Origin of the sequence: Ruminococcus sp. 1001136sp1 (assembly GCF_039841815.1) — a bacterium.
GTDB lineage: Bacteria > Bacillota > Clostridia > Lachnospirales > Lachnospiraceae > Blautia_A > Blautia_A faecis.
In genome coordinates, this window is sequence record NZ_JBDPGY010000010.1 from 57,672 (window position 1) to 113,631 (window position 55,960).

Consider the following 55,960-nt stretch of genomic DNA (forward strand, 5'->3'; position numbering starts at 1 on the left):
TCTTCTCCATAGTACGATAAATAATATCTACAGCGCCCTCTACATAGCGCTCCTGGTCTGTATCCTCAATACGGAGAATAAAATCTCCGCCTTCATGCTTTGTAATAAGATATGCGTATAACGCAGTACGTAAATTTCCAACATGCATTCTGCCAGTAGGGCTTGGTGCAAATCTGGTTCTGATCTTAGTCATGTCTTCTCTATTCTCCCTGTTTATTCTTTCTTATCTTCTGCTGCCATTCCGTGATGGCAATTGCCTTTTCACATTATATACCTAATCCATTCAAAATGTCCATAGAAAAAATCCCCCTGAAGCCCAGCCTCAGGGAGATCGTTACGTTCACTCCGTTCACCGTAACGCGCTTCGCGATGCACAGAAAGACGAACCTTCTTGTGACAAGCACAAGAAGTAGCGTTTGCTGCGCAAACTTAATTCTCGGGTGTTTCTGTGAACTTTGTTCACAGAAACACCTCGCGGAATGTTACCAGTGAACAGTAGCGGGAGATCATCATCTGCGAAAAAAATTAAGCATCGATTCCTTTATCTCTCAGATAGTCGATCACATCACCAACTGTGTTCAGCTCTGTAAGCTCCTCTGCCGGAATCTCGATGTTGTACTCGTCTTCCAGAGCCATAACAAGCTCGAAGAGGTCAAGGGAATCTGCTCCCAGGTCATCCTTGAAAGAAGTATCTGCTGTAATTGTCTCTGCGTCACAGTTAAGCTGCTCTGCGATCATTTCACTCATCTTTTCTAACATTGCTCATTCTCCTTTAATAAATATCTCGAAAACCGGCTTCCATCAGCCGTATGTCATACACTGCGGAAAGTATATAATCTGCTGGCTCATTTGTCAAGAGAATTATAGGATAAATTCCGGCTCCTGGAATTTAATCTGTCTGGCCACACTTAAGGCCAGTCCCATCTCTGCCATCAGGAACAAAATGGAGGTACCTCCATAGCTGATAAATGGCAATGTGACACCTGTGTTTGGCATGATGTTCAGCACAACAGCCACGTTCATAATAACCTGCAAAGCGATATGTACAAAAACGCCGCTCACAAGCAGGGAGCCAAACATATCCGGTGCATTCTGTGCAACAAAAAACAATCTGTACAACAGATAACCAAACAACGCCAAAACCATGATCGCGCCAAAAATCCCCAGTTCTTCACAAATAATGGAAAATATCATGTCATTCTGTGCCTCAGGCACACTTCCAAGCTTCTGAATACTGTTTCCAAGACCTCTGCCAAAGAAACCTCCTGAACCAATTGCATACAAAGCCTGCAGAGTCTGATAGCCATCTCCGCTTGCATAATCCTCCGGATGAAGCCATACCTGAATACGACGTAAACGGAAGTTAGAGCTCTGATCCATATGGGAAAGACTGTATACCAGGATTGCCACCAGAATAACCGCAACAACAGCAAGGATAACAAATGGTTTTGTTTTTGGATGTGCAATAAACACCAGACCTACGGTAATCCCCAAAATAATCATCGCAGTACTCAGGTTATCCGTAAACACATATGCAAACAGGGCCTGAATGCCGCCCATTCCCAGAAGTACCATAGTAGCTTTCAGGGTTTCCACTCTCTTTCCCATTTTGACGATCAGATAGGACAATGTGATGATCACTGCAATCTTTGCAATCTCTGCCGGCTGAAACTGTACCCCAAGCTTCAGCCATCTTCTCGCTCCATGAGAGGTGACTCCCAGGGGAGTCTTTACCAGCACCATGAGAAAAGCGGCTGCTCCATAGATCAAAAACGGAAATTTCGCCAGAATATGATAATCGAAATAGGACTCTACAATTGCCAGCACAAGACAGCCAATACTGTACATTGCCTGTTTTTTGAAATAGAACATATCGTCCCCTTCATTAATCTGAGCCATATAAGAGCTTGTACTGTAAAGCATGATCAGACCAAAGCACATGATCAATATGATTACTGCGACCAGATTAAAATCATAGTAATCTGATTTTGCCTTTTTCATTTTGATCTTGGACTTATAGTCAGGACCTGCCTTTTTCTTTCCTGACCGGATACTTGCTTTTTTCTTTTTCGCAATATCCACTTTATCACCTTTTTCTGTTCATTTTTATATAAACTCTTTTATTTCCTTAATTGTTTTTCATTATAGCAGACTCTTTTTGCAGGTGCAACCCAAAGGTGCTGTTACTCCGTGAATGGTAACGGCTGCAGGGTTTATCCCGTAATAGAAAAGAGCAGGATACTCTCCTGCCCTTCTCTGGTTCCTTATAGAAATTTATATCTGACCTGCTTAAGATCAGTCTTCACTGCCATCATCGAAGCCTTCTGTTTCAATAATGAACTTCACGTTGCCACTCATGGAAGCATCTTTTCCTGTGAAGGATGTATAAGCAGCATCATCAGACTGGAGTGCTTCCAGGCGATCCAGAACACTCTGGAAATCATCTTCCATAGTATCTTTCAGTTTCTTGATACCCTCATCGTAGAACTCTTTCTCACCATCCTTCAGATCTTTTGCTCCATCCTTCAGATCCTTAGCTCCGTCTTTCAGATCTTTTGCCCCATCCTTCAGGTCTTTTGCTCCATCATCCAGGGTCTTAGCTCCGTCTTTCAGACTGCTTGTTCCGTCTTTCAGAGTCTTAGCTCCGTCATTCAGCTCCTTAGCTCCATCCTTCAAAGTCTTGGTTCCGTCTTTCAGATCTTTTGTTCCGCTTACTAAAGAAGATGTACCACTCTTCAATTCACGAGTTCCATTATTAACACTGTTTGCACCGCTTCTTAACTGGGAAGCTCCGCTTCTCAGATCTGCAGCACCGTTCTTTAGCTGTGCAATACCGGATTTTACCTGTCCACTGGCTGCTGCTAATGTACCTGCTCCGCTTACAAGGCTCTTGGTTCCTGCTGTCAGCTGGGATGCTCCACTGTTCAGGGTATCACTGCTTGCTGTCAGCTGAGAAGCTCCGCTTCTTAGTGCCACACTGTTTGCTGCAATCTGACCAACACCAGTTACCAGCTTGCCGGTTGCTTTGCTGATTGAACTGATACCTGCATCAAGGCTCTCCTTTGCACTCTTTAATGTACTTGCGCCACTGAGAAGTGCTGTTGCATTGGCATTATCCTTGCCCTGAAGGGTATTGATTCCATCTGTAATAGTCTTCTCACTGTTAAGGATCTGATCTGCTCCGCTTGTAAGTGTCTCAGCAGCCTTGGTATCCTGTAACTGTTTATAGCCAGCCTGAAGCTTCTCATTTCCTTTTGAAATCTGTTTAGCACCTTCCGCTAACTGATTCACAGAATCTGTCATGGAAGAAAGATCTCCAAGTCCTGCAATCAGACTGCTTACTGCTGTCAGACTCTCTCTTACCTGCGTTCCGGCTGCTTTCAGATTTGATGCTCCTGTAGATAACTGACCTTCACCTGCTTCCTTCAGCTGTGCCATTCCACTGTTCAGAGAATCAGCACCTGTGCTCAGCTGTGCGGCTCCTGCATTTGCGGTCTGAGCTCCTGATTCAACAGCAGCTGCACCTGCAATCAGTTTATCTGCTTCACCAGCTAAAGTTGAGGAGCTCGCTGATGCTGCTTCTGAAATACTGCCCGCTGCACCTTCCAGGGTGGACGCAATGGCATTTAAGGATTCCTGAACACTGCTTCCGTTTGTCTCAGCCTGGACAGCTACCTGTGACTGTGCCTGAATGTTACCTAGCTCACCCTGGGCGGCAGAAGCATTTCCAAGACCTGCATTTAACTGCTCGATTGCAGAATTAATAGCTGCTGCAGTTCCTTCGTCAAGTCCCTCTGTTCCAAGTGCTCCCTGCAAAGTTGCGATTGCACTGCTCATAGAGCTCTGGGTTGCACTGATTGCACCAGCTGCAGCATCTGTAGATACCCCTGCGGACTGTGCAGTAACCGTAGTCTCAATCTGGGCAGCTGCCTCACGGATACTTGCTGCTGAATCATTCATTGTCTTAGAGGCACTGTCGCCGATCTGACTGATTGAATAGCTTGTTCCTTCTTTTAATTTTCCAATTCCGTCTTTTACCTGAGTTGCACCGGAAACAAGAGCCGCTGTACCATCAGTCAGGCTCTTTGCACCCTCTGCAACACTTGCTGCTCCAGAAGCAGCCTCACCTACTTTTCCAACGTATTCCGTTACACCGTCAGCCAGGGAATCAGCTCCATCTGCATACTGATTCAGGCTCTTCACCATTGTTTCCGGCTTTGCAGCTGCTACATTCTTGGCAATTTCTGTAAGTTTTGCAGAAGCAGCGCTGATTCCTTCTGAAGCTTGCTGGATTCCAGGTGCCAGCTGTCCTACCCCTTCAACCAGTGCAGATGTTCCACTTACATAGTCCTTGGTTCCCTGTGCCAGTGCACTTGCACCGCTTACATAAGTGCTTACTCCGTCAGTCAGCTGAGTTGCACCATTTACATAAGCGGTTACACCGTCTGCCAGCTGATTTCCACCAGCCACATATTTGTTCACACCATCTGTCAGGGATTTCATTCCTTTATTATACTCTGCCATGTTGCTGTTTACAGTGTCAACACCTTCTGTGTAGCTGTTCACACCAGAAGCCAGTGAATCCACCCCTGCAGTATACTGGGAAATACCGCTCTGCAGTGTTTTTGCACCGCTGTTTAACTGGGAAGCACCAGTCTTGGCACTTGCCACACCAGCATCAAATTCATTGTAGCTGGAAGCCAGTGTATTGGCTCCGCCATAAAGCGTTCTGGTTCCATCGTACAGAGTCTTTGTTCCACTGTATAAGGAAGTAGTTCCATCATAAAGCTGACCGGCTCCTGTATTAAGAGTCTTGGCTCCGTCGTAAAGCTGGCCGGCTCCGTCATCCAGGTCTTTACTTCCATCATAAAGCTGGCTGGTTCCATCTTTCAGAGTCTTGGCTCCGTCATCCAGGTCCTTGGCTCCATCATAAAGCTGGCTGGTTCCGTCTTTCAGATCTTCGGTTCCATCATAAAGATCTTTCGTTCCATCATAAAGCTTCTTAGTTCCATCAAAAAGATCCTTAGATCCATCTACCAGCTTCACTGCTGCATCATCCAGTTCATCCAGAGAATCCTGAAGTTCATCCAAATCATCGGAATCCTCAAGATTCAGACTGCTGAGCAAGTCTGTAACCGCCATAGTGAAAGTATTTCCCATAGTACAGTCTGTAACATCAGCCTCCATTGTGAATCCTTCCGGAATATCAATCTTATCGGAAAGGTCACCGCTTAAATCCAGGCTGTCCTTTAAACCTGGAACTGCAACTCCTACAACCATTTCCTTGTCACCATCGGAAATCACCTTTCCATTATCAATGGTAACATTGGAAAAATTATCGGAAGAAAGGATCATTCCGGTTACCATAACAAACGGAGAATAAACTTCTACGTCTTTTTTATCAACTTTTACTGTCTTTTTGGATTTGTTTGTATAAGAAACTTCCATACGAAGATGTCCACTCTTGCCAGCAAGCTCCTCTGGAGTAATTTCCTGGTCATCCAGATAATATTTGATCTTCATATCTACCGGAAGTTCCTTGTTGGAAGTTCCCTGATAGTAAATATCACTGCTGTCTGTATTCCAGGTAACCTTGTCGCCATCCTGGGTAAAGGTTTCATCACCTTTTACATTCTTGATTCCTTCCAGGTCAGATACATCGGATATATCTCCCTCTGCTGATCCGGAATTCTTCAGCCAGTCAGATACGGTGATGTCTTTTATTTCACCTTCTGCAGTAGCGTTTACATATACGGTTTCTTCCTTGGATACTCCATTGTCTGCTTCCTGTGCTGCAGCAATTACCGGTGTAGTTCCAAGGACGGCAGCCATTCCGGCAGCCATTGTAACATTCAGAATCTTTTTATTTCGGTTCATGTTAGCCAACTCCTTAATTCTTACTTAAATATCTGACGTCTGCAAACTCCCCCCGCTGTCCTGCAGCGTATCTGTTTTCCCGACATCAGTTAGTCATCTCTTAGCCTATGAAAGTTATACAACAAAACTGACCAGTAGTCAATATCTGCTTTTTACCCAAATCTTTTCCTGTTTTGATATTGACTTTTGGTCATTTTTGTTTAAAATAGAAATAAACCACCATAATTATCAAGAAAAGTTCAGATAGTGAAGCTATAATTGTAACAACCGACTTTTATTGCTGCTGGAAGAGACAGTAAACTTTTATTTATAGAATGTCTGACAGACATAAGCTTAGGAGGAACTGGCATGGGAAAACTGGAGTTAAATAAAAAAAGGAAGAAAAGTGCTCTGTACAACACTGCCTTTGAACTCTTTACCACTAAGGGGCTTGCCAAGACAACCATTTCCGATATTGTGGAAAATGCAGGTGTTGCAAAAGGAACTTTTTACCTCTATTTTAAAGATAAATATGATATTCGAAATAAGCTGATCTCTCACAAAGCCGGCGAACTTTTTTCCGAGGCGCATGATGCTCTGGAAGCCTCCCACATTACCGGTTTCACTGCACAGCTTCATTTTATTGTAGATAATATTCTGGACAGGCTGGAAACTGAGAGTAATCTGCTTGGCTTTATTTCCAAGAATCTGTCCTGGGGAGTTTTTAAGGATGCGTTTCAGGAACAGGCAGATGACGATGATTTTCCATTTTTTCAGGAATATCTCAATCTTCTGGATCAATCTGATGTACAGTATGATTCCCCGGAGCTGCTTCTTTTTACCATTATTGAACTGGTAAGTTCCACAAGTTACAGCTGTATTCTTCACTCCCAGCCAGTCTGTCTTGCTGAATACCGTCCTTATCTTCATCGAACGATAGACTGTATTTTGCAGGCATTTATCCATGGAGCAGATGTTGAAAAATTATAGACTTATACATTAAAATCCTGAAGGAGACCTTACAGATGAAAGAAAAATTATATACCATTCCTCTGATGGATGCTTTTAAAGCAGAGGACGAATGCCCTTTCTGTTTTGTGGAGCGCCAGCTGGAACAGCATGCCATGGATTTCGTTTTAGGTGCCGGCGCATCTTATATGGAAGACGATGTACGGGCAGAAACTGATAAAATGGGCTTTTGCCGTACCCACTATAAGAAAATGTATGACTACGGAAACCGTCTGGGTACAGGGCTGATTCTGAAAACCCATTTTCAGTACAAAACAAAAGAGCTTCATGAACAGATCAGGATTTTCGCTCCTTCCAGGGCTTCCGTTTTTTCCAGATTTAAGAAAGGAAACACAGATACAGATGCACCGAAGACTTCTCTTGGCGTATGGGTAAAAGAACAGGAAGATACCTGCTATATCTGCAATTTTTATAAAGATACCTATGCAAGATATCTGGATACTTTTTTTGAACTGTTTAAAAAAAATCAGGAATTTCTCCCACTTTTTGAAACCTGTAAGGGATTTTGCATTCCCCATTTCGGAGATCTGGTTGAAACAGCTGAAAGTGCTTTATCTGATAAAGAGAAAAAAGCCTTTTACGCTATCCTTTTCCCAATGATGGAACAGAATATGCAAAGGCTTTCTGATGATCTGGACTGGTTCTGCGATAAGTTTGATTACCGCAATAAAGATGCGGACTGGCGTACTTCCAAGGATGCACTGCCGCGTGGAATGCAGAAAGCGGCAGGAGGATATCCGGCAGATGAGCCTTATACTATGGACAAGTAAAACCAAACAAGCTCCTGTTCGTTGCTTACGCAAATAAAGACTCCTCAAATTAACATTCTTTAGAGCGTGTTAATTTGAGGAGTTTTTTATTTGTCAGTTTTCAGAACTTTCTCCAGGTATCTCTCTTAAACAAAAGTAACAGCGGGAATACTTCAAGCCTTCCTGCCAGCATATCAAAGATCATAACACCCTTAGAAATATAAGAATACGTATTAAAGTTCCCGGTAGGTCCCACAGCTCCAAGCCCAGGTCCTATATTATTCAAAGTGGCTGCGATCGCGGTGAAATTGGAAACCATATCCAGATTGTCCAGACTTATAATCAACAGTGAAGTAACAAAAATCATAATGTACACAAACAGGAACATGTTTGTAGCTCGCACCACCTCATGGGGAATCGCCTTATCATCCATCTTGATCTTCTTCACTGCATTTGGGTGCAGATACAGCTGCAGTTCCTTGCGTGCAGATTTACACAGGATCAGAAGACGGGATACCTTGATACCGCCGCCTGTACTTCCTGCACAGGCTCCCACAAACATAAGGATAACCAGAATAGTCTTAGAAAATACCGGCCACACATTGAAATCTGTGGTAGCATATCCAGTAGTCGTAATGATGGATCCCACCTGGAAAGCAGCCTGCTGGAAAGCTCTTCCAAAGCTTGTGAACATTTCTCTTGTATTAATAGCGATAGCTACAATGGCCAAGCCAATAATCCCCAGATAGTAACGTACCTCTTCATTCTTGGCTGCCTGCATTACTTTCTTCGTCAGAAGCAGATAATAGGCATTAAAGTTGATTCCAAAAAGAATCATAAAGACCGTGATCACCACCTGATTATACGTGCTGTAGCTTGCAATACTGTCATTTTTGATACCAAAACCACCGGTACCTGCGGTACCAAAACTAAGGCACAATGTATCAAACAGAGGCATTTTTCCAATGAGAAGGAAAATTATCTCCACAATAGTCAGAATAATGTATATGGTATACAAAATCTTGGCTGTGGACTGTACCTTCGGCACCAATTTGCTGACAGACGGTCCCGGGCTCTCTGCTTTCATCAGATTCATGTGGTATCCACCGGTAAGAGGCAGCAGGCAGAGAATAAATACCAGTACTCCCATTCCGCCAATCCAGTGGGTAAAGCTTCTCCAGATCAGCATACAGTGAGACAGAGCCTCCACATCACTCAAAATACTGGCTCCAGTCGTGGTAAAACCGGAAACAGTCTCAAATATTGCATCTATAGGATGGGGAATACTTCCTGAAATAATAAAAGGAAGGGCTCCTGCAATACTGAGTACCAGCCAGCTGAGAGCAACTGTAACAGCACCCTCTTTGGCATGGAATACTTTGCTTTTTCTTTTTCTCCTGGTAAGCGGAATTCCGATTGTCAGGCAGATCAGCATCGTGATCAGAAATGCCAGACCATTTTTTTCCCGGTAAATGATTGCTGTTATTCCTGGCAAAATCATAAATGCCGCTTCAAAATTGAAGATCCAGCCAAGAATATAAGATATCATGGAATAATTCATGTCCGGACTCCTTTACTTTGCAAGTATATCGTTGATATCACGAAGACCTCTGTTCGTGGTAACAATTACAACTCTGTCTCCAATTTCCAGTGCATCATGTCCACGGGGAATGCGCACACTGCCATCCCGGTAAAGACATCCAACCAGAAGATTCTTCTTCAGATTCAGTTCGGACAATGTCCTTCCTACAATAGGTGAATTATCACAGATCTTAAATTCCAGGGCTTCTGCCTTTCCATCCAGAATGTGATACAAGGTCTCCACATTACTTCCAATGGAATTCTGAGTTGCTCTTACATACTGCAAAATATAATCTGCAGTAATGTATTTCGGGTAAATAACACTTCCGATGTCCAGACTGTCAATAATATCGTCATAGGCAAGTCTGTTTACCTTGGCAACCAGCTTGGCATTCGAAATAGTCTTTGCGAAAAGGGAAAGGAAAATATTCTCCTCGTCCATATTAGTCAAAGTTACAAAGGACTCAGCACTTTCCAGCCCCTCTTCCAGAAGAAGGGAACGGTCTGTGCCGTCACCGTTAATAATCGTAGCATCTGTAAGTTCTTCGCTTAGGAACTCACAGCGGTTCTTATCTTTCTCAATTACCTTGACTTTGATCTTCATGGCAAGCAGGGCCTTGGCAAGATAATAAGAAATAGTTCCGCCTCCTACGATCACGGTGTTCTTTACCTGATGGGTCTTCAAGCCAATCTTTTTAAAGAAAGCTGCTGCATTTTGCGGGGTAGCAAGAATAGAAATCACATCTCCATTCCGGATCACATTGGTACCGCCTGGAATGGTAGTATAATCTTTTCCCTCAATAGCGCAGAAAAGAATATCGCAGCGAAAGTGCTCCGTAATCTGCTGAATGCTCTTTCCATCCAGTTCAAATTCAGGCATTACTTTAAATTTCAGAAGTTCTACCTTGCCTCTGGCAAAAGTATCAATCTTTATGGCGGATGGAAAACGCAGAAGTTTTGAAATTTCCTGTGCTGCTGCCAGTTCCGGGTTGATGATCATGGTTACACCCAGACGCTCCTTGATAAAACCGATCTCCTTACTGTAAATCGGATTACGCACACGGGCAATTGTGTGGCAGTGACCAGTCTTCTGGGCGATCAGACAGCATAGAAGGTTCATCTCATCTGATACAGTAACTGCGATAAGAATGTCTGCGTTCTCAATTCCCGCTTCCATAAGAGTATTGATACTTGCTCCATTTCCAACAACGCCCATAGCATCTACTTCATCTATAATCTCATTAATCCTGTCCGGATTGATATCGATCAGAGTTATATCAGTATCCTCTTCCTGAAGCTGCTCTGCAAGTGTACGTCCAACTTTTCCACACCCGACAATTATAATTTGCATAAATCCTCCAAATATATAAATAATAGGAAAATGTCAGGTCACAGACAAAAAGCGAGTCTGCTCCTAACATTCTAAACACTGCTATTATAGCACTACTGTATGCTTTTGGAAATAGTCATTTTCTTACAGTAAATCTTAGAGTGTGTTTGAAGTTAACTGTGGACTTTGTTCACAAAAAGCCCGGGAAGTGCGGCGCGAAATCATGCGAATGCGTGATTTCTGTGCATCGCGAAGCGCGTTACTGTGAACGGAGTGAACAGCAACGTGTTGTTCGAACAGGCGTTTACTTTTTATTTCATATGTAGTACAATGACTTTATCTCTATAAATATACTTTTATTTCATTTTCCCGAATTTGGCTTTCGCCATTAACTTTATAAACAGGATATTTTCCCCAGAAATGGAAGGAGGCCGGTGCTTTCGCACCGGCGCGTATGAAAAAGAAAAATATTAAATTAAGAAAGACTTGGTGCTTTCTACAGTTAATAATATACGAAACAAATGTGATAAAAGTGTGAAAGACTTTTGAAAAAATCATGAAACGATTTCTGCTGTTTTTGTATAAAAAAACGAAACAATAACTCAAAATAAGGGATTTTACCAGATGAATGGACACAAATTTGAATATAAATGCGCCCGGATGCTGCGCCGAAAGGGATTTCACCATGTAGAAGTTACCAAAAAAAGTGGTGACCAGGGTGTTGACATCATTGCCTACAAACATTTTTCAAAATATGCAGTTCAATGCAAATATTATTCTTATCCAGTTGGGAATAAAGCCGTGCAAGAGGTCTATGCCGGGGGCAAATACTATGACTGCGACCGCTGCATCGTTATGACAAATGGCACTTTCACCAAGGCAGCTATCAGCGCAGCCAATAAATTAGATGTAAAGCTATGGGACAACTGCTCTATGTTAAAGAGTACAAGTCTGATTTTTGAAATAATGAGAGCAATGAATATTCTTGGAATCCTATTTGGATGTTATCTTCTAAGAAATGTTTTTCCATTTTCTTCGGATACTTATTTGCAGTATTATCGGGAATTTTCCCTGATTCTGGCTGGGCTTCTTGGCTGGCTGGGCTGGGAGAACTGGATGTTAAGTACTTTAGCTGGAGCACTGTACCTTTTCCTTGAATTTACATTTCAAGGAGCAGGCAACGTTCCTGAATTCCTGGCAGGCGGTGTAAATCTTGTATTTCTGATTCCCGCACTGATTTATTTTGTGCATGTGTATCTCTTAAAACCAAAGCCATAATAAAAAATACCATCCGTTCTTTTCACTGCACCACCAACAGTATACGTAACTATTACATTCTCTTATATAAACACATTTATATATTTTTACATAGAATAAAGGGAAAGACCTTACGGAATAAGGAAAGGATCTGTTTATGGAAAATTATCAGATGAACCGTTCGGGCTGCCGCCCTTATAATAGAACCTGCGGGATGATGAATTTCTCTCCCGCTCCACTGTCGCAAATGCGGCGAGAGACTTCTTGCAGCGAAATGAATTGTGAGTCCTCAGACTGTACCAGACCATATAAAAATTCCGGTGATTTCATACCTGTGAAGTCTTCATACAATCCGCCAATTTCCCAAACACCAAACTGCCCCTGCACTAAACCAGTTTCATCAAAAACAGATAATATGTATGAGCACCTGAAACACCTGACACCAGCAATGGCCTATGTACCATATCAGAATTTCACTTCAGCCTATGATCTTGACTATGCCTTGTCTGTGGGCACTATTTTCCCACAGCTTTGTAAACCATTCTGTGGAAAGAGAGGTATTCGAAGATGATGAGAAAGCAGCCTTCCCCAAGATGCTCTTTTTTACAGCAGATCAATGAGGTTAGTTTCGCTGTCAATGACATGCTTCTTTATCTGGATACTCACCCTGAGGATCAAAAAGCATTGCGCTATTTTTCCGATATTTCTGACCGTCGCAACCAGCTGATGGCCGAATATGCTGAGAAATACGGTCCTCTGACCATCGACAGTGCAGCTGTAAGCAGTGAAAATGCATGGAAATGGTCTCAGCAGCCATTTCCATGGGAAAAGGAAGGAGCGTGACAGTTTATGTGGAATTATGAAAAAAGATTACAGTATCCAATCAATATCAAAACGCCAAATGCGAAGCTGGCTCAGTTCATTATGAGCCAGTATGGTGGCCCGGAGTGCAGCAACCTATACTAGGACAATATTCACCTTTTTAGGGTTATTTTTCAAACCGGTTGATGATACAATATTTAATAGGAAGAAAAGCCTTTACTCTCCTGAGGGGCAACTCGCGGGATTGTAAAGGCTTTTCTTGTCTAAGGGAAATCTCATGTTCAGTTTTACTGTACCAGATTCTTTCTTATTTGTCGAGTTTTATCGTGCGAGATAGTACGACAGCATTCGACATCACAGGCTCTTCACCAGTACAGTGAAGCCTGCTGCCTTCAGCTTCTTTACCACTTTGTTGGCAGCCTTCTTTGTTCTGTAGGTGCCAACCTGGACACGGTATGGGACAGAACCGGATACTTTGCGAATACTTGCTGAAAATCCTTTTTTCTTAAGCACTTTCACCATTACATCTGCATTTTCTTTTGTTCCGTAGGCTCCAGCCTGGATGTAATACTTGGCAGCTGCTTTCTGCCGTAAAAGATTTTTAATCTGGTTCTGTGTCTTTTCTCCTGCCAGTCCGTCCTCTGTCAGATTCTGATTCTTCTGGAATGTCTTAACTGCTTTTTCGGTACCGTCTCCAAAGATTCCGTCGGCTCCTGCGGATCCGCAGTTATATCCCAGCTTTATAAGATTCTGCTGAAGCTGTTTGACCTCATCTCCGGAATCTCCTTTCTGAAGATAATTTCGTTTTTCTGTTACTCCCATATATGCTGCTGTCTTTTCTATAAAAGATGGCCACAGTCCTTCTTTTATAATTCTTCTTGGACAGTTCTTCCTAGAAGCGTCATAGTGGCGTTTCAGGCGATCAGTTCCCCAGCCATACTGTTTCAGAAGATAAGCTGCCAGCTGTTCTGCCTTGTCTACGGCCACATAATAATCCGTCTCTGGGTTCACACAGATTTCAATATTGATGCTGTTTAGATTGGTAATTCCATACTTTCCTTTTCCATCTCCCACCGCCCAGGCGCCGTCTGAATGTTCCAGGGTCTGGTAAATGCTTTTGGAATCCACATAGTAATGCACAGTGGCATCCAGGTTTCCATTACTCATGGCTCTTGCGTGAGCATTTGCATCCGCACCTTTTCCCCAGTTGTCTGTCTCGTGAATTACCACATAAGCAGGTTTATTCTGACCTACGTAACATTTCTTTTTGGTAAGCATTTTAATAATATCCATAATCTTCCTCCGTCAAAAAATTGAGGGCGATCACTCGCCCTCGTCAATATCTTCCCCATCTTTATTAATTGCTTTGTCTGCCACTTCCAACCCCTTGATCAGGATCTTCGGGACGTCCACTCCCATCTCCACCAGATTCTCACAAATAGACCTGATCTCATTTACTAACAGGGATGCCAGGACAAAGAACCCCAGCAATGTAGTGATTCCAAGATCAATTCCAAGCGTCTTGCCTAACTCCACGAACACTGCCGAAGCTCCAAAGGCTACTGCGATCATAATCCAGTAAGCCAGTTTCTTCAGAACGCCCTTCCATCCTGCCTTGGAATTCTCTTTGTGTGTCAGTCTGGCTTTCATCCAACCTGTGATCCAGTCCGCAACATTGAACGCCAGGAAAAGAGCAAACAGAATCCAATGTTCTCCAAAGATATAGCTCAATACAGCAACAACTGCGCCAACAATGGCATTATACGTATCAATCACCTTCATAATTATGTGTTCTCCTTCTTATTATATTATTTTATGGTATAAAAATAAGACCGGTTACACGGTCTCGCCCTGGGTTCGTTCATATAATTTTCACGCCACCTTTCTTTTCAGCGCTTCAATTTCTTCGTGCTGCAGCTGGATTGCCTTGATCAGATACGGGATCACAGCTCTTTCATTCCAGTCTTCAATCAGTCCGTTCTGGTATCTGGCAGCTAATGGAAGGTACTGTTCCACATCCTCTGCGTAAAGCCCGGGAATGGGAACGGCGCTGTCTTTTTCCAGATAGCCAGGCTTATAAACAAAGAACACGGTTGGAAGCTTATACAGATTTTGTATATCATTATCTGTCATGTCCCGGATATGGTTCTTGTATCTTCTGGATGAACTGGATAAATAAGAAACCGTAGCCCCATCACTGTCAAATACCAGATGTCCTCCAGACGATACATGACCTAATCCGAATATCTTGAATCTCTCCGTGCCATCGTCAAAACCACTGCTATCTGTATTTACAGCTGTGTAAAGATGTAAGCCGTTTTTTACTGTAAGTGCTCCTCCGGTTGAACTTATTTTACACGTTCCGAATTTTAAATATCCATCCGAGTGTATAGTCAGCGCATCTATTCCGGCAAAACGTGACTGAATTTTATCGGACGATATCGTCCATCCTCCCAGCGTACCTTTGGTGCTTTTTATACTTCCATCGGTTAAAATGCAAAAATAGCTATTAGCAGTTACCACACCGTTTAAATTGATCTTGCTCGCGTTAATGGAAATACTTTCTGCAGACTGGTTGATCTGGGAGATCAGGCTGGCCTTGTCTGCCTTTTTGCTCCAGGATGTGGAACTGGTTACGGTGCTGACGATTGCGGAATCTGTGATCTTCAGTGCGGCCTGGGACTTCCAGGTCTCTAGATTTGATATCTTTGTACTGGCGTCGCTCAGCCCCTCCTTAGTTGCATAAGTCTTTGAAACAGATGCTGTGATAGAATCCGCATTCTGCTTAATGGCTGATTCCATAGCAGTTACAGTCGGATACGATTTCAGAAGTTCTTCTGTATTTGCATTCGCAGCTTTTACTGCTGCACTTTGTGCCGCATCCGCATATCCCTTTGCGGATTTATCCGCTGATTGCACGGCATTGTCTGCATATTTCTTTGCACTTGTGTCAGCTTCTGCCAGTGAAGATTTAACATTTTGTGTTGTCGCATAAGTCTGGGAAACGGTACTTGACAGTCCATCCACACTTGCCTTAATGGCTGCATTCATGGCAGTAGTCGTGGAATAGTCACTGTTTATCCTGGTACTAAGGTTGGTCAGGTTTACCGAAAGTCCATCCAAGCCTGCTTTGTAATCTGCTACTTTTGCATCCAGGGAACTGTACTGACCGGTTACGGTATCGTATTTACTGCTGATATCGGAAAACTGCAGCTGAAGGCTGTTTATATCCAGTACGGCTGATGCAAGTTTACTGTACATGGTTGCCTTGCTGTTCTGCAGCTCAATCAATTCTGACTCGCTGATCAGTGCAGAGATCTTTCCTCTGACTACTTGGACAGCTGTTTCATTAGACTGGAAACGCTTCAGTACATAATCCTGCGAGTATATATTGACTGGTTGCTCGAATATCATCGGGTTTTTCCTCCTTTCCGGATAAAAATCCATAATAAAAGACACCTTGGGAGGTGCCCTTTAGCATGAATTCTTGTTTTACTAAACAATATGGCAAGTCATTAAAATCTGTCATTATGAGCATAAGTGGAATTAAAATAAAAAACTCAGATCCAGGATTTGAATACTATTCTGATCCCATAGAAGCTAATATCCCAGAAGGAACAACCATTGTAGCGGTAATTCTGTGTGGAGGGTTTAGTGCTGGAGTAGTGGTTTCTTCTACAAATAAGAATGATTTTACTTTATCATGTAACAATTCTGTTGTGTTGCCAGCAAACAGGAGTGCCAGAATTTGGTATATTTAATTTTGAAAGAGGCAACAGGTACATCTTTTGGGCTAAGATTTATTTGCAAAATAATAAAAATTATTTAGCAAGTAATCATAACAATAGCGCCTCTATAGCTTCCTTTGGTGAGGTTTTCGACATTAGTTAAACTTATTCCACCTGTAGCGCCATAATTATCTATCAATAATATTTTTTTATCAAAATTGGAATTATCTACAAAGCTAGCAGAAATACCATTTATAAGAGGTGACTTAATAGGAATATTGGTAACAAGTTGTGTTCGTGATGGAATATCACCAATTATCTTCAATGATGCTTGTAATACTACAAGTTTTCCGATGGTGATGGTATGTATATGTATTTCACCGATATTCTGATGTTTATTAACTGACTCAGAATTATCGTTCAGTTTTGCTGAGTTGCCATATTATACGCAAGCTCCTTTTTCCCTCAAAAATACAATCGTTTTCCCAAAGGCCGCACTTCCCCGAGCCACCTTTTCAGCTGGCTTTTCCAACATTTATTTTTTCCTTTTCCTATGCGATCAGACGCATAAAGGATGCTTTTACTGATTCCTGTTTAACACTTACGTACAGCATTGTTGTGTCCGACTTTGCGTGCCCAGCATAAGCTTGGATTTCTTGTAATGGCACACCTCTGGCACCTGCATCCGTAAGTAATGTTCTTCTAAATTTATGCGGATGCGCATGTACTCCTGCTTCCGCTCCAAGTTTCCGGAGCATGTCTTGTATTGCCTGCCTTCCCAGGCGATTATACGGCTTCCTTCCTCTCACAAACAATGCCGGATTGTTATCGTCTCTACTCTCCAGATATTTCTTAAGATGATAAACACAACCTTCTGTAAGATACACTTTACGCTCCTTCTTACCCTTTTGACCGTAAATGATTATTTCTCTGTTTACAAAATCTACATCATCCCGATTAAGAGCTACCACTTCGCCAATACGCCCAGCCGTACTGTATAAGAGCTCCATGATTGCCACATCTCTTTCCGTTTTCGCTACATCTTTAAGATGTTCCCGCTCTTCTGCAGTGTAAGGTTTCTTGATTTTCTGCGGCACTTTTACACGTTTTAATCTTCTAGCTGGATTCCTGTTTATGTAGCCTTCATCCGTAGCCCAACTGAAGAATCCGCTGATATTGTGCCGCAAAGTTTCAAGGTAAGCCAACGAAATTTTCCTCTGTTCCTGGTATACAGCCAAATAGTACCTAAGATCATTGGTAGTTATTTCGTGAATTTTCTTATTAATTCCCTGAAATAGTAGTGTAATGCACCGATTGTACGCCAGTAGTGTAGATTCTGCGCAGTTTTCCAAACGTTTACTAGCTATGTACAGCTTTAGAATTCGCTCCCAGTGTCGTTCCGAAGTAACCAGCTGTGTGCACTCCTCTCTCACTTCCATGCCATGAAGATTGATTGCAAGAACGTTTTCCAGTTTCTGAAGCTGTTCGTCAGTAAGGCTATCCTGCATTGCTACAATTACATTTTGAATCAATTTTTCGGTCATAAATGAATACCTCCCTTCCTGATTCCATTATATTTTCCGGTACCAGGAAGGTCTACCCTACAAAGTGCTGACTATATAATATGGCAACTCAAAAACAAAGATTTCCACAATACAAACCGAATACGGATATCTTTACCTAAAAAGGACTATAAATACGGTAGGTGTATACGGCGCATTTGAAAACTTACCGCTTAATACGGAACGAATTGAAATAACAAAAGATTTTAAAGATTTTAACCCTAATTATTCTTACGCAGTTGTAGATGTAAAAAGTGGTGCAGGTCCCTTTGATACTGTTGGCTCCCTATGGTTATATCCCAACGGACAAACAATGCAATTATATAAGCCTGCGAATCTTTCAAGAGCTTATATCACAGGAAATTATGTCATACAGGCATAATTATTAATATGTACAGTTAATTACTCCTAAGCTCTTACAAGAGGTATGCAAATCAGTAAGCTGGATTTTGGTGCAAATCCTGTAAAACTAACTGTAAAAGGATTTCCTTTTGTAATTGAAGCTTCAATAGAGCTGTTACTTCCAAGTATAAGTCTTTGTACACTTGCATAAGTTACGCCTCCACTAGCGATATACAAGGAAGGTGTTTTGGTAAACGTACTGTATCCACGATCTCCGATAAATATTAAGTATGATATTTCGTTATCGGATTTTGCTCCACCTTTTAATGTTAAATCATATGAACTGAGTGGATTATTATCGTCCCCAAGATTTTTGTAAAAAGTATTATGGCTTCCAAGATTGCCATATAAATAGTTAATGGCTGCCGGTAGTGTCTGGGTTCCGCTGTCTAAACCGAAGGTTTGTGAGGTCAATCCATTCAAAATCTGCTTTGTCAAATCCTCCAACGTAATAATCCCACCCTCATTCGTGGTGGGATCGATGAACATCAATTCTTTCCCTGCAGGAATCTGTGTTACTTTTGTGAGGCCGTTTGCGTCCTGGCCGTCTTGTGGTAATGCCATAGCTTAATCTCCTTTCTTTATACCGCATCTACATTCAGATTGACAGCTTTCCCTCCGATCACAAGGAGTTTGCCGCCTACTATGAGCGCTGCAGTCTTGTATGTGGTAAATCGTCCGATCACCACACCGCCAAACATGTAATCTTCATTCTTTACTTTGATACTGTAGCCGTATCCCAGGAAGCTCTCACCGCTTTCAGTCTTTTTACGCCAGGAAAACCATGCTGCCGGATAATTCTTTGTGACCTCGCTTCCATTCTGGTACACAACTGCAGTCACAGTTGTAGTGCCGTCTTCGTTATCATGATAGCGGACATTGTACAGAAGTGAATTTCCCACCAGACCGTGTAGGTCTGTAGTTGTCTCGGACAGATTCATCTTCAAACCATCCACGCTTGTCTCAATGTTGGCTACTTTCTGGTTTGTCGTAACAATGGCAGCTTTTGCCTGGTCTGCGGTATTCTGGGCGGCTTTGATATCATCAGCCAGCCCTTCCGCATCTGCCAGGAGCATGACGGTCTGGGTATCCAGGTTCTGGGCTCCGGATGTATCATATAAAGTACAGCGGATCATGTTCACGTCAGCTCCGGAGGGAGCATATATCTTCATGATCTCAGCAGATGAAGAACCATACTTCAAAACATAGGTCTTTCCATTGTCTTTTGATTCCTCGATCTGAAAAATTCCGGAATAACTGCTGATGATCCCATTGTCATTCTTAAATGCTGAGAAAGTCACGCTTTCCGGAACCAGAGTCTTTCCGTCCTTTTGTTTCCGGATCACCTGGCTGCTGACTCTGAGGTCATAGCTGAGACCAATCTTCCCGTCCTTAGCCTTACTGATGGAAAATCTCTTGGTGATCCAGGAGCCCATTGACTTTACAACAAGCGTTTTACCGCCTACTACAAGCCCTTTTCCACCGACCAGGAGAACTTTCCCTTCCAGTCCGTAAAGCCCCGAAATATCCACGTAGCCGTTGTCAGAAGTCATTGCTGTGACCTGATACGTTCTGGTTTTCGGGTTCCAGGTACCGCTTACACCTTCAGAAACGTTCACCGTAATCTGGTCAATATGATCGGAAACATCCGTATCACCCAGATACACGGAAAAAGTGGTATGACAGCTGCTGTAATCCCCACCGGAACCATCCGTATAGGTATGGACCACATGCGCATCATTGTCCAGGGAAGCCCCGATTGCATCCAGGGTGGAAATCCCGGACAAAGTGTCCAGGGCTTTCTTCGCCGCGTCAGAAGCTGCATTTGCCGTGTTGCTGGCGGCATTTGCGGTACTGGCGGCATTGGATGCAGTCGTAGAAGCACTGACAATGTTGGTATTCATCTGGCTGTATAACTGGTTCAGGCTCTGGTTCTGATCGTCAAACCAGATCCGGCTGCTCTTGATACTCTGGGAGCTGCCATTGATAGCCGACACCACCGAAGGGATATCCAACTTAGTGCCGGCAATGGCTGCGTTATCCGCCACCATCTTATTCACGATCAGACCATCTGCGATAGCTCCAGGCTTCACGCCTGTGGCATCCAGCAGAATCCCTTTTCCGGTCTTATCGAACAGGGAAAAGGTAAAATCACCGTTTGCATCCCTGCCAGCCTGCATCCGGACGGTTCCATCTATGTCCCTCCACTGCTGGGTTGCCCCCTGGATCTTAATCCCGCCATCATCAGATGTGATCATAAATTTATTGGTGGAAATGGTGCCACTTAAAAGATCTCCAACTGAAACCGTCTGCATAACTGCAGTTCTGATCAGTGCAGAGTCAATCACAGCATTCTGGGAAGTAAGGTGGATGTTCTGCAAATCCCCCACACCGGCACCACCAGCAAGCAGAGTTTTGATATTGGCATAACTGGAATCCAGGATATTGATCTTTGCATTGGCGGCAGTAAAATTTGTAGCAGTCAGATCCCTGAAGCTTCCAAACTCTGCATCCAGGTTCTGTACCGTCGCATTGACCGCATTCAGATTCTGGATTGTTGCAAATTTCAAATTGGCAGTATCCACATCCAGCTTGTTGATCATAGCGTGGTCGATCATCACCAGCTGTGCATAATACCGCTCCATTTCTTTTGTGGCAGGACCTTTCCAGTTTGCATTTGTTTCATCTTCTGATAAACCCACAGCCTCCACAGAATCCGTAAAACCGCCATCATACTCCCTTTCCAGTTTCATCAGCGGAACCTTGTAGGAGCCCCCTTTTCTGTCTTCCACGGTGAGGACGTCCCACGGATCCAGCCGTGGGTCTCCCATCATCCGTAGGGAACCTGGCATATAGGAAAAACCTTTCAGGGAATCCATCACTTTGTCCAGGGTATCCTGTGCCATAAACGGATTGGAAAAGATCACTGCCCTTGGTCCATCTCCAGATGAAACAGAAACATCTTTCCCCTCTTCGTCCTGGCCAGTGTAACAGGTAAGCTTTTCCATCTGGAACAGGTAATCGTTGTGCTCAAAAGAATCCCAGTATCTGCCGGTGCTGACCGTATAACCGCTGTCCACGTACCTGTGCAGTTCAATCTGTCCGTTTCTGTTACATACTGCAAAACAGCCATGAAGCTGTGCTGCGTAAGAAAGGACCTCCCTGCAGCTGTAACCTTTCGGAACCTCCATGGAAATGCCGGAAAGACCATCAGTTACAACCATTACCCCTGTGATTTCCTGGATCCTTTTCAGAACAGCCGCCGTATCCGTACTGTCTCCGTCCATGGAGAATGCACGCTCTGTTTTCATCATCCGGTCATAGGCTGTAAACTCAATCTGTTCTTCATTTCTGGATGGTTTTCCAGGCGTGAAATATCCCATGGGGATGTATTCCACCAGACCGTTCACTTCCATTCCGATCTGGACCAGGAGCTCATGCCCCTCAATGGCTTTTCCCGGATCCGGAATTATGATGGTAACGTACTGGCTCACTGTGGAGCCAAGGGAAAAGTCATCCTCCCCTTCTGCTCCGCCAGTAAACTTAATGCTTTTCGCATTTGTTATGGATACATCATCATATGTGATGAGTGCTTTAAAAGTTCTGGAATCCTGTAGTACCAGGTTTCCAAAAGCTTCTGAAGACTGATACACAGGACCACCTCCTACTCTGTCATGATCTCAAGTGTTTCCAGGTCAGCCACTGTCAGGGCATCATAACGTGGATCGTCGCATTTCTCAATCTCTTCCTCTGAAACAGTATGGATACTAACCTCTGTCTCGATTGCCAGAAGCTCATCCAGGTCTTTTGCAAAGCCTTCTTTGTCCTCGATGGAATACTGCCCGTTCTCAACCAGGAACTTTCCATCTTCGCCTTTTGCCGCATATTTCCCAAGCAGTTCCTGACGCTCTGCATCATAGGCATTGGCGGCATCACTGACTGCTGCCAGGTTCTTTTTGATTGCATAGCCAAGCTTTACCGGCAGCCGCTTCTCCCTTAAGGAAGCACAGCCATTGACAAAATTTAATATATCTTTATTTTTCAGTTTCATCTGCAGTACCTCCTGTTACACGCTCGTCCTCAGCTGCATAGACTAACTGGTTAAATGCTTCAATGTCTTTTCTGCACTCTGTCTTGTTTGTCTCATACAAGTCACGATCCTGGACGGTAATACTGGTGCTTGCGTTCCCAGCTTCCGGGATCTGTGCAGACATGTACACAACAGGTCTGTCATTGATCATGCTGTTGAAATTCATGGATACTGATTTTGTTCCTTTTAACATTTTGGTTTCCTCCTATTTTTGAATCAGGTCCACAGCCACACCCTGGTACGTCTTCACACCTTTATGGTAGGTATATACAGGGTAGGCTGGAGCGCCTGCATAAAATCTTTTCGTTACTTTGGTATTTGTCCCGGGATCCAGGAAAGTCACATTAAAAAAAGCAGGGGAAACGGCTTTATCAATCACCACTGCCTGCTCTCTTGTCAGCGGCGGCCAGCTGCATTTCAAAGTATATTTAATCGCAATCAGGTCTCCCACCATCTCGCCATTGGCTGCACGTCCGGTATTTTGGGACCATATTTTTTCTTTGGTCACGGTAAGACCATTCAGCTTAAGACCTGGCATTGGTACTCCATCAATTTCAATATCTGAAGATGTTTTTGTAGTAGTTGTTCCACTGCTTACAAAGTCACTCAACCGACCACCTCCTAACTAAATACTGGTTTCCCAGTAGATTTCTGATACTGCTGTCCCTTTTTTCGGACAATCTTGAACAGCTTGTCTGCATCACCTTCCAGGTAAATATGGATCTCTGCCTCTCTGTCTTTGGACTGTGATCTGCTCTCCAGTGCATTTACTACAGCATCATATACACCGGCACGGATACCTTCGATAATCTGATTATTGTTAGCAACGGCATTTTTGCTTCCCATTCGGCCGACCAGCTCAGGACCGCTCTCGCGCGCCATGAACATTTCACCGCTCTCTGGAAAACCGCCTTTGGCATACCAACTCAATCCAAAGCTTGGTGTAGAGAAGCTCACAGGGCCTACGTTGTGTTTATTCCAGGATACGGAAACATGCGGTAGCGGAATATGTACGGAACCAAATCCACTGGCAAAGTTCTGGATTGCATTTTTTCCGGTATTGAACAAATCTGGGATTGCATTGCTGATCTTATTTGGAAGATCCTGAAACCAGTCCCCTATGCTGTCCCATTTTTCACTCAATCCATCTTTTAAACCAGATAAAACATTTCCGCCAGTCTCAACCAGCCAGTCCTTGGCATCTGACAGCTTGTCCTTCACCCTTCCTGGAATTTTTCCAATCCAGGTTAAGACAGAACCGATATTATCCTTCAGACCTTTCAGGAGTCCTGAAATAATAAAGCCACCCTGTTCAGCCATGACTGTCGATGGACTGTGGATTCCGAATGCATTTTTGAAACCATCGATAAATGGATCAAAGATATGCTGCTTGATCCAGGTACCGATTCCCTTCACACCATCAACAATACCTTTAAAAATACCTTCAACTACATTTCCACCGCACTCTTCAATCTTCTTCTGGAAATACTGCTTTGCCTCCTGCACTTTTTCGCTGATTACGCCTCCCAAGAAAGCCGCAAGACCTCCAAAAGCCGCACCGATCAGTTCGAAAGTACGGTCTGCGATTCCATTCCAGTCAATTGCCGCAAGACCTTCCCAGACTTTTTCTCCCAGCTGGTACCAGTCAATCCCTTCAAGAGCAGTTATTCCAAAATCCAGCAGACCTTTCAAGCCATCGGAGAATGTATCTCCAATGCCAGCAAAGTCAACCGTCTGGATCGCGCTGTTTACAAATTCAGACAATGCATTACCGGTTCCGATCCAGTCAAAATTCTCTATTGTAGTATGAATAAAACCTATAACTGTATTAATCCCGCTTCCAAGCGAATGCCCTACCAGTCCCCAGTCTGTTGTCTGGATAAATCCGTTCAGTCCATCCGTAATACCTTTTGCAATATTAAAGACCGTCTCATTGATCAGATTCCAGTCAAGACCGCCAAGAGCCCCATTGATACCGTTTCCTACGGCATTTCCCAGGCTTCCCCAGTTGAAATTCTCAGCAAAGGTATTAGCAGTTCCGAATACCGTGTTGATTCCCTGGGATAGCGTATTCCCAACTAAATTCCAGTCCGTAGCCTCTATGAAACCATTCAGGAATGTAGCTGTGCTCTTTGCAATCCGGTTGCAGGTATTCTGAATAGAATCCCATGGAATGTTCTGCAAGGCTGAATTCAGCTTGTGTCCAACAATTCTGCCAATTCCGGTAAAATCAGCATTTCTCCAGGCTTCCTTGATCTGCGCTGCAAGTGCTTTCATTTCGTTTGAAACATTCAGTGTCTCAAACATGTCCCTTCCAGTAAGGCCGCCAGTACCGGCACTGTCAGAAGAACTGGAACCGGACGTATCATCCAGTTTATTGATCTGGTCGAACCCAAGAAGTGTGCGCTGCAGCTTTTTATTTGCATCATTTGCCTTGTTGGCACTCTTTGTGTTCTTGTCAAGACTTGCAGCATAATTCTGGTTCAGCTGTTTGGCTTTGATAAAGGTACCGGCGCCGGTCAAAGCACTGGTAAGCTGTCCAATTGCATTTACCACAGAAATGATTTTCTGGATTACTGCATTCAGGATTGGTGCCACAATATTCAGTACCGGTGCAAATGCTGCTGCAAAAGCATTTTTCAGCTGAGTCAAGGAAGACATCAGCATGGAAAGGCTGTTATTGGTATCCCCGCTGTATTGAGACAGATTTTTGAATCCATCCACCAGTGCACTCCGTAGCTTGTTCACCAAGGCAAACAGGCTTCGAATTCCCAAGGAATACTTCAGCAGATTTTTCAGTCCGCCGCCAAAGGAACTGCCATTGTCTTTTACTCCACCAGTGAATCGGTTTAGGATAGGAATTCCGCTTGTGAATTTCTGAATCAGTGCACCGAATAAACCAGATGTACGTCTGATCACACCGCCTACTTTTAAAAATGCAGAGGTGACTCCGCCAAGGATTCTTACCAGTCCACCCCAGCCTTTCGAAACCGCTGATGCACCGAGACCTGCTACCTTACCAATGCCGCCGACAACTGATTTTCCCAATCCCATTGCCTGCTTTGGAAGAGATACCGTTCTCTCTACATCCGCACCATTTGCTTTCATCTCTGACATCTCAGTTTTATATCCTTCAACGGCATTCTTTGCCTTTTCGATGTCATATTGCAATGATTTCCATTCCCTGCTCTGTTCTTTGACACCAAGTGCCTCCAGTTTTTTCTGCTTTTCAAGTAAACCAGCCAAAGCATCTCTTGCCTGGCCTGCTTCCTCCCGAAGCTCCTGAAACTCCTGCGTTGGAACCTTTATCCCGGATTTTATCTGAAAGTCTTTTACCATTCCCTTTAAAGAAACAGAGGACATTGTTTTCCTGATTTTCTGCAGCATCCCCTGGATCTGCGATGTACTTTTCGCAGTGTCCTGTTTGGCACTGTCCAGTGCTTTTTTCAATGGGCTCTTATCCGCTGTCACGGTAACCTTTAAGGTTGCAAGATTCTTATCGTCTGCCATTCATTTCACCTCCTCAGGGCATAAAAACTGGCAGTCGGGTTATAAGCCTAACTGCCTTCGTCTGTTTACTTCTGCAATATATGCTTTTCTTCGTTCCCTATAATCTTCCATCTGCTGTTTCAGATGATTCTCTTCCCAGGACTTTTTCTCAATCTCAAAAAAGCTTGGATAATAATCCCAGGGATGGGGCATTGCCTCTTTATCACCAGCAACAGGTGCCAGGATATTAAGTGCAATCACTTCTGCTATAATGAAATCGTCCTGAATTTTCAGCTTACGTTCCTGCTCTTTTCTCCTGCCGTAGCTTTCCAGCATGTCTATGATCTCATTTACAGAAGAATTCCAAAACAGGTCAATGGAAATACCTGCATCAAGGGCATATGGGTACAACTCGCTCAGAAACTCTGAGGTTGTCTTTACTGGTTCTCCAGCTCCTCCATGATGCTCTGAGCCTGTTTCTCCGGGAAAAAACCCGAAACCACCAGGGTAGGGATTACCACCTTTTTAAACAGATCAACCTGGTTTCCACCTTCCTCTGTCCAGGAATCGTAAATCTTCTGGATATCCGGGTAATCAATCCCATGCTCCCAGGGCTCCATAGCCGCCTGAATAATAGTCAGCATGACCGACAGGGAGGGCATGTCTTCCACCAGGTTCATAATATTCTGGCGATACTTGTTCTCCAGCTTGCCAATTGTAGAAGCTTTCAGTTTCAGTCTGTAATCCCTGCCTTTTACTGTCCAGTACCAGAAGGGCTTGCGCTTCTTTTTCTCTTCATCCAGGTTTACAACCTTTTCCTCTTTCATCTCGTCCTTTTCGGACACATCATTTAATCCGCCTAAACTCTCCATGCGCTACCTCCTTATGCCGGATCCACGTATACAATATCAGACTGCACGATCATAGTCAGTTCGAACTCGATCACACCGTTGACGCCTCCACCAGTACGTTTTACGGAGACCTGTGCGTCATACTGGATTTTGGTGCCATCTATATCTGACTCTTCAAAACTTAATACTTCTTTGTCCTCTGCCGCCTGACGCATAACACGATACGGGCTGTCTGCCTTAGTGTTATCGTACTTGTACTTATACACCATATCTGGTAAGTCACCAATTCCAAGCTCATACATCTTATGAGGGTCTGTAAGAGTTGTATTTTCTACTTTTTCCGGCTCTGAGCCGAGCTCCGGAATCTCTTTCAATCCCGGAAGGTCTTTATACGCGGAGCTTGCTTCAGATTTCTTTTTATATCCTAACTTTGCACCATTTGCTAACATGCTTCGCTCTCCTTTCTTAATTCAGCCAGTATACCTGGTCTGAATCCATATCAATAATTCCTTCGTACCTCATCTGCTTGTGCTTCATGCCGGATGGATCCGGAACATCTGCACAGCCGATACGCTTTAACCCAAGAGCGGACACAGCCTTATCTACAGCAACCGCAGTTGGTGAGGTATTTTTAAAATCCCAGATATCAATGCGGTACCGTACCTTGGATTTATCTTCTCTCATTCCTTCTGCACTTCCACTGCCTTCAAAGACGCTGTTGTCTTCTTCGGTAAATTGAATGGTCGGTTCATTTCCTGCCCACTCTTTCGGGTATGTATCAGACACATGCTCTGAAACAGTAAGCAGTGCCGCAAATACTTCATCTTTTACATTTTTCATTTAATGCTCTCCTTTATTGCTGCCGAAAATTCAGTTTTCATTCCTTCCAGAATCTGATCCTGGTTATCTTTTAGCGCCGGATACATAAACGGATAGGCGGGCTGGCCTGTACACTGGTAAAAACGCCCATCCGGAGTATCTATATAGAACCAGTGGTATTTCTCCGCCACATGCCTATCCACCTGGCTTTCATGGATCCACCAGGGATTCTGCGTATAGGCTGGCGTAATCTCTGGTGAAATGCCTGCATGGTTCTCCTGACCTTTCGGTCCGGTACCAAATTCCAAATAGGTCGCATAAGGTTTATTTGTCCAGCAGACACCAGTTACCGTATCGCCGTTATCTTCCACTTCTGCATAAATGCTCTGCCTGAGTTCCCCTGTATCCACATGATGTACATTCATAACGGCTACGCTTCGTACAATTTGGATAGCATTCCCGATTGCTTTATTCAGATTTACATCTTCCAGCTGATCCAGCTTTATTTCCAGTTCATCCAGACCTTCCGCGCTCATGTCCGTTCCACCTCCAGCGTCAGAAAACGGTATGGTTTAATTGCAACAATCCTGTAATCCGGCTCAGTATTCTCACTAACGAACAGGCAGATTCCATCCAATTCCATCAGATCAATACCATTATCCAGAATGTAATGCAACCGTCCATTTTCATCCGGCTTGATGGCATATCCTCCATCAATTTTCACATTACGGATGTACCCAAGTCGCTGTCCATACTGCTGCGCCTGGACTTTCCCGGAAGCAGGCCAGGATTCCCCAGAAAAAGAACTGGCAGCACCGTACTCTTCATAAGTGCTGCCCTCACTGTCCTTTTTTACCATCCGTTTTCTATGATAATAAGTCTCAAGTCTGCTTTGTCTTAGTCTCATAGGTTCTGCCTCCCACTCTGGCCAGCCGGAACCGGTTCAGCACGTCATAGATCTGCTTGGGAGCATTGTCAAAAGAATAGGACTCACCACCTTCACTTCTGCCTGTCTCGCCCTCTGTTCCCAGACGGTTCAAGGCAATCACAGCAAGATCGCGCACAGCTTTCTCAAGTCCGGTAACAAGCCTAGTTCGGTTGGTATACCCCAGAACAAACGCTTCTGCCTCGTCAATCAACACTCCAATCAGTTTCTCATCATTGTTGCCGGTAAGGATTTTCAAACGCTCTATGGCTTTTGCTTTCTCTTCATCCGTCAATCCAATCACCCTTTCAGGACACCAAGCAGTTCTTCTTTGCTCAGACTGGAATAACCGGAAAGACCTTTTTCCTTGGCAACAGCCCGAAGCTCTGCCAGGCTCATGCCGTCAAGGTCTCCAGGAGCTTTTTCCTCTGAGGATTCCTTTTTGGAATCCCCGGAAGTCTCTACCAACTTATAGCCATCTTTGAGCAGCTGCTCGCACTTGGAAGCATCCACTTCGCGTTCCACATTTTCTCTGATCACTCTCATGCTTTTGCCTCCTTGATATTCACATAAACGGAATCCAGTTTGTTCTCCAGGATCCAGATATCATGGAATCTACGGTAATCCAGCTGCCATGCGTTTAATTTCTGGTTTACTAACGGATCAAAGATTCTCATGACATCCTGTTTTGTAATCGCGATTGGTGTGGTTACCGGGCAGATAAAGAAGTTGATATTCTTTGCGGTGGCTCCCTTTTCATAACCGCCCTGTTTCTGCCCCTCTGTCTTTCCATCATTGATCTTGATAGAAGTATACATACGGTTAGAGGATGTTGGAATAATTGGCACGCGGTCCACAGAAGGAACCTGTGTGTCAATGCCGCCTTTTGAAAAGGTTGTCGCAGTGATTTTTCCAGCAAGTTCCAGTTCCAACTCCATGATAAAATCAGTAGTTGCCTGGCATACAAGAGGTCCGGTATAGTTATCCTGTACCGCCTTGATACCTTCTTTAAAAGCTCTGAGCGCAGAAGTTCCAGTGGCTCCCGGAGTGTAACCGTAATCCACCATTCCTGCCTTTTCAGCTGTGATTGCTTCTGTAGCCACTTTAGAGATACGGTAAGCGTCAATCTCCGGAACTACATGCATTCTCTGGAACTCACCCATAACAGCAGACGCTGTTGGAATGAAGTTCGCCTCGTTGATATCTATTGGATCAAGATTGAACAGACGTCCACGATCCTGAGTCATTGTTTTTGTCTGGTAATTCAGAGTAACGGAGCCCTGTGTATATCCGTTATCCCTGTCATAGTCTCCCATTCCCTGAAGGGACATTTTCGGGATCTTTACTTCATTTCCACCGTTATAGATCACACGTCCTGCGTTGGCGTCCATCCATCCGGTTGTTGCTTCCTGTACTGCGACCTTATCCAGCATAGTCATAAATAAGGTTGCAGCTGCTAATGTGTTAATTGCCATAATTTATTCACTCTCCTTTAATTATTGCCCATCATGATGTTATACACCTGCTCTTCCAGGGCTTTCTGTGCGTCACCGCCTGGTGCCTTCTTCGGGGGCTTGCCGCCTTTCAGCTTTTCCTCCACTGCAGTCTCTACAGCTCTCTGGAACACTTCCTTGACTTTCTCCATGGATTTCTTGCAGGTATCAGCGTCCGAATAATCCAGTACCTCTGCAAGTTCCTGGGGAAGCCCATCACTGGCAAGGGTGTTCTTGGCTTCTGCCATCAGCTCCTTGCGTGTGATTGCTGCCTCTCTGTCAGTAAGTTCCTTTTCTCTTTTCTGCTGCATGTACTGCGCTTTTTCTTCCTTTGTCATCTTGGCGAGCTTCTCGGCTTCGGAAAGCTTATCATCCGCCAGTGCCTGCCACTTCTCCTGGGCTTTTGTCACTGCCGTATTGACCGCCTTCTGGACACGTCTGTCAAACTCCGCCTGGTTGCCGCCTGTTTTCAGGAAGTCATCAAAAGATGGAGGGGTATCTCCACCAGCTCCACCTTCACCGCCTGCGCCCTCGCCAGATCCACCGCCATTGCCGCCATCAGCCCCAGCGCCGTCTCCTCCTTCTGCAAAAAGCTGCAGGTTCATTGGTACTTTACAAAATGCTTTTACAATTCTATTTCTCATGTCTATCCTTTCCGCCCAGCCTATTCCCTTTCAGGGCCCGGGCCATTCGTTTCAGATTTTCTAGTTTACCCTCGTTTCGGAGCATAAAAATAAGACGCGTCACCCTGCGTCCCAGAGGGAGATAATTGGATCACCTATTCCTTTCTCTGTGCGGTCTTAGCTGGTTCCTTCACGATTTCAGCCATCCCTTCCTTCACCAGGTGATCTGCTCTGGCCTCGTCCACCTCCAGGACGGTACCAGGTTCGATTACCTTGTGCAGACGGATATCGCTGTAACGCTTGATTACTTTTATCTTCATGGTTCTCACCTCCTCTTGCGCCGGCGCAATTTTTGCATATTAAAAGAGAGCCTGTTTCCAAGCTCTCCTAATAATCAATATTTCTGTTTTACTTTAATGTCCAGCATTCGGATCATCATAAATGCTGCCCGTTCTGCCTGTTCATCATAATCTTTTTGTAACGGTATTAACAATTGTTAGTTAGAAATTACCTTTTCTATATCATCCATAGTTGCGTTAATAGTATCCCAGTCAGCAGGCGAATCCCCTACATCCACAAGGAAATGTGTATCATCTAATATCTCAACAACTGCTGCCTTCCGTCCATCTTTCAGAAGGACTGTATCAAATTCTTTTATATGCATTTACTTCGCCTCCTTAATGTACGTACTGGTCAGCTTTGTTGTGCCATCAGCCTTTTTGATCCATGCAACAATTACATTTGCTGGTGTGTCCTTAAGGCCATACAAAACCATTTTCTGTTCATATCTATCACCAAATCCTTCATTTCCTTTGAACGTGGCCGGATACTGCGTTGTGCCTTCTTTCAACGCTTTCTGAAGTTTCTGCCAATTATCTATTCCATAACCCAAGCGATCTGTAAAGGCTCTGCCCTTAGGATAACCTTTCTCACTGTTCTCATCAAACAGATATTTCGTAAACTTAGGCTCTGGCAAAATTGCATTTTCTGCATTCGGCAGTTTCAACTCTGGATGCTGCAGAAGCTCATTCCTTCTCTGGTAATCCAGCTTCATGAATCTCCATTTCTCAGGTTCATTATACTTGATTTCCTGGAATCCTGCAAAACTTTTTGGAATTTCTTTTCCCAGGACTTTCTGATAGCGTTCATACTGTTCCCGGTCTGATGCACTGTTCTTAGTAGCCTTCTCCTGGGCTTCCGCCTTGGCATTCCCTTTCACGTATTTCTCATACCACTGGTCATAGGTCATATTCGCTGGCACCTTCTCTATACGGCCTGTAGCCGGGTTATAGGCGTTTTTTTTCATCCGGGCGAGAGTTTCTTCATCAATAATACTAATGGTTGTAGAACGGCACCAGGGATGCATGGGCTGATAGTTCTTTCCCGCTTGCCTCTCTGACAGTAAAAAGACTTTTCCATCCAGACTCTTGCAGATCTCACTGGTACGTAAGTCCAGGGTTGCGAGATACCGGTATTTCTCTACGCCGCACTCCTCATAAGCCCTAGCGGTAAGCTCACCAGCTACAAAGCAACTTTCTGTCCTCACCAACCGTCTTGCCTGGATAGCTCCTGTTCCAAACTTGTTTTCGATAATCTGTGTTGTTTCCCGATCAGTACGGCCTGTGAGAAGACTGACCAGCATTTCTTCTTTCAATGTCTGCGCCAGATTTTCTGTGTTCTTCCAGATACGCTTTGAGTAATGCTTTCCAGACCAGTTCATCCGTAGCACTTGATCAACCTGTTTCTGGCTGATATGGGAAAAGCTGAAGCCAAGACCGGTACGCTTCTGGACATTGTAAATAGACTGGTAATAAGCCTTTTCTCCCAGATCACGTAGGAAACTGGTATCAAACTGCTGCTCCTGGTGGTAGACATTTTCCATCAGCTTATCTACCTGCTGCATAACATCCTGGAGTCTTTCAAGCCTTGCACGGTATGCCGGAGATTCCAGTTCCTGGACAAGCTCCTGCTTGGTTTTTTCTGAATAATCTTTATTCTTCAGTGTCCGCAGAAGTTCATCCAGAGAAGTCTTATCCTGTAAGGTATCCAATAACCGGCGGGCTTCTGTCTCTGACAATTTGTGTTTTGTCATATACTTTTCAAATATATCTTTCGCAGCGTAAGTCAGATTCATAGAAGCGCTTCTGTACACTTTTGCGATCAGATCAGCTGTGGCTTCTGCGTTATCCAGGTTCTTGTATAAGTCCCACACGGCGCGTCTTTCCCAGTAGTTATTCATTCAGCATCATCCTTTTCAGATTTATCCGGTTCCTTCTGATCCGGATTACCATCTTGCGGCGGTGTGTTCTCCTGCATGCCAAAGACCTCCTGCTGCCGTTTCAGGTTCTCTTCTGTCTCTTCATCCAAAGCTTTCAGTTCCTCGTCCACATCATCCACAAATGGTACCTGGGACAGTAGTGTTTTTCTACTTACTTTTCCCCACAGGTTTGCCACAATCTGGGAGATCTCCAACAGATTCTTCGGCAGTGCCCTGGTAAAGGTCATTGTGATTCCGGCCGGATCCACACTCTTGCCATGGAGTGCCAGATAATTGCAAAAAATCCGAATGCGCTTTCTTAAACCTTTTCTGTAATATCTGGTCTTTATCTTGGTGATATTCTCCATTCCCAGGAGCTTAAACTCCATAGCCACACCAGACACATTTCCACCAAAGGATTCATCTGACATACAGGGAATATGGGAAAACTTGTGGATATCCTGTTCAATAGCCTTCTTCAGAATCTCAACACCAGATTCATCAAACGTCCTGGTCAGGTACTCTGCCTTAGCTGTATCCGGCATTTCCAGTACCTTGTACTTTTTCAGCCTTTCTTTTGCCTTTTTGATGTTCTGATCTTCCTCTTCTGTACCAGGCTCATCCTCATCTGAGAGCAGCGTACCATAAATGGCAAGGATGGCATCAATGAACTGCTCCTTGTCTGTGATGCGATCGCTCATCAGCGCGTTGTATGCGTCGATCAGAGGAATCTGAAGCTCAAAGTCCCCAATGGCAAGCTTATTGTTCAAATACTCAATAATCGGGATTTCTCCCAGGTAATGGGGAACTGGCAGTTCTGTTGTCAGCTGTGGTACTTCATTGTTCTGGATGTCCAGCTCATACTTGTAATTCGGCGTCAGCACGGTTGCAATATAATGCTCCGGTCCCGTCCCCGAATCATCTTTCCGGACATAATAATAGACAGCAAAGAGCTCGTTTTCCTCAATGCTGTCATCTTTTACCATGAACGTATTTTCCGGGGACAGGTTCTTGGTCAGTAGATTATTCTCATTTTCCTTCACATACACATATTCATATGCCAGGCCATAGATGGAAAGATCCAGACCATTATCGCCGTCAGTCTCATCTGCCCCTGCTGTCTCCAGAGAATCTGTCAAATCCTTTATATCAGCATCTGACTTATAAGTAACAGGATTTCCGATAAAATAACTGCTGGCTGTGTCTGAAATGTCCTTTGCATGGTTGCATACCAGCCTGTTTTCCCGCTTGGCATCTTCCAGGATCTTATGTTTGCCCTGGTAATAAGCCATGTTCTTTTTCAGATTTCCAACCAGGCTGATGTGCTTACTGATCAGCTGACGGATGATCCTTTTGTCCGGTGCCCGCTCGTCAAATTTTTCTCTTGGAATTGTAAATATATACATTGTTCTCACCTACTTATTTCTCGAAGTCTTGCCACCTTGCTGCCAAGCACTGTGCTCACAAAGTACCGTACAGCGTCACAGCTGTGATCGTGCTGCTTAACAGGCTTGTCCTCCCCACGTTCCAAGGCTTTTTCATCCCAGATGTAGGAAGCAAATTCTTTTATGGTTTCTGTACAGGAACTGGCGAATTTCAGCAGTTCCAAATTCAGCAGCATTCCTACCAGCCGGATTCCATCCAGCACATCATTGTTGGCTTTCAGCACCTTGTACCCGCGCTTGCGGAGCTCTGCAATGAAGGAAGCTGCAGATGGATCCACGATGATTGCTTTTATCTTCGTGCCATCCAGCCATTTTTTTAGGTCATCCGCATACTCAGAATCTGTTTTCTGCCTGCCCTTGTCTCGGCCGGAATAGTAGTATTCCCGGATGCAGTACCAGACTCCATCTCGTCCCTTGTTCCAGAGCAGGAAGACGGTTGCATTCTGGGTACCATAGTCACAGGAAACATATCGGTTGCCGTTGATCAGAAGCTGAAAGAAATCCTTGATATCGCGGACATGCCTGGCTTCATCAAACATATCATAAATAACACCCTCGGCTGCTGCCCATAATCCCAGGATGTAACGCTTGAAGAATACGCCAATGTACATGCTGCGGTATCTGGCTTTTACCTCTTCATCCAGAGACAGGTTGTCATCCATGGTGAAATGCAGATACAGAAGCTCTTTCAGTCCTGGATCCTTGCCTTCTACTTTTGCCTTCTGGCGGATCTTTCTGACCTGTTCTTTTCCCAGGTAGCCCGTGGCTTTATCGATCCAGTTGACCTTGAACCAGTGATACGGCCCGTCCGGGTTACAGTTAAACCAGAACTTGGAGCCTTTCACAGAACAACGTCCTGTTGCCTGGTTGACAAAGGATTCCGGCATCAGTGCAACCTCATCAAAGAACACACCAGCCAGTGTAATACCCTGAATAAGATCCTGAGAACGTTCATCTTTACCGCCAAAGATGTAGAAATAGTTTTCAATACTATTCTTCCGCACAACTACCAGGTTGTCTGCTCTGTGATCCGTGATAGAGTAACCTCTTGATCGGAGCATGAGCTTCAGCCAGAACAAAACATTTCGCCGAAAGGAGCCGATTGTCTTTCCGCACATGGCAAAGTTCTGACCTGCAAAGCTGCTCATTGCCCACATAACAAAGGACAGCGACATGCTGACAGTCTTTCCTGACCTGATAGCTCCGTCTGCTATGATTCCATCTTTGTCATGGACTGGGGATTCTTTGCACCACCAGGTCAGTACCTGTTTCTGCTTCTTTGAGAATGGAGAGAAGTGAAATGTCTGGCCGTTCTGTCTGGTTGTCCGGTTCTGCTTCATCTGCTGCAGGCGCTTCTTAAGGCTGTTTAGTTTCTCATACATCCTCATCACCCCAGACATTTTCGGCAGAAGCATTCATGGCTTCCAGGAAGCCGTCATCTGTATCATCCTCGTTCTGTCCATCCTGTTTCAGAAGCTCCAGCTCGAACTTCATAGTTTCAAGCTCCAGATGAGCATCATCATAACCAAACTTATGCAGAGCTTCAATTGCCCTCTGGCGTCTGGCCTGGACTCTGGTCAAAGCATCCTCGATGGACTGGATCTGACCAAGGATTCCTTCGTATTCCCTCAGGAGTGTTGGCTTGCCTTTCTCCATTCCAGATTTGTACTTTGTAGCAGACATTCCGGAAGGTGCTTTTTCAAGCTCCTCCTCCCCTTGGACTTCTTCCGGATTGGAAGATTGCTCCAGATGCTTCAGGGCTTCAATTCGTTTTAACATCCGTCGTTCCCGGACAGTCAGCAGCTGGATCTCCTGCAGAAGCAGCTGTTCTTTATCCGGCTGTACTGTCTGGATCAACTTCTGTTCATCTGGATCTAAGCAATCAAAAAAGAGAGTCTCAAACTCTCCTGTCTTAACTGCATTCTTATTCTCCGGTGGACCGGTACCTCCATGCCCTTCCGCGTTTTTGTTCCCAGGCTGACCGCCTCTTTTTCTTTTGGAACGTTCCGTATTTTTATGGAGCGTTCCGTTCAGCTGTGCGTCCCAGGAATCCTTAGATTTCCATCCACGGATTGTCCCAGGCGAAATGTTCAGCCGGTTTGCAATCTCAACTAAATCAATCTTCCCAGCATGCTCCTTGTATATCTCAAAAGCCTTGCTTCTATTCGGATCTCGCGCTCTTGCCAAGCCTCACCACCTCTCATTCGTTTCGTTTTTAAGCACAACAAAAGCAGCCCCGGGGAGCTGCCTGTGTTGGTGTGCGTGTAATCATTTCATTGTATCACATTGCCATAATCATTTTAGTAATACTTAATCTTTCAATTTCTTTTCTCTTATGCGTTCTTCCAATGGGATAATATAATTCAGATATCCCTGTGCATTCTCTTTCATTTTATCATACGTTTCACAATTCTCCTTTTTTATAATACAAAGCATTGCAACATTCATTCTTGTAAATTCTTCAATCGTTTTCTTTATCTCATTTCCAGCATTATTGGTTTGAATACTTAGCAGCGTATAAATCTCTTCATTCATTTTATCAGTATTTGCATGAATGTACAAACAAGCCTCGTCATAGATTTGTTTTAGTTGAGAAATATATGTTCCTAAATAGACTTTTTCCTTCCCCTCATATTTTTTCGTTATATTAGAAAATATAAGCTCTATGTCACGTCCCTCATAGTCATTTGTAATAAATCTAATAAAAGATTCTATAATATTTCTAAATAGGAACTTAATACTTTTAATATCAAAAATAACAAACCCATGTAAAAGGAAACAATAATCCAGTAAAATATTATTAACTAGCTTTTCATCTCTTTCTTCTAAATCCAAAACCCTTTTCCAAATTGAAATTGCACGGTAGTATTTATCAATTGCTAAATATGCGTCATTCTTATTTTTTTCATCTATATCTATATATAGCGATTTTAAATAATCTTTCGTTTTCTTACAACTGTCCACATATATTTTTTTATAATCAGTAATTAAGTCCATACTACATCTCCATCTTTTTTATTACATCATATATATTTTTATCTTCAAAGTTTTCTTCTTTTGATATTTTATTAAGAACATTATATAATTGATCCAACACTACATTAAGATCATCCTCTTCAAGTAATTCAATTTCTCTTATTACTTTTCCACAAATAACTGTTCTTGATGACAACATAGATTTAGAAAGTTTGATATCAAAATACTCTTCCAAAAATACACCTAAATCACTATTTCTTTTAAATAACTTTTTGGAAAGTATTAAGCTACTTAATATTTTAATTGCAATCATTTTTCTTATTTCTACTTCATCATCCAGATTCTCTGATTTTTTTATTTTATACTTAGAATCTAAAAACAAGAGTAACAGTTCTTTGCAATTATCATCAATATTCATTATTTTCCCCCCTCAGTCTCATACACAGATAAAAATTCTTTTCCCAATTTGGCAATAGCTTTCTTTGACCCTCTAGTTTCATGCATGAACATTTGTTTTTCACTTGATTTCGCAATTGCACTTACATTTCCTATTCTGCTCTCAAATACTCGCTGTGTAAATTTAAATCTTTTTGCAATTTCCTGAATTTTTTCTTCATGATAATTATCAGCACTTTTTTGCGTCAAATTAGCAATAATTCCTAAAGATTTTATTTTATCTGGAGTATTTCTATTTTTATTATAATTACTAACCAAACGATCAAATAATGCCAACCCAATTGTTGATAAATAATCTGGCTTTATGACAACAATATAAAAGTCCAATGCTTTAAATGCCGAAATCGTATAAACAGATTGTGTTGGGGGACAATCAATAAATATAAAATCATATTGTTCTTTTAAATGCTTGCGTTCTATATATGCACATAAAGTATCTGAATTAGTTCCGTCATCTTTTACCTTCGTCATATTTAAATCACCACAGATCAAATCCAAATTATCTCTTATATTTTTTTGAATCAAGTTTTTTTCAGTATTTTCCTCTTGATTCCCTACTATATTTTCTGAATTTAAATCCATGTCAACATCATCTCTATATAGCTCATACAGCGTTTGCTTGTTTTCAAGAGCCTCTTTGATTTTTTGCGGAGACAGCATATACTGTGAAGCATTCATCTGCGGATCCATATCAATAACGAGAACCTTCTTTTTAGCAAATTCTGCTAAATATGCCGCTAAGTTCACACATATTGTTGTTTTTCCCACTCCGCCTTTCATATTCATAAAAGCAATGACGTTTTTCATTCTTGCATACCCCTTCCCACATACATTTTCTTTCATCATACTACAAAACGCCCCGTATTTCTACAGGACGTTTTCAAAAAATGTATGTAGTTGGGGGAGCTTCTCTCGAAGCCAATCGGAACACCAGGACTCGAACCTGCGGCTCGGCTTAACGGCTCATGCTCCCTCCCAATCGGGGAGGTGTTCCGGTAGTGCAGTGAGCTCTCTCACACATGACCGCCCCGGGCTCGTACAACACGGAGTCGAACCGCGTACCAGTGTCAGCCTGCACTATGTGATATCATTTCGGCTGCTGTGGCCTCAGCAATCCCCAGGCTGATATCTGCCCTAAGCAACCGCCAGGTTGTGACACCTGGCAGTCGTTCATACCTTATGGGTGGGGGTATTTCATCATCGGAAGTCTTTCCTTCTAAGCTCAGTATACATACTACCATAGCCGAAGCGGACATGACCGGACATTTTGAAAATTTTATAATATTTTTTCAAGATATCGGTCATGGCGTTTTCTGCAGCTGTCTTCTGTGTATTTCCGTTTTGGAAACCGGCTGTTCATATTTGCTGCTACCGCCACCCATGTCATGTCATCCAGGTAATAAAAACGAAACATCATTCTCAGATCGCTTTGTGGAATTTCTCGGATAAAATCATCTGCTGCATTCAGTGCGTCCTGCAGTTCGTCTTCCAGTATGTGAAGCTTTGCTACCCGCTTTTTAATCATGCCCTTCACCTGGTCAACTTCCGGAAAAGGGTAGCCGGTTATCTTGATCGGACCGATAGTGCCATCCTTTCTGGTTCCTTTTACGGTATCAGATACAACACCCTCATTCTCGATCTTGACCAGTCTGCGCCTGTCCCGGTCTATGCGGTTATGTAGGTCTTTGATTTCTTCCTTCAGCTCCACATACTGCTCCAGCACCGTCTTGTCCACCTCTGTCACCTCCCACAAGCTGCTCATACTTATGTATCCGCTTCATGATTGCCGGTTCTGATCTGGCATCCTCCAGGAGCTTCCTTGCCCTGTCCGGATTCATTCCGTAGGCTCTTGCCATCTGCAATACAATTCTGTTGTCAATCATCCGGCACCTCCTTATCTTTCTTAGCCTCAGTCAGTGCCCATGCACAGGCTCCGAAAAATCCAATCAGAATTCCTATCCCCATTGCAACGATTACAGTCAACATCTGTTTCACCTCACTTTTAGAAATGCCATCCAATGTGTTTTCCCCTGTTTGCCCGATCTGTTACCGTATAGAGGCTCGTGGCCAATAGCTACGATAACATCCTTCACCGAAATCTGAGTTTCATTCCACTTGAAAATCAATGTTCCGTGAGGCTTTAACACTCGCATACATTCAGCAAATCCATCATGCAACACCTGGCTCCATGTATCTTTGCTGAGTCTTCCATACTTTTTTGCCATCCAGGCATTATCTCCTACATCAACAAGATGTGGTGGATCAAATATAACATGGTAAAAAGTGTCATCTGCAAATGGTAAGTCTGTAAAATCAGCAATAATATCAGGATGAATGCTACAATACCTTGTCGCTTTTCCGTCACCGCTCGTCCATATTGCTTCACAATCCAATTCACGTTTATCAACAAAAACGGCAAATTCATTATCTTGGTTAAACCAAATCATTTTTGAACCACACGTTGCATCCAAAACTAGTTTATCCATCTACTTCTACCTCCGAATCCTGTGGCATCTGGAAAATCATTTTCTTTTCAAGTTCTTCTCCTAATACTCCTGCGAGTAATTCATTTTCTTTTGTAAGGGGTGCTTCTTTGACCGTTTTTCCGATTTCCGGAATGAGAGCTTTGACAATTTCGGAATTTGCATAGACTTTTTGAATCATATCCAGTACTTTCATGGCTTTTGCTTTGGTGGAATATTCTCCTAGCAGATAACTGCATCCGGTTATGTATGATGTTATAATTGTTTTTATAGGTCCTTCCGCAATTTCAATGCCTGCCATAGAATTGAGATTAATCAATACTTCTCTATTCTGACTTCTAATCAGCATTTTCTTTCACCTCCCAGTTTCCGCACTCCCTGCAGCGGATCTTACTGCTGCATAAGGTGCCTTTTATCATTGACAGCCTCGGACAGGTCGGGTGGACGTATACAATCAGCTCCCCTACTCTGCCGGTACTGTGTTTACAGGTTTTGTATTTTGGCATATCCATCTTAAGCATCTCTCCTTCCTACGCAAATCTTAATTGTCCTGTGGTTTCTTCCTTCATGCGGTCATTTCTGCAGATAGGATTTCGGGTGGCTACACAAAGTTCTGGTAGATTGCTTTTTACCAAGGCCGCCGGTATCGGAGGACATACTGCATTCCCGCACCTTCTGACTTGTTCACTTCTCGGATATGTCTTACCCGTGTAATCGTGGTCTATAATGTAATCTTCCGGAAATCCTTGACAGCCGTAAAGTTCACTTGGTTCTAACATTCTCAGGCCAATATCCGCAATTTGGTATTCAGTTCCGTCTATTTCCACAAGCCCAAATCTATCCTGCGCCGTAACTGTGTCAAGTGGTTCCTTTATGTCTTGGCCTGTGCCTGAGCCGTAATATTTAATCAAAAAAGCTCTCACTTCTCCAAAATGTCCAGCTGATGTTGTTATAGTGTGCAGTGGTTCACGAACATCTTGTCCTGTACCGGATTTATAGAATTTGCTCAGAAACGAGGTTACCAGTCCGTATCTGTTTGAGCTGTCAACCGTCATTACCGGATCTGCAATGGTCTGCCCTCGGACTTCGTCCTTTAACGTTTCAGAATGGTACTGTATAAGTAGAGGGCTTATAAGGCAATGCTCATTTTTACTTACAATAGTAGTCAGCGGATCCCGTACATCTTTGCTTCTGTCTGCTGCAAAACCTGTCTGTCCAATTTGAACCATATACGGCTCCACAATTCCATATCCATGCTTCCCTGTTATGGTCGGCATTGGCTCTCTGATGTCATTAGGCCTTCTCTCTCCACCATGATTACACTGAATGATAAACGGCTCTGGATTCTCAAGCACAAACTTTTTCAGTCCTCTCGCAATCCTCGCCATTGTCTTAGGTGCCAGTGGACGCACTGCCCGAATACCGTATTTCTCTTTGATTTCTTCGGATGTATCAAAAATTGAAGGACACGGCCTGCTGAAGTCTATCTGGGTATATGCACCAACATAAGGTTTTAGGCTGCCCTTCTTCACCTGTTCGCTGTCCGCTGCCCCATGTGTCGGCTCTGGCCACACAATCGGCTTGCCATCACACCGTGCAATCAGAAAGAATCTCTTTCGCATGGTCGGCGCACCATAATCTGCTGCTATCAGCTCTTGAAATTGCACCTCATAGCCAAGGTCTGTAAGCTGCTGCACAAATTTCTCAAATGTCTTTCCCTGCTTGGACTTGATCGGATGTTTTCTCCTGTTAAGTGGTCCCCAGGTTTTAAATTCTTCTACGTTCTCTAACATTATTACCCTGGGTCTTACAAGCCCCGCCCAGCGGCATGCTACCCAGGCAAGCCCGCGGATGAATTTGTCCTTTGGTTTTCCACCTTTGGCTTTACTGAAATGCTTGCAATCTGGTGAGAACCATGCAAGTCCTACCGGATGTCCATTGCAGGCTTCTACGGGATCCACTTGCCATACATCCTCGCAGTAATGTTTCGTGTTAGGATGGTTGGTTTTATGCATCCGAATAGCTTCAGGATCATGGTTGATTGCTATGTCAACGCTATATCCCGTTGCCAGCTCAATACCTGTAGATGCACCGCCGCCACCGGCAAAATTGTCCACAATTAATTCTCCATGAATCATTTTCTTTCCAAGAAGCCCGGTATACCATTGCCCCGGCCGGAGGCTGGCTCCTTTCGTTTACTTTATGTCGCTTGTCCGCAGCGGAATCCGCATATTGCTTTACATCCCATGCAGCATTGCTCTCTGCAAGGCTCCATATCGTTACCTTCCATTATTGACTGTAGGATCAGGCTTTTCGCGGTAAACATCCGCTCACATCCTGTGTCCGTCATAAATTCACAAGCGTAATCATTAATCTTCTTTCCTTCCTCTCGGGCAATACATGCTTCGCATCCAATAGAATCTTTTAGGGTACAAATCAAAAATCCATCTTGGAATAGCTGTATAGGAGCAGCTATACAATCTTCTATAGTGCAGCCAGTATATTCAACATAGTGCTCACACTTGCGCTCTGGATAAAAAGCACCTCCCCTACACCAATGGTCCTGCTCTCCTGGTTTATTCCAGTTACTCCAGCCAGTACGCGGCGGTTTATCCGGGAATATTTTATTGTACGGGTTTTCTTTTGCTCTAAAATCGTCCCAGCATTTTCCATACACACATCTGTCAGACCACCAGCGCAAGCAGGTCTTGCAATAACAATCCCTACAGTACATTTGTGAGCCAGGCTTTTCTAATATCTGTAAATCATTCATTAACTCTGTTCTGTCCCTCCTGGCTTTTCTTTAACAGCTGTTTTTCATATTCCTCAAAGTCATATTCCCTCTGTGGAAAGTTATTGAATCGGTTCTTACTGCCCTTTGCTTCTGTCTTCCTGGTTCTTGCTTTTTTCAGAGGGTAGAAGCTCTTCCATCCGTTCATAGCAGATTTCTTTACAATGGCAGTCAGCTCCTCTGGTTTGTCAGACATGGACAGAAGTTCTTCCCGCAGAAGCTGTACCTGTTCTTTCGTCAGACTGTCTCCATTGTTCTGTCTTACCTTCAGGAATAACAGGAAGGCATCATTCAGAGAAGAATCTTCAAAGTATGTACCCGGCGGAGCCGTATATATATACTCTCCTTTCTTTTCCTTTCCTTTTGTATCATTTTTCTCGGAATTATCTTCATTTTTCCTGGAATTATCGGGATTATTCTCGGAATTATTTAAAGAAGGGTTCACTTTAATAAAGGTCTCCGTTTCTTCTTCCGAAAGGAGCCAGAAACCCTCTACTGTGATCGGATTTTTCAGTGCCCTGGCTTTTACCATTGCCTGATATCTCCGCTGTATTCCGGCAGAGGTCAAGACCTTGTCCGACTGAAAAAGTGTGTTATCAAACAGTGACCGTTCCAATAAGAAGTTCAAGACCTGCTTCACCTTATTGCTGTCCATGCTCAGATCATCTGAGACAATGAACTCAAAATCCTCATCAATCTTTAAATAATATCCAGCTTTGTATATCTCACATAGGATATACAGATATAAGGTAACCCCGTCAGCCCCATAACGCGCTTTCAGGATCTTTACCTTCTTGTCTGAGAAGAAATCCACATCCAGGCGAAAAAAGCGATTTCCTTCCTGTTTCCGCCTTGCCATATATGATTAAGCCTCCAGTTCTTCCAGACAGATCTCCAGTCTTGGTCTTTCGCTGTACTGCTTTCTTACCTGCAGCTCCACGACCTGTGTATCATCCCGGTATGCCACCTCATTAAGGGCATCCAGAACAGCTTTTACGATGTTGTCAATATCGGGCTTCTTTGTAGGAAGTAGCTCCCCGCTGAGCATGGCTGTCTTTTTCACCTTTGAACTGCTCTTGGGAATCTCATAAAAAGCCTGGATTCTCGCTTTGATATAGGCTCCATCTGAGAATCGCTGCTCTCCTGCAGCCTCCATATACCGGGTGGCAATAAAGTTCTCATACAGGACCGTTTTATCCGGTGTTGTGCTGCTCATAGCCTTTTTCTTGGCGTTATAGTAAGTACGTGCTCTGGCTTTTCCCTGAGGCTTGCCAGGCACTGTGAAACAAATTGCTGTCATAAATATAAGTCATCCTTTCCACTTCCCCAGCCTGTTTAAGACCAGGGAAGCGTTCTATCACGCGATAATAGTTAAACGCTTGTAAAGATCTTCCTCACTCTCAAGGTTGCGCACAAAATAATCTCGAATTTCTTTCATTGCAACATTCTTCCAGAGACCACCTTCGGCTTCTACGATCTTGAATACCGGAGCACCACCAGCGTCCTTGATACGGAAAACAAACTCACTTTCCGGCTGCTTCACTTCCAGGAAGGTCCTGTATGGGATAAGGGTAACCGGATTCGGAACCAGAACATCTGCTTTTGATGCAATCCCCTGCTTAATGGTTGTCTTCTGGGTAACGCCGTCATCACCATAATTGGCTGTTGTTTTTGCCTCAACATTTCCAGATACTTTCAGGATAGCTTCCAGATCAGTGTTCTCTTCAAAGTTTGCCTGCATTTCAATGAGAAAACGCTCCTGATCGTACCACTCATCATAGCGGAAGCGTGGAGTCTCAGCCCTGCACACAAACAGGCGCTCTCTTTTTCTCTCTGCATTCAGACCGGAATACAGTTCTACTTTTGTCGGACTTATCACATGAATGATCATGGACTCTCTGAGTTCCTTGGTGCAGCTCAAGATATAATCAATCATGCTGCTTAAGTTGGACGCCTCAATTGGCTCTGCCATAGGTTCATCGTCATATCTGCTCAGGACCTTATCACAATAGGTCTTGCCTGCAATCGTGACAACTTTCGGTTCCATTGCTTCTGCTTTTAAATCTGTAATGTACTTGATTGCTTCTTTGATCATCTTTCTTCCTCCTTATGCCTGTCTGGCTCTTAAATCAATTACATTGTCTGAATGCTCCGTCTGTTCAAGAATCTCCCCTGTGGAAGGATCAACCTGGCGAGGTGTTTTTTCTCTCTCGTCAAAGGAATCCGTTACCTCCTCAATGGTCACCTGGCCTGGGATCTGGCTGCCGATTTCAACAGCCTCCACCTCATTTGTACGGATGTTCTTGCCCATGCTGAGGGCTGTCACAGCTCCAAGAGCTGGTGCTAGGGTGGATTTTGCCTGTACTCCAGTAGTAACAAAATTCCTTGCCTCATTCGGCTTAAATTCGATCACAACAGTGATCCTCCGCTTGGCGGTTGCGTCTGTATTCGGATCCTGGATGTTCTCCGTCACCTTCTTCAGCTCTCTGTTAATCTGTTCCGTAAACGCACCATTTGCGAATTTTTCCATGTCAATATGCTGCATTTCTTACTCCTTTCCTACCTGGCAGCATGAACAGGTACTGCCAGGTATCAACGTATTGTGATATATAATGACGCATTTCCATGATAGGAAGCACCACTTGCTGTTTATTCTGCTGTGCCCTGGTTGTTTACGGCTTCTGCAGTTTCTGTACCATCTGGAGCCTCCTGGGATACTTCCTGGTAATCAGCATCAATCGGCTCCTGTTCATTTGCCACCTCGGACATATCTACACTGAGCTCTGTCTTCACACTCTCATCATTGGAAAGCTGCATTACAAAGTCAGATTTCAGAGGCGCATATTTCAGGCATTTCTTAATAACGGTCTTCTTGGCCATTTCCTCATAGTTTGTCTTCCATGGACTGAATCCACTGGAAAAGCTCTGGCTGAATCTTCTGGCATGATTGTCAATATCTTCTTTACTCATCACTTCGAAGCCATATCCGCCGTTCTTTGCCTTCCAAAGTGCATACACAAGAATCAGTTCTCCCCTGTCTTTAATGGCAGGCTTATGCACCAGTTTCGGCTCAAGCCCCAGTTCATACTCAAACACATCCTTCTCGTAAACACACTGTGCTTGTACAGTCTGGATGTTGTCGTTGCGGTAAACCATGTCGATCAGACCTTTATATCCGATCTGGAACTGACATTCCAGCTTTCCATGATTCTTGTATGGAATCAGATATGCTTGTCCCAACGGTGTGTTTGGTTCCAGACCGAGCTGCGCCGCATTCATAAGCGCACCAAGGAAAGACATCTGGCTGCACTCCTGTAGCTTCGGAGTGGTATTTAAGGCGGATAACGCCATTCTGGTAAAACGTTCCGGGGTGATCACCTTCGGAAGGGCTTTCTCAATCTCCGGCTTCATGGCCTTGATCATGTCCGCAATGCTCATGGACTTGGTAAGCTTTACTTCCCCTTTATTTCCTGTTTTCTCTGCTAACGCATCTTTTACTCCCATTCTCTCTACCTCCTGTTATGCAATCTCTTTTACAGTAAATCTTCTGCCGGATGACTCTTTGGCATATTCCTTATAGATATCCGGATGATCTGCTTTCAGCTTTTTCGAATCTACCCGGCTTGATACAATGGATTTCCATGTAATTGAATATTTATCGGAATCAGCCTTCTCCGCATCTTCCATAAAAAGCTTAACTTCCTGCTCAATCTGCTTCTTTTCCTGGTCCAGCTTGTCCTGAAGCTCCAGGATCTCTGATCTTCGTTTCAGCTTTTCGTCAAACCCGATCAGTGGAATGACTTTCTCCGGATCTGACTTTCCATAATATTCTGATAAGATCTTTTCAGCAGCCTCACTGCCATCTGGAGCAGGCATTTTTCTGGCAAGCACGTTGTTATTCCAAAAATCCGTCTCCACTGTGATCAGCATCTGGATAATGCTCTCATCACGCTCGATCTTACGCCAGACAAACTCCCTTCCAAGGATCACACAGGCAATATACCAGGCATCAGCTCCGGTCACAGCCATATAGTGGTGGCACTGGATTTCATAGGATTCCGGAATATGTCCATCTTTCCATTTATCTGCAGAATAGGCGGAAGCTGTTTTACACTCTAGTCCTGCGTTCTCTCCTACAATCAGCCGGTCTACGTTGGCCAGCATAAAAGGATTTTCTTCCATATAGAAAATAGAATTGGCGCGGCGCACTTTTTTTCCGGTCTCCTCCATGAATCTTCTGGCTACATATTCCTCAAGATCACGTCCCTGTCTCATAGACTCATTGTCTGCTTTTTCAGTAATCTCTTCCTGGGTTTTATCCTGGTAAACGGAAATCGCGGTTGCATATGGATTTAAGCCGCAGATACTGCCCGCATCTGATCCACCAATTCCTTTTTTACGGTATTCCAGCCACGTTGCATGGTCCATTCCCGAAGTAGATACTAATCTGTTTAATTTCATCCTTATCTTCCTTTCTTTAATTCACGTAATTCTTCTATAGATCCAAGGTCTTCATACTCGCCCAAACGGTCTGCCACTGTTCCAAACAATACGGTCTGCTCCTGCTGCCACTCCAAGCGAATAGAAGATGCTCTGCAGCCAGGGATCCTATATCCGATTCCGTTTGGATTTGCAATTGTAATTCTGTTTCTCATACTTGATTTTTCTCTCTTTCTCCTCTACAATAAGAGGGTGATAAACTATTTTTGTCCATTGGACACCGGATCCTGATGAGCTCCCACTCTCAGGATCCATTTTCTTTTAACAGCCTGGAAAGATGCTCCATGGCCGCTTCGTACTCTTTTTGGGAACTTTTCCCAAGCAATTCATTGTCAAAGTAAATAGAATAACTACCATCTGTTCTACCATTATAGTCATATCCCTTATCAGTAATCTCTATATGACAGGCCTTCGTGCGGGAACTCATTCGAAATAAAACGAATGCTGATGTCTCGGTTGTTACCTGCATACACAGACTAAATAACTCAGAAACTTCTTTTCTTAACATGTTTTTCTCCCTTCTGGCTCTGTTCCCTGTATCAGCATCCATGCAAGCATTGATAATGCCATTGCTCCTGCGGGCCTGGCTCCGTCCCACTGCCAGAACGGCAGATATGTAGCAAAAGTACCTATAATGGCGGATATGATTATGTTACGCTTCACAGCTTGCCTCCTTTCTGCTGCCTTACCCGGCAGCTTTCTTTCTTTCGAAATTATATATAGCCATTGCCAGATCAACTCGCTCCGCTTCAGTTTTCAGTGCCCGTTCCTTCGTTACCTGCGCTTTTGGAAGCTGATCTATCCTGTATGGCACGCCGTCTATGATAAATCTGCGAGTAAATTTGATTCCTATCACAATCACCTCCCCGTTACTATGGTATGGATCATGGTTGTACGGAGTTACTTCAGCTTTTTCATAACCCCTGTCCGGTTTGTGTACGACCGGTTCTGAGCTTGTTTCTCCTGTTTTCTTACATCTCCAAGCAAACGTTCCAGATCATTGATCACCTTTCGGTTCTCTTTCATCCAGTTACAGATTGGAGCTGTTGCTTCTTTTATGTCTTTTGCCTTTCTCCGCTTCCGTCGTATATCCCGCAAGGCAAATCCCTGGCAGATATAGTCGTACTGGCTGTTCTCGTTGAGCTCGATATTATGTAAAATATCCTGTGTCTGGCAATCCATATCATTTTCTGTGAGAATTGCCAGCCGATTAGACTCTTCACAGGTTCGAAGAAAACTCAAAAAAGCATTTAATTCAGTGCTACAGTTAACTATTTCAATCACCTCTTTCTGTCGAAATGTCTCGAACTGTGTTGCTTGACTTTCTTCTTTAAGTCTCCTATTCTGTAATTACAGGCCCCGCCATGCCTAGTAAACTAACAAGGAGGATCTTATGAAATACAACCCATTTTTTAGTCCAGAGTTTCAGGAAACTATGAAAAGAATTTCTAACATTCATCTCGAATGTGTGCGAAATGCTTTGCCCAATGCAATGACTTCACAAATTCAGCAAATACAAGAATCCTTAACAGCTCCCTGCAGAGAACTCATTCAGTCATATAGTTCTATTATGAGTTCATCACTTGCTTCTCAGGTTTCCCAATTGTCTGAATCTCTAAATTCAACTATTCGCGACAACATAGCCACTGGTTTGTACAGTGCTCTGAGTGAATCATTAAAAAATGATTTTTCATATCGCGAACTACAGCAACAGATTTTAAATCTTACTCCCGCACTGCGTATTCCTTCCAAGCCGTTTGATTATCCTGAAGATCTAGGTGGCCTGCCAAAAGATGATTACGTAATTGTTGACGAACAGGCGGTCAACAATTACGAACTGCCCGATTCTGTATACATCCCTATTGGTAACAGTCGTATAAAAATGCCTACATCTTTTTTGTTGGAACTTATTAGCTTAATTGTTAGTACAGTTCTTACAATTTCCATTGCTATTGCTCAGTCCAATTCACCACAGCCAGAGCAAATTAAGCAAGTGCAGATTGAAGAAGCACAACTTGAGCTTCAGCGTGCCCAAAACGAAATGTTGCAGCAATTGCTTCACAATATAGATGTATCTCTTTCCAGTGAAGCTCAAACCATCAAAGAACTGCAAGAAACTGTCGAAGAGCTGCATAAACAGTATTCACAGACTCAAGACACATGCTCACCTGTTGAAGAAGGTACTGATAATTCCAAATCGCCCGAAGACACTGATACCCCAAAATAATAGTCATTACGATCGATATCACCTGCGTAACAAGTAAAGCTATTCTTAATTCCTTTACTTGTTTTCGCAGGTGAGCGACTTCTTTTTCCATTTTACCTACGCTCCTTTCTCTCTTGGTTCGTTTTCTGTTGCAATGTGTTGCATTTTTGGGACGCTTGGATTAAAAAAAATATCTACAGGATCTTTTAACGAAAGTATATCAGTTATTCTTACTACTTCTTCAAGGGTAAACTGACTTCTCCCATTTAACTTTGCATTAAGAGCCTGCGCAGTAATCCCAAGCGCTTCCGCCATGCTCTTTTGCGATAAGTGCCCCTCTGTCATCTTTCCCTTTAATTTATCAAAAGACATTTTCAATCTCCTTTCGTTGCATATTTGGGATAATTGTATATTACACCATTCACCGTGGCGTGTCAACCCATATATGCAACATTTTTTTGTATTTTTATAATTATATGTTGCAAATATGAAAAAATAGTTTATAATAGCATTATACGGAGGTGCTGATATGAGTGAAAAAGAAATAAGTAGTAAAATGCAAGAAATTATGAATCGAATGAAAACAAGACGAGAAGAGCTGAATATGTCGTATCAGACACTTTCTGAAAAAGTAGGAATTAGTAAGTCTACTCTTCAACGATATGAAACAGGTTATATAAAAAATATGCCTGTTGACAAATTGGAAGATATTGCAAAAGCTCTTAATGTTTCTCCATCTTATTTAATGGGATGGGACGAACCCAACGAACCAACTACTCTTGCAGCCCATTTTGATGGCGAAGAATACACCGTAGACGAGCTCAACGAAATTCGCCAGTTTGCAGAATTTGTAAAAAATAAAAGGAAATAATCGGCAGACCTGCCAGAATGTACATTGACAATATAATATATTTACCCAGGGGACTGGGGGACGTGCTCTTTGCCTAATCCGGACACCTTACGGAGGAGGTGAAGTTTATGAGCGATTACGAGACATTTATGATTATGTTGACTTTTGCTAATTTAATCGTAGCCATACTTACATATGCACATAAAAAATAGCCGTCCTAATCTTTGGCGAGATCAACGGCTATTTTTTAGCTAACTATATTCGCTGGGTTGGGTGAAGTGCAGTCACCTTCCAGCTCCCTTGTTAAATATATTATATGTCACTCCAAAATATTTGTCAATTTTCTTTTTGTGGAAGCGCTGTACAGATTTTTGTACACGTATTGAGATATACTAGAGCGGGAGGTGTTTACATGAGCACATATGAGGAATTACAAGACCAGGCCTGCGCGGACGGTATAGACGTAATGGACTATGAATTTAATAGTCCAAACATAAAAGGCTTATATTGTAACAGCACTGTAGCAATCAATAAGTCCATTTCCACCCAAGCCGAAAAATCCTGTGTCCTGGCGGAGGAGCTTGGACACCACTATACTACTGTCGGTAATATTATTGATCAGACTAAAGTTAGCAATCGGAAACAGGAATACAGGGCAAGACTTTACGGATATAATCTTAAGATCGGGCTGATTGGAATTGTGCATGCTTACGAAGCCGGGTGCCAGAATTTATATGAGATGGCTGAATATCTGGATGCCACAGAGGAGTATCTGAAAGAAGCATTGGAGTGTTACCATTCTAAATATGGTCTTTATACCACAGTAAAAAACTATATAATTTATTTCGAACCTTTTTCAGTTGTAAAAATTTTTACTTCTGAACCATATACAAGGAGTAAGCTGAAATGAAATCAGAAAGTAATAATACTGTTTTTACAAATGAACTTGTTCTACTATTAAGTTTTATTATTATAATTTTAGGTATGATTTTTATCAAAACTAAATTATATATTTCCTTACCATTGGCATTCTTCTGTTTCATGAGCATTGCATTTGCAATTGCTAACCGAAATGACCGTAAAATATATAAAATAACTTTTAGTCTTTTATCACCATTTGGACTTTTGGCTGCATATTTCTGGATATTATATTTGTGCGCAGATTTTAATTTATTCATACCTAAAATTAAAAAAACTTATATTTTATTTCTTATTGTGTTTTTTGTTTTAGATTTGATATACTGCAAGATTATTCCCGAAAAGATAAATTATAAACCGCTAACTTTACATTCTACAACCAATGATTCCTTTGCAATAAATAATGATACCGACGTTTATTTTGAATCGGCAGCACAATTATTTATTCAACAAAAAAGAGCGTCTGTTGGGTTATTACAAAGAACATATAAAATTGGATTTAATCGTGCTGCAAAAATTATGGATCAACTTTGCGAAGCTGGCGTAATTAGTCTAGAAAATGGATCTAATACCAGAACTGTATTAATGAATGAAACTGAATTTTTCAAAGCGCTTGAAAGATGGGAACAGAATACTTCCAGTATGCAAAGTACAATTGGACCACAAGGCGTTCAAGAACAATCCTCCATCGAAAAGATCAAATGGTACAACAATAAATTCGATTACATGACAGGAAATGATTTTGAGCAGTTTTGTGCTCTGGTTTTACAAGGAAATGGATACACTACTCGGGTAACACCTACCAGCGGCGATTTTGGGGTAGATATCATTGCTGAACAATCTGGAATTACTTACGCTATTCAATGTAAATGCTACTCTTCAGATATTGGCGTTGATGCAGTTTACCAAGTAGCAGGCGGAATGAAGTATTATCATGCCAATTTAGGCATTGTTTTAACCAATAGATACTTTACCCGGCAGGCGCAAGAACTAGCTTCTGGTATTGGAGTTGTGCTTTGGGATAGAGATTCTTTGATAAAACTAATACATACCTCAGGATTAAATGATTCTTCTGAATTAGCAGACATAGAAGAAGTTGCTTCTGAAACAGATGATCTTGCTACAATAACAGCTTACAAGGCTGGTGATCCAGAGTGTCAACCTTCCATATCACAGGAAGATTTGTTAAAAGAACTTGAACATGACGATGCTTAAAGAAAGGAGACTCATATCTATGCCAGAATTAAGTAGATTTGAAGGAATGGTTATCAAAATGCTTTTCAACGATACTGTCCAGCACAATAAGCCACACGTACATGTCACTTACGGAGAATATCGTGCTTCCGTAGGTATTGATGGTGAATTGCTTGCTGGATCACTTCCTCAGAAGCAATTCAGAATGTTGATTGGCTGGCTTGCTCTACACGAAGATGAAGCTTATGCGGCCTGGAACAAAGCAGTTCGCGGCGAACACTTTGACAAAATCAAACCATTACAGTAAGGAGGGAATTTTATGTTCACATTGAATGGAATTGTATATGCCAGTGAAAAACCAGAAAACATCCAGATACTTTCCGCAAAACCTTTGGATGACATGATGATGCTTCTTACTTTCTCCACGGGAGAACAGCGCTTGTTTGATGCAACCATTTTGAATGGTCCTGCATTCGCTCCACTGTCTGATGAGAAGATTTTTAAGGATTGCAAAATAGTAGATGGTATTGTTACATGGATGGATGAGGACATTGACTGTGCTCCTGAATACATGTATGAGCACAGTTACGCTTATCCGGCTTTACAGTCAGCAATCTAATTTTATAAAAGAAAAACCGGCTCCTGCGCCAACAGGAACCGGCGAGCACATCCGAAGATGCACCTTATTTTCAGCAAAAATATTGTATCATCTTCGGAGCAGCCATGCAAGCGGAACCTTTGTTCGCGCTGGCTGTTATTTTTGTACTTATTTTTACATAATTATAATCGAGGTGATACCATGACCGAACAAAAATCTGATGATCTGCGCATGGGAGCACTGTATATCCGTGTCAGCACCCATGAGCAGGATGAGCTGTCTCCGGACGCGCAGAAGCGTCTGCTACTGGACTATGCCAAGAGTAATGGAATCGTGATCCAGAAGGACGCCGTGTTTGTGGAGAGTGTCTCCGGACGTAATGTGAAGAAGCGAAAAGAGTTCCAGCGAATGATTGCACAGGCCAAGTCTCCGGGGCATCCCTATGATGTGATTCTGGTGTGGAAATTCAGCCGATTTGCCCGCAACCAGGAGGAATCCATCGTTTATAAGAGTATGCTGAAAAAGGACCGTGTGGACGTGATCAGCGTGTCTGAGCCGGTTATTGACGGACCTTTCGGCAGTCTGATTGAGCGTATTATTGAATGGATGGATGAATACTACTCTATCCGCCTGTCTGGTGAAGTGCTCCGCGGCATGGGCGAAAAGGCATTAAAACAGGGGTACCAGATTTCTCCTCCCCTTGGGTATGATGCAGTCGGGGACGGAAAGCCATATAAGATCAATGAAAAGGAATTCAAAATTGTCTCTTACATCATGTCCCAGTATGATGATTACTGCCAGGACACCACTGCCATTGCCAGAAAATGTAATGATCTGGGCTACCGGACCAAGCGGGGAAATCTGTTTGAGCGGCGCAATATTGACTATATCCTGCGCAATCCCTTTTATGCCGGCATTGTAAACTGGAATGGACAGACTTTTGAGGGAACCCATGAAGCACGTTATACCACAGAACAGCTTGATAAGCGCATCAAGCTTATGGATGCCAGACGAAGACCAGCAAAACACCGGAATGCCTCCACCTGTAAGCACTGGCTTTCCGGTCTGATCAAATGCTCCATCTGTGGCGCCACCCTCTCCTACACCGGATCCGGAGCCTGTCCTTACTTTCAGTGCTGGAAATACGCAAAGGGTTATCACAAAACCTCCGTGGCCATCTCAGTAAAGAAAATGGAGCAGCTTGTCATTGATTACCTGAAGCAGCTTCTGGATGGCGCGGATTTCCAATATGTCCCCAAAACAACTGCGCCGGCGCAAAATGAGGAACTGGAACAGCTGAAGCAGGAACTGGCCAGACTTTCAACCCGGGAGCTGCGAATTAAACTTGCCTATGAAAATGAGATTGATACTTTGGAAGAATACAAAGAAAACAAGATAAGACTACAGAAACAAAGAGAATCTCTTTTAGAGAATATCAAAGAACTGGAAGCACAAAAGCCAGAAGATCCATCCAGGGATAATGTCCTTTCGCAGATTCGAAGTGTGTATGATGTTCTCCTGGATCCTGCTGCCGAAAGTAGTACAAAAGGGAACTTTATTCGAACTATAGTCGATCAGATTGTATTTGACAAAGAGGCTGAAATGGTGTATTTTGATATTATCATCTAAGACATATCAATTTTTCACAGGTTACGATTGTACTATTTCTTAATTCAGATTTAACTTTTTTCCAAAAAACAAGTGAATTTTATCTATTATAGGGTATCGGACTCCGGTGGCCCGGATGGAGAAATCGGTGCTTCTATGCGCTATCTCTCCCAGCGCTTTACCATGCCGAACCGAACCTCTGCAGCTGTGCTTAATGATATCGGTACTGAAGAACTGGCGCATCTGGAGATGGTTTCCACCATGGTTCACCAGCTTACCCGTGACCTCACTATGGAAGAAATTGAGAATTCCGGGCTGGGACCATATTATATTGACCACACAGTTGGCGTGTGGCCACAGGCAGCAGGAGGCGTTCCATTTAATGCCTGCGAATTCCAGAGTAAAGGTGATCCGATCACGGATCTATTTGAAGACCTTGCAGCAGAACAGAAAGCACGCTCCACTTATGATAATATTCTCCGTGTAGTACGAAATATCCCGGAAGTTGCTGATCCTATCCGTTTCCTGCGTGCAAGGGAAGTGGTACATTTCCAGCGATTTGGTGAAGCACTTCGCTCCATCCAGGAACAGTTGGATGCTAAAAACTTCTACGCTTTCAATCCAGGCTTTGACAATCCCTGCTCTGCAAGCTGTGCACCTGAAGCAAAATAGCATATGCTGCTGGTCATAAAGATAACCGTAACAGCAATACACATCTCACAGAAAACCTTTTTTAAACACGCTCTAATACTGCCCGGCAATTGCTGGGCAGCTTCAAAACAGTAGTCAGCAGGCTTTTTCTCCCCATGCCAATTGTTCGTTTACTCAACTTCAAAGTCACCACAAATATCCTCTGGAACTATATCATCGGATTCGTGCATAATACTTTTTCTTTCATACCCCTTCATAATCAAACGCCGGTATAAAACTTTCCTCCGCGGTCTCCCCTTCCTGAAAATAGCCATTTTCGATTCCAAGCTCAATGGCAGCGTCCAACACCTTTTCATACTCTCGTCTGGTCACTTTCCGATTCAGTTCCGGAAATTTCTCATTCTTCCAGACAGGCGTATAT

General features: G+C 43.3%; 69 protein-coding genes and 1 pseudogene (2 of these 70 only partly in view). 15 read left to right on the forward strand and 55 right to left on the reverse strand.

The genetic code is table 11. The annotated features are described in order from the left end of the window. The 4 genes from gltX to ABHC48_RS10485 form a co-directional block, all read right to left on the reverse strand. A protein-coding gene (gene gltX / locus ABHC48_RS10470) for a glutamate--tRNA ligase (RefSeq protein ID WP_195699437.1) crosses the window boundary here: on the reverse strand, positions 1–193 show its beginning. It extends 1,262 nt beyond the left edge of the window; 193 of the gene's 1,455 nt are visible here — the first part of the coding sequence; it begins with the start codon at positions 191–193; its stop codon lies beyond the left edge, outside the window. Between the two features lie 332 nt (positions 194–525). Then, the gene (acpP, locus tag ABHC48_RS10475; RefSeq protein ID WP_021924300.1) at positions 526–759 is read right to left on the reverse strand and encodes an acyl carrier protein; all 234 of its coding nucleotides are present in this window, start codon (positions 757–759) and stop codon (positions 526–528) included. 102 nt (positions 760–861) lie between these two features. Next, the gene (locus ABHC48_RS10480; protein ID WP_330634157.1) at positions 862–2,082 is read right to left on the reverse strand and encodes a putative peptidoglycan glycosyltransferase FtsW; all 1,221 of its coding nucleotides are present in this window, start codon (positions 2,080–2,082) and stop codon (positions 862–864) included. Between the two features lie 213 nt (positions 2,083–2,295). Further along, complete coding sequence (locus ABHC48_RS10485; RefSeq protein ID WP_195699438.1) at positions 2,296–5,877, reverse strand: hypothetical protein; 3,582 nt, start codon at positions 5,875–5,877, stop codon at positions 2,296–2,298. A gap of 348 nt (positions 5,878–6,225) precedes the next feature. Between ABHC48_RS10485 and ABHC48_RS10490 the strand changes: the two genes are divergently transcribed. Both ABHC48_RS10490 and ABHC48_RS10495 read left to right on the forward strand, forming a co-directional pair. After that, entirely contained in the window at positions 6,226–6,846 is a 621-nt protein-coding gene (locus tag ABHC48_RS10490; protein WP_173773263.1) for a TetR/AcrR family transcriptional regulator, read from the forward strand. Positions 6,847–6,881: 35 nt separating this feature from the next. Further along, positions 6,882–7,655 carry a DUF6062 family protein gene (locus tag ABHC48_RS10495; RefSeq protein WP_195699439.1) on the forward strand — a complete coding sequence of 258 codons (774 nt, stop codon included), beginning with the start codon at positions 6,882–6,884 and terminating at the stop codon, positions 7,653–7,655. 100 nt (positions 7,656–7,755) lie between these two features. Here ABHC48_RS10495 and ABHC48_RS10500 read toward each other — a convergent pair whose 3' ends face one another. Both ABHC48_RS10500 and trkA read right to left on the reverse strand, forming a co-directional pair. Continuing rightward, positions 7,756–9,195: a TrkH family potassium uptake protein gene (locus ABHC48_RS10500; RefSeq protein WP_195379669.1), complete on the reverse strand. Its 1,440-nt coding sequence runs from the start codon at positions 9,193–9,195 to the stop codon at positions 7,756–7,758. Between the two features lie 12 nt (positions 9,196–9,207). Next, positions 9,208–10,566 carry a Trk system potassium transporter TrkA gene (trkA, locus tag ABHC48_RS10505; RefSeq protein WP_195379668.1) on the reverse strand — a complete coding sequence of 453 codons (1,359 nt, stop codon included), beginning with the start codon at positions 10,564–10,566 and terminating at the stop codon, positions 9,208–9,210. A gap of 603 nt (positions 10,567–11,169) precedes the next feature. Here trkA and ABHC48_RS10510 point away from each other — a divergent pair. The 4 genes and pseudogenes from ABHC48_RS10510 to ABHC48_RS10525 form a co-directional block, all read left to right on the forward strand. Beyond that, positions 11,170–11,823 carry a restriction endonuclease gene (locus tag ABHC48_RS10510; protein ID WP_118581084.1) on the forward strand — a complete coding sequence of 218 codons (654 nt, stop codon included), beginning with the start codon at positions 11,170–11,172 and terminating at the stop codon, positions 11,821–11,823. A gap of 427 nt (positions 11,824–12,250) precedes the next feature. After that, on the forward strand, positions 12,251–12,373 hold the full coding sequence (locus tag ABHC48_RS10515; RefSeq protein ID WP_226815951.1) for a spore coat associated protein CotJA: 123 nt from the start codon (positions 12,251–12,253) through the stop codon (positions 12,371–12,373). Then, a complete protein-coding gene (locus ABHC48_RS10520) occupies positions 12,370–12,645 on the forward strand; it encodes a spore coat protein CotJB (RefSeq protein WP_118581087.1) in 276 nt (91 codons plus the stop codon). Before ABHC48_RS10515 ends, ABHC48_RS10520 begins: the two co-directional genes overlap by 4 nt. 6 nt (positions 12,646–12,651) lie before the next feature. Further along, positions 12,652–12,750: pseudogene (locus tag ABHC48_RS10525) on the forward strand (manganese catalase family protein); the annotation flags it as partial. Between the two features lie 228 nt (positions 12,751–12,978). Here ABHC48_RS10525 and ABHC48_RS10530 read toward each other — a convergent pair. From ABHC48_RS10530 to ABHC48_RS10540, 3 genes are all read right to left on the reverse strand, one after another. Further along, a complete protein-coding gene (locus tag ABHC48_RS10530; RefSeq protein ID WP_195699440.1) occupies positions 12,979–13,917 on the reverse strand; it encodes an N-acetylmuramoyl-L-alanine amidase in 939 nt (312 codons plus the stop codon). A 30-nt stretch (positions 13,918–13,947) separates the two neighbouring features. Beyond that, a complete protein-coding gene (locus ABHC48_RS10535) occupies positions 13,948–14,406 on the reverse strand; it encodes a phage holin family protein (protein ID WP_195699441.1) in 459 nt (152 codons plus the stop codon). Between the two features lie 90 nt (positions 14,407–14,496). Continuing rightward, entirely contained in the window at positions 14,497–16,038 is a 1,542-nt protein-coding gene (locus ABHC48_RS10540; RefSeq protein WP_195699442.1) for a tail fiber domain-containing protein, read from the reverse strand. Positions 16,039–16,103: 65 nt separating this feature from the next. On the opposite strand from ABHC48_RS10540, the gene ABHC48_RS10545 reads away from it, so the two are divergent. Next, on the forward strand, positions 16,104–16,385 hold the full coding sequence (locus ABHC48_RS10545; RefSeq protein WP_272066980.1) for a hypothetical protein: 282 nt from the start codon (positions 16,104–16,106) through the stop codon (positions 16,383–16,385). Between the two features lie 518 nt (positions 16,386–16,903). Here ABHC48_RS10545 and ABHC48_RS10550 read toward each other — a convergent pair. The 44 genes from ABHC48_RS10550 to ABHC48_RS10765 form a co-directional block, all read right to left on the reverse strand. Then, on the reverse strand, positions 16,904–17,896 hold the full coding sequence (locus tag ABHC48_RS10550) for a tyrosine-type recombinase/integrase (protein ID WP_195699444.1): 993 nt from the start codon (positions 17,894–17,896) through the stop codon (positions 16,904–16,906). Positions 17,897–18,322: 426 nt separating this feature from the next. Then, on the reverse strand, positions 18,323–18,880 hold the full coding sequence (locus tag ABHC48_RS10555; protein WP_272066981.1) for a hypothetical protein: 558 nt from the start codon (positions 18,878–18,880) through the stop codon (positions 18,323–18,325). 17 nt (positions 18,881–18,897) lie between these two features. Next, entirely contained in the window at positions 18,898–21,969 is a 3,072-nt protein-coding gene (locus ABHC48_RS10560) for a hypothetical protein (RefSeq protein ID WP_195699446.1), read from the reverse strand. A gap of 11 nt (positions 21,970–21,980) precedes the next feature. After that, on the reverse strand, positions 21,981–22,367 hold the full coding sequence (locus tag ABHC48_RS10565) for a hypothetical protein (RefSeq protein WP_195699447.1): 387 nt from the start codon (positions 22,365–22,367) through the stop codon (positions 21,981–21,983). Next, positions 22,351–22,599, reverse strand: a complete 249-nt coding sequence (locus ABHC48_RS10570; RefSeq protein WP_195699448.1) for a hypothetical protein — start codon at positions 22,597–22,599, stop codon at positions 22,351–22,353. The genes ABHC48_RS10565 and ABHC48_RS10570 overlap by 17 nt, the downstream gene beginning before the upstream one ends. A 12-nt stretch (positions 22,600–22,611) precedes the next feature. Then, positions 22,612–23,016: a hypothetical protein gene (locus ABHC48_RS10575; RefSeq protein WP_195699449.1), complete on the reverse strand. Its 405-nt coding sequence runs from the start codon at positions 23,014–23,016 to the stop codon at positions 22,612–22,614. Between the two features lie 11 nt (positions 23,017–23,027). Further along, a complete protein-coding gene (locus tag ABHC48_RS10580; protein ID WP_195699450.1) occupies positions 23,028–25,916 on the reverse strand; it encodes a hypothetical protein in 2,889 nt (962 codons plus the stop codon). 39 nt (positions 25,917–25,955) lie between these two features. Further along, entirely contained in the window at positions 25,956–26,306 is a 351-nt protein-coding gene (locus ABHC48_RS10585; RefSeq protein ID WP_195699451.1) for a hypothetical protein, read from the reverse strand. 26 nt (positions 26,307–26,332) lie between these two features. Then, positions 26,333–26,767: a hypothetical protein gene (locus ABHC48_RS10590; RefSeq protein WP_148463648.1), complete on the reverse strand. Its 435-nt coding sequence runs from the start codon at positions 26,765–26,767 to the stop codon at positions 26,333–26,335. Between the two features lie 11 nt (positions 26,768–26,778). Next, a complete protein-coding gene (locus ABHC48_RS10595) occupies positions 26,779–27,195 on the reverse strand; it encodes a phage tail protein (RefSeq protein ID WP_195699452.1) in 417 nt (138 codons plus the stop codon). A 16-nt stretch (positions 27,196–27,211) separates the two neighbouring features. Then, positions 27,212–27,586 (reverse strand): hypothetical protein, encoded by a 375-nt coding sequence (locus tag ABHC48_RS10600; RefSeq protein WP_195699453.1) that lies wholly within the window; start codon positions 27,584–27,586, stop codon positions 27,212–27,214. After that, positions 27,583–28,101: an HK97-gp10 family putative phage morphogenesis protein gene (locus ABHC48_RS10605; protein WP_195699454.1), complete on the reverse strand. Its 519-nt coding sequence runs from the start codon at positions 28,099–28,101 to the stop codon at positions 27,583–27,585. The genes ABHC48_RS10600 and ABHC48_RS10605 overlap by 4 nt, the downstream gene beginning before the upstream one ends. Then, on the reverse strand, positions 28,098–28,472 hold the full coding sequence (locus ABHC48_RS10610; RefSeq protein WP_195699455.1) for a hypothetical protein: 375 nt from the start codon (positions 28,470–28,472) through the stop codon (positions 28,098–28,100). Before ABHC48_RS10610 ends, ABHC48_RS10605 begins: the two co-directional genes overlap by 4 nt. Beyond that, positions 28,447–28,794 carry a phage head-tail connector protein gene (locus tag ABHC48_RS10615; RefSeq protein ID WP_272066982.1) on the reverse strand — a complete coding sequence of 116 codons (348 nt, stop codon included), beginning with the start codon at positions 28,792–28,794 and terminating at the stop codon, positions 28,447–28,449. Before ABHC48_RS10615 ends, ABHC48_RS10610 begins: the two co-directional genes overlap by 26 nt. Further along, complete coding sequence (locus tag ABHC48_RS10620) at positions 28,791–29,036, reverse strand: Rho termination factor N-terminal domain-containing protein (RefSeq protein WP_195699456.1); 246 nt, start codon at positions 29,034–29,036, stop codon at positions 28,791–28,793. Before ABHC48_RS10620 ends, ABHC48_RS10615 begins: the two co-directional genes overlap by 4 nt. Further along, positions 29,033–29,965 carry a hypothetical protein gene (locus ABHC48_RS10625; protein WP_195699457.1) on the reverse strand — a complete coding sequence of 311 codons (933 nt, stop codon included), beginning with the start codon at positions 29,963–29,965 and terminating at the stop codon, positions 29,033–29,035. Before ABHC48_RS10625 ends, ABHC48_RS10620 begins: the two co-directional genes overlap by 4 nt. A 17-nt stretch (positions 29,966–29,982) precedes the next feature. Next, positions 29,983–30,627 (reverse strand): DUF4355 domain-containing protein, encoded by a 645-nt coding sequence (locus ABHC48_RS10630; protein ID WP_195699458.1) that lies wholly within the window; start codon positions 30,625–30,627, stop codon positions 29,983–29,985. Positions 30,628–30,761: 134 nt separating this feature from the next. After that, the gene (locus ABHC48_RS10635) at positions 30,762–30,926 is read right to left on the reverse strand and encodes a hypothetical protein (RefSeq protein WP_195699459.1); all 165 of its coding nucleotides are present in this window, start codon (positions 30,924–30,926) and stop codon (positions 30,762–30,764) included. 176 nt (positions 30,927–31,102) lie between these two features. After that, on the reverse strand, positions 31,103–31,270 hold the full coding sequence (locus ABHC48_RS10640; RefSeq protein ID WP_195699460.1) for a hypothetical protein: 168 nt from the start codon (positions 31,268–31,270) through the stop codon (positions 31,103–31,105). Continuing rightward, positions 31,271–32,845 carry a minor capsid protein gene (locus ABHC48_RS10645; protein ID WP_195699461.1) on the reverse strand — a complete coding sequence of 525 codons (1,575 nt, stop codon included), beginning with the start codon at positions 32,843–32,845 and terminating at the stop codon, positions 31,271–31,273. Continuing rightward, positions 32,842–34,269 carry a phage portal protein gene (locus ABHC48_RS10650; RefSeq protein WP_195699462.1) on the reverse strand — a complete coding sequence of 476 codons (1,428 nt, stop codon included), beginning with the start codon at positions 34,267–34,269 and terminating at the stop codon, positions 32,842–32,844. The genes ABHC48_RS10645 and ABHC48_RS10650 overlap by 4 nt, the downstream gene beginning before the upstream one ends. Before the next feature lie 5 nt (positions 34,270–34,274). After that, positions 34,275–35,648 carry a PBSX family phage terminase large subunit gene (locus ABHC48_RS10655; RefSeq protein WP_279311596.1) on the reverse strand — a complete coding sequence of 458 codons (1,374 nt, stop codon included), beginning with the start codon at positions 35,646–35,648 and terminating at the stop codon, positions 34,275–34,277. A 34-nt stretch (positions 35,649–35,682) separates the two neighbouring features. Then, positions 35,683–36,495, reverse strand: coding sequence for a phage terminase small subunit (gene terS / locus ABHC48_RS10660; protein WP_195699463.1), 813 nt, complete (start codon positions 36,493–36,495; stop codon positions 35,683–35,685). Between the two features lie 123 nt (positions 36,496–36,618). Further along, entirely contained in the window at positions 36,619–37,305 is a 687-nt protein-coding gene (locus ABHC48_RS10665) for a hypothetical protein (protein WP_195699464.1), read from the reverse strand. Position 37,306: 1 nt separating this feature from the next. Next, positions 37,307–37,702 carry a hypothetical protein gene (locus tag ABHC48_RS10670; RefSeq protein WP_148463744.1) on the reverse strand — a complete coding sequence of 132 codons (396 nt, stop codon included), beginning with the start codon at positions 37,700–37,702 and terminating at the stop codon, positions 37,307–37,309. Then, positions 37,702–38,586 (reverse strand): ParA family protein, encoded by an 885-nt coding sequence (locus ABHC48_RS10675; protein ID WP_195699465.1) that lies wholly within the window; start codon positions 38,584–38,586, stop codon positions 37,702–37,704. Before ABHC48_RS10675 ends, ABHC48_RS10670 begins: the two co-directional genes overlap by 1 nt. A gap of 430 nt (positions 38,587–39,016) precedes the next feature. Then, positions 39,017–39,475 carry a hypothetical protein gene (locus ABHC48_RS10680; protein WP_270414061.1) on the reverse strand — a complete coding sequence of 153 codons (459 nt, stop codon included), beginning with the start codon at positions 39,473–39,475 and terminating at the stop codon, positions 39,017–39,019. Beyond that, positions 39,414–39,623: a hypothetical protein gene (locus ABHC48_RS10685; protein WP_195699467.1), complete on the reverse strand. Its 210-nt coding sequence runs from the start codon at positions 39,621–39,623 to the stop codon at positions 39,414–39,416. The genes ABHC48_RS10680 and ABHC48_RS10685 overlap by 62 nt, the downstream gene beginning before the upstream one ends. A gap of 108 nt (positions 39,624–39,731) precedes the next feature. Continuing rightward, positions 39,732–40,226, reverse strand: coding sequence for a methyltransferase (locus ABHC48_RS10690; RefSeq protein ID WP_195699468.1), 495 nt, complete (start codon positions 40,224–40,226; stop codon positions 39,732–39,734). Continuing rightward, a complete protein-coding gene (locus ABHC48_RS10695; protein WP_195699469.1) occupies positions 40,219–40,572 on the reverse strand; it encodes a hypothetical protein in 354 nt (117 codons plus the stop codon). The genes ABHC48_RS10690 and ABHC48_RS10695 overlap by 8 nt, the downstream gene beginning before the upstream one ends. Continuing rightward, positions 40,562–40,735 carry a hypothetical protein gene (locus ABHC48_RS10700; RefSeq protein WP_195699470.1) on the reverse strand — a complete coding sequence of 58 codons (174 nt, stop codon included), beginning with the start codon at positions 40,733–40,735 and terminating at the stop codon, positions 40,562–40,564. Before ABHC48_RS10700 ends, ABHC48_RS10695 begins: the two co-directional genes overlap by 11 nt. 18 nt (positions 40,736–40,753) lie before the next feature. Beyond that, entirely contained in the window at positions 40,754–42,361 is a 1,608-nt protein-coding gene (locus tag ABHC48_RS10705; RefSeq protein ID WP_195699471.1) for a DNA cytosine methyltransferase, read from the reverse strand. A 62-nt stretch (positions 42,362–42,423) separates the two neighbouring features. Then, positions 42,424–42,996, reverse strand: coding sequence for a hypothetical protein (locus ABHC48_RS10710; protein WP_195699472.1), 573 nt, complete (start codon positions 42,994–42,996; stop codon positions 42,424–42,426). Continuing rightward, the gene (locus tag ABHC48_RS10715; RefSeq protein WP_195699473.1) at positions 42,989–43,873 is read right to left on the reverse strand and encodes a DUF4373 domain-containing protein; all 885 of its coding nucleotides are present in this window, start codon (positions 43,871–43,873) and stop codon (positions 42,989–42,991) included. The genes ABHC48_RS10710 and ABHC48_RS10715 overlap by 8 nt, the downstream gene beginning before the upstream one ends. Before the next feature lie 6 nt (positions 43,874–43,879). After that, the gene (locus tag ABHC48_RS10720; RefSeq protein ID WP_148463798.1) at positions 43,880–44,314 is read right to left on the reverse strand and encodes a RusA family crossover junction endodeoxyribonuclease; all 435 of its coding nucleotides are present in this window, start codon (positions 44,312–44,314) and stop codon (positions 43,880–43,882) included. A 57-nt stretch (positions 44,315–44,371) separates the two neighbouring features. Further along, positions 44,372–45,109: a hypothetical protein gene (locus tag ABHC48_RS10725; protein ID WP_195699474.1), complete on the reverse strand. Its 738-nt coding sequence runs from the start codon at positions 45,107–45,109 to the stop codon at positions 44,372–44,374. 12 nt (positions 45,110–45,121) lie between these two features. Then, positions 45,122–45,559: a hypothetical protein gene (locus tag ABHC48_RS10730; RefSeq protein ID WP_195699475.1), complete on the reverse strand. Its 438-nt coding sequence runs from the start codon at positions 45,557–45,559 to the stop codon at positions 45,122–45,124. 104 nt (positions 45,560–45,663) lie between these two features. After that, positions 45,664–46,518 (reverse strand): recombinase RecT, encoded by an 855-nt coding sequence (locus ABHC48_RS10735; RefSeq protein WP_195699476.1) that lies wholly within the window; start codon positions 46,516–46,518, stop codon positions 45,664–45,666. A 15-nt stretch (positions 46,519–46,533) separates the two neighbouring features. Further along, entirely contained in the window at positions 46,534–47,475 is a 942-nt protein-coding gene (locus ABHC48_RS10740; protein ID WP_195699477.1) for a lambda-exonuclease family protein, read from the reverse strand. A 2-nt stretch (positions 47,476–47,477) separates the two neighbouring features. Then, on the reverse strand, positions 47,478–47,669 hold the full coding sequence (locus tag ABHC48_RS10745) for a hypothetical protein (RefSeq protein WP_195699478.1): 192 nt from the start codon (positions 47,667–47,669) through the stop codon (positions 47,478–47,480). An 89-nt stretch (positions 47,670–47,758) separates the two neighbouring features. Continuing rightward, positions 47,759–48,022, reverse strand: coding sequence for a hypothetical protein (locus ABHC48_RS10750; RefSeq protein WP_195699479.1), 264 nt, complete (start codon positions 48,020–48,022; stop codon positions 47,759–47,761). After that, on the reverse strand, positions 48,016–48,177 hold the full coding sequence (locus tag ABHC48_RS10755; protein WP_195699480.1) for a hypothetical protein: 162 nt from the start codon (positions 48,175–48,177) through the stop codon (positions 48,016–48,018). Before ABHC48_RS10755 ends, ABHC48_RS10750 begins: the two co-directional genes overlap by 7 nt. Before the next feature lie 22 nt (positions 48,178–48,199). Further along, entirely contained in the window at positions 48,200–48,370 is a 171-nt protein-coding gene (locus ABHC48_RS10760) for a hypothetical protein (RefSeq protein ID WP_195699481.1), read from the reverse strand. Between the two features lie 44 nt (positions 48,371–48,414). Then, a complete protein-coding gene (locus ABHC48_RS10765) occupies positions 48,415–48,798 on the reverse strand; it encodes a hypothetical protein (RefSeq protein WP_195699482.1) in 384 nt (127 codons plus the stop codon). 109 nt (positions 48,799–48,907) lie between these two features. On the opposite strand from ABHC48_RS10765, the gene ABHC48_RS10770 reads away from it, so the two are divergent. Further along, positions 48,908–49,741, forward strand: a complete 834-nt coding sequence (locus tag ABHC48_RS10770) for a hypothetical protein (protein ID WP_195699483.1) — start codon at positions 48,908–48,910, stop codon at positions 49,739–49,741. A gap of 96 nt (positions 49,742–49,837) precedes the next feature. On the opposite strand, the gene ABHC48_RS10775 is transcribed toward ABHC48_RS10770, so the two are convergent. Next, complete coding sequence (locus tag ABHC48_RS10775) at positions 49,838–50,092, reverse strand: DUF739 family protein (protein WP_195699484.1); 255 nt, start codon at positions 50,090–50,092, stop codon at positions 49,838–49,840. Positions 50,093–50,249: 157 nt separating this feature from the next. Here ABHC48_RS10775 and ABHC48_RS10780 point away from each other — a divergent pair, with 157 nt between their 5' ends. From ABHC48_RS10780 to ABHC48_RS10810, 7 genes are all read left to right on the forward strand, one after another. Beyond that, positions 50,250–50,591, forward strand: a complete 342-nt coding sequence (locus tag ABHC48_RS10780; protein ID WP_226815745.1) for a helix-turn-helix transcriptional regulator — start codon at positions 50,250–50,252, stop codon at positions 50,589–50,591. A gap of 391 nt (positions 50,592–50,982) precedes the next feature. Next, positions 50,983–51,480, forward strand: a complete 498-nt coding sequence (locus tag ABHC48_RS10785; protein WP_195699485.1) for an ImmA/IrrE family metallo-endopeptidase — start codon at positions 50,983–50,985, stop codon at positions 51,478–51,480. Further along, complete coding sequence (locus tag ABHC48_RS10790; protein ID WP_195699486.1) at positions 51,477–52,703, forward strand: restriction endonuclease; 1,227 nt, start codon at positions 51,477–51,479, stop codon at positions 52,701–52,703. Before ABHC48_RS10785 ends, ABHC48_RS10790 begins: the two co-directional genes overlap by 4 nt. Before the next feature lie 19 nt (positions 52,704–52,722). After that, a complete protein-coding gene (locus ABHC48_RS10795; RefSeq protein WP_195699487.1) occupies positions 52,723–52,989 on the forward strand; it encodes a DUF4160 domain-containing protein in 267 nt (88 codons plus the stop codon). Positions 52,990–53,001: 12 nt separating this feature from the next. Continuing rightward, positions 53,002–53,301 carry a DUF2442 domain-containing protein gene (locus ABHC48_RS10800; protein WP_195699488.1) on the forward strand — a complete coding sequence of 100 codons (300 nt, stop codon included), beginning with the start codon at positions 53,002–53,004 and terminating at the stop codon, positions 53,299–53,301. Positions 53,302–53,481: 180 nt separating this feature from the next. Beyond that, positions 53,482–54,909: a recombinase family protein gene (locus tag ABHC48_RS10805; RefSeq protein WP_195699489.1), complete on the forward strand. Its 1,428-nt coding sequence runs from the start codon at positions 53,482–53,484 to the stop codon at positions 54,907–54,909. A gap of 72 nt (positions 54,910–54,981) precedes the next feature. Continuing rightward, positions 54,982–55,560, forward strand: a complete 579-nt coding sequence (locus ABHC48_RS10810; protein ID WP_226815746.1) for a manganese catalase family protein — start codon at positions 54,982–54,984, stop codon at positions 55,558–55,560. A gap of 222 nt (positions 55,561–55,782) precedes the next feature. On the opposite strand, the gene ABHC48_RS10815 is transcribed toward ABHC48_RS10810, so the two are convergent. Further along, a protein-coding gene (locus ABHC48_RS10815; protein WP_173719383.1) for a radical SAM protein crosses the window boundary here: on the reverse strand, positions 55,783–55,960 show its end. Its footprint extends 725 nt past the window's final position; only the last 178 of its 903 coding nucleotides appear in the window; its start codon lies beyond the right edge, outside the window; it ends in the stop codon at positions 55,783–55,785.

Bases quoted from the DNA above. Each gene is read 5' to 3' on its own strand.
- ABHC48_RS10600 (WP_195699453.1), bottom strand. From the start codon at position 27,586: ATGAAAAATGTAAAAGATGAAGTATTTGCGGCACTGCTTACTGTTTCA.
- ABHC48_RS10550 (WP_195699444.1), bottom strand. From the start codon at position 17,896: ATGACCGAAAAATTGATTCAAAATGTAATTGTAGCAATGCAGGATAGC.
- ABHC48_RS10730 (WP_195699475.1), bottom strand. From the start codon at position 45,559: ATGCAGCATATTGACATGGAAAAATTCGCAAATGGTGCGTTTACGGAA.
- ABHC48_RS10770 (WP_195699483.1), top strand. From the start codon at position 48,908: ATGAAATACAACCCATTTTTTAGTCCAGAGTTTCAGGAAACTATGAAA.
- ABHC48_RS10485 (WP_195699438.1), bottom strand. From the start codon at position 5,877: ATGAACCGAAATAAAAAGATTCTGAATGTTACAATGGCTGCCGGAATG.
- ABHC48_RS10750 (WP_195699479.1), bottom strand. From the start codon at position 48,022: ATGTTAAGAAAAGAAGTTTCTGAGTTATTTAGTCTGTGTATGCAGGTA.
- ABHC48_RS10520 (WP_118581087.1), top strand. From the start codon at position 12,370: ATGATGAGAAAGCAGCCTTCCCCAAGATGCTCTTTTTTACAGCAGATC.
- ABHC48_RS10635 (WP_195699459.1), bottom strand. From the start codon at position 30,926: ATGAAGATAAAAGTAATCAAGCGTTACAGCGATATCCGTCTGCACAAG.
- ABHC48_RS10620 (WP_195699456.1), bottom strand. From the start codon at position 29,036: ATGAGAGTGATCAGAGAAAATGTGGAACGCGAAGTGGATGCTTCCAAG.
- ABHC48_RS10515 (WP_226815951.1), top strand. From the start codon at position 12,251: ATGGCCTATGTACCATATCAGAATTTCACTTCAGCCTATGATCTTGAC.
- ABHC48_RS10510 (WP_118581084.1), top strand. From the start codon at position 11,170: ATGAATGGACACAAATTTGAATATAAATGCGCCCGGATGCTGCGCCGA.
- acpP (WP_021924300.1), bottom strand. From the start codon at position 759: ATGTTAGAAAAGATGAGTGAAATGATCGCAGAGCAGCTTAACTGTGAC.
- ABHC48_RS10595 (WP_195699452.1), bottom strand. From the start codon at position 27,195: ATGTTAGCAAATGGTGCAAAGTTAGGATATAAAAAGAAATCTGAAGCA.
- ABHC48_RS10490 (WP_173773263.1), top strand. From the start codon at position 6,226: ATGGGAAAACTGGAGTTAAATAAAAAAAGGAAGAAAAGTGCTCTGTAC.
- ABHC48_RS10500 (WP_195379669.1), bottom strand. From the start codon at position 9,195: ATGAATTATTCCATGATATCTTATATTCTTGGCTGGATCTTCAATTTT.
- ABHC48_RS10655 (WP_279311596.1), bottom strand. From the start codon at position 35,648: ATGAAGCAGAACCGGACAACCAGACAGAACGGCCAGACATTTCACTTC.
- ABHC48_RS10745 (WP_195699478.1), bottom strand. From the start codon at position 47,669: ATGAGAAACAGAATTACAATTGCAAATCCAAACGGAATCGGATATAGG.
- ABHC48_RS10625 (WP_195699457.1), bottom strand. From the start codon at position 29,965: ATGGCAATTAACACATTAGCAGCTGCAACCTTATTTATGACTATGCTG.
- ABHC48_RS10800 (WP_195699488.1), top strand. From the start codon at position 53,002: ATGTTCACATTGAATGGAATTGTATATGCCAGTGAAAAACCAGAAAAC.
- ABHC48_RS10695 (WP_195699469.1), bottom strand. From the start codon at position 40,572: ATGCTGATTAGAAGTCAGAATAGAGAAGTATTGATTAATCTCAATTCT.
- ABHC48_RS10685 (WP_195699467.1), bottom strand. From the start codon at position 39,623: ATGATTGACAACAGAATTGTATTGCAGATGGCAAGAGCCTACGGAATG.
- ABHC48_RS10700 (WP_195699470.1), bottom strand. From the start codon at position 40,735: ATGGATATGCCAAAATACAAAACCTGTAAACACAGTACCGGCAGAGTA.
- ABHC48_RS10650 (WP_195699462.1), bottom strand. From the start codon at position 34,269: ATGTATATATTTACAATTCCAAGAGAAAAATTTGACGAGCGGGCACCG.
- ABHC48_RS10530 (WP_195699440.1), bottom strand. From the start codon at position 13,917: ATGGATATTATTAAAATGCTTACCAAAAAGAAATGTTACGTAGGTCAG.
- ABHC48_RS10590 (WP_148463648.1), bottom strand. From the start codon at position 26,767: ATGGAGAGTTTAGGCGGATTAAATGATGTGTCCGAAAAGGACGAGATG.
- ABHC48_RS10705 (WP_195699471.1), bottom strand. From the start codon at position 42,361: ATGATTCATGGAGAATTAATTGTGGACAATTTTGCCGGTGGCGGCGGT.
- ABHC48_RS10610 (WP_195699455.1), bottom strand. From the start codon at position 28,472: ATGAGACTAAGACAAAGCAGACTTGAGACTTATTATCATAGAAAACGG.
- ABHC48_RS10580 (WP_195699450.1), bottom strand. From the start codon at position 25,916: ATGGCAGACGATAAGAATCTTGCAACCTTAAAGGTTACCGTGACAGCG.
- ABHC48_RS10735 (WP_195699476.1), bottom strand. From the start codon at position 46,518: ATGGGAGTAAAAGATGCGTTAGCAGAGAAAACAGGAAATAAAGGGGAA.
- ABHC48_RS10720 (WP_148463798.1), bottom strand. From the start codon at position 44,314: ATGACAGCAATTTGTTTCACAGTGCCTGGCAAGCCTCAGGGAAAAGCC.
- ABHC48_RS10495 (WP_195699439.1), top strand. From the start codon at position 6,882: ATGAAAGAAAAATTATATACCATTCCTCTGATGGATGCTTTTAAAGCA.
- ABHC48_RS10675 (WP_195699465.1), bottom strand. From the start codon at position 38,586: ATGATGAAAGAAAATGTATGTGGGAAGGGGTATGCAAGAATGAAAAAC.
- ABHC48_RS10570 (WP_195699448.1), bottom strand. From the start codon at position 22,599: ATGTTAAAAGGAACAAAATCAGTATCCATGAATTTCAACAGCATGATC.
- ABHC48_RS10805 (WP_195699489.1), top strand. From the start codon at position 53,482: ATGACCGAACAAAAATCTGATGATCTGCGCATGGGAGCACTGTATATC.
- ABHC48_RS10715 (WP_195699473.1), bottom strand. From the start codon at position 43,873: ATGGCAAGGCGGAAACAGGAAGGAAATCGCTTTTTTCGCCTGGATGTG.
- ABHC48_RS10725 (WP_195699474.1), bottom strand. From the start codon at position 45,109: ATGATCAAAGAAGCAATCAAGTACATTACAGATTTAAAAGCAGAAGCA.
- ABHC48_RS10645 (WP_195699461.1), bottom strand. From the start codon at position 32,845: ATGAATAACTACTGGGAAAGACGCGCCGTGTGGGACTTATACAAGAAC.
- ABHC48_RS10690 (WP_195699468.1), bottom strand. From the start codon at position 40,226: ATGGATAAACTAGTTTTGGATGCAACGTGTGGTTCAAAAATGATTTGG.
- ABHC48_RS10545 (WP_272066980.1), top strand. From the start codon at position 16,104: ATGAATTCTTGTTTTACTAAACAATATGGCAAGTCATTAAAATCTGTC.
- ABHC48_RS10630 (WP_195699458.1), bottom strand. From the start codon at position 30,627: ATGAGAAATAGAATTGTAAAAGCATTTTGTAAAGTACCAATGAACCTG.
- ABHC48_RS10780 (WP_226815745.1), top strand. From the start codon at position 50,250: ATGAGTGAAAAAGAAATAAGTAGTAAAATGCAAGAAATTATGAATCGA.
- ABHC48_RS10540 (WP_195699442.1), bottom strand. From the start codon at position 16,038: ATGATATTCGAGCAACCAGTCAATATATACTCGCAGGATTATGTACTG.
- trkA (WP_195379668.1), bottom strand. From the start codon at position 10,566: ATGCAAATTATAATTGTCGGGTGTGGAAAAGTTGGACGTACACTTGCA.
- ABHC48_RS10710 (WP_195699472.1), bottom strand. From the start codon at position 42,996: ATGAATGATTTACAGATATTAGAAAAGCCTGGCTCACAAATGTACTGT.
- ABHC48_RS10640 (WP_195699460.1), bottom strand. From the start codon at position 31,270: ATGCATATAAAAGAATTTGATACAGTCCTTCTGAAAGATGGACGGAAG.
- ABHC48_RS10740 (WP_195699477.1), bottom strand. From the start codon at position 47,475: ATGAAATTAAACAGATTAGTATCTACTTCGGGAATGGACCATGCAACG.
- ABHC48_RS10795 (WP_195699487.1), top strand. From the start codon at position 52,723: ATGCCAGAATTAAGTAGATTTGAAGGAATGGTTATCAAAATGCTTTTC.
- ABHC48_RS10535 (WP_195699441.1), bottom strand. From the start codon at position 14,406: ATGAAGGTGATTGATACGTATAATGCCATTGTTGGCGCAGTTGTTGCT.
- ABHC48_RS10555 (WP_272066981.1), bottom strand. From the start codon at position 18,880: ATGGCATTACCACAAGACGGCCAGGACGCAAACGGCCTCACAAAAGTA.
- ABHC48_RS10670 (WP_148463744.1), bottom strand. From the start codon at position 37,702: ATGAATATTGATGATAATTGCAAAGAACTGTTACTCTTGTTTTTAGAT.
- ABHC48_RS10565 (WP_195699447.1), bottom strand. From the start codon at position 22,367: ATGAAACTGAAAAATAAAGATATATTAAATTTTGTCAATGGCTGTGCT.
- ABHC48_RS10785 (WP_195699485.1), top strand. From the start codon at position 50,983: ATGAGCACATATGAGGAATTACAAGACCAGGCCTGCGCGGACGGTATA.
- ABHC48_RS10775 (WP_195699484.1), bottom strand. From the start codon at position 50,092: ATGTCTTTTGATAAATTAAAGGGAAAGATGACAGAGGGGCACTTATCG.
- ABHC48_RS10605 (WP_195699454.1), bottom strand. From the start codon at position 28,101: ATGAGCGCGGAAGGTCTGGATGAACTGGAAATAAAGCTGGATCAGCTG.
- ABHC48_RS10665 (WP_195699464.1), bottom strand. From the start codon at position 37,305: ATGGACTTAATTACTGATTATAAAAAAATATATGTGGACAGTTGTAAG.
- ABHC48_RS10790 (WP_195699486.1), top strand. From the start codon at position 51,477: ATGAAATCAGAAAGTAATAATACTGTTTTTACAAATGAACTTGTTCTA.